General features: G+C 68.6%; 54 protein-coding genes and 1 pseudogene (2 of these 55 cut by a window edge). 40 read left to right on the forward strand and 15 right to left on the reverse strand.

Annotation, left to right across the window (positions count from 1 at the left end):
• Together JNUCC0626_RS41640 and JNUCC0626_RS41645 are read left to right on the forward strand one after the other, a co-directional pair.
• Positions 1-602: pseudogene (locus JNUCC0626_RS41640) on the forward strand (helicase-related protein) (its annotated part extends 1066 nt beyond the left edge of the window); the annotation flags it as partial.
• A gap of 365 nt (positions 603-967) precedes the next feature.
• Entirely contained in the window at positions 968-2095 is a 1128-nt protein-coding gene (locus tag JNUCC0626_RS41645) for a sialidase family protein (protein ID WP_394616139.1), read from the forward strand.
• Between the two features lie 3 nt (positions 2096-2098).
• On the opposite strand, the gene JNUCC0626_RS41650 is transcribed toward JNUCC0626_RS41645, so the two are convergent.
• Entirely contained in the window at positions 2099-3391 is a 1293-nt protein-coding gene (locus tag JNUCC0626_RS41650) for a hypothetical protein (protein ID WP_394616140.1), read from the reverse strand.
• 319 nt (positions 3392-3710) lie between these two features.
• On the opposite strand from JNUCC0626_RS41650, the gene JNUCC0626_RS41655 reads away from it, so the two are divergent.
• The 4 genes from JNUCC0626_RS41655 (at position 3711) to coaD (ending at position 9823) form a co-directional block, all read left to right on the forward strand.
• Positions 3711-7088: a pyruvate carboxylase gene (locus tag JNUCC0626_RS41655; protein ID WP_394616141.1), complete on the forward strand. Its 3378-nt coding sequence runs from the start codon at positions 3711-3713 to the stop codon at positions 7086-7088.
• A gap of 121 nt (positions 7089-7209) precedes the next feature.
• Positions 7210-8280, forward strand: a complete 1071-nt coding sequence (locus JNUCC0626_RS41660; RefSeq protein ID WP_394616142.1) for an MBL fold metallo-hydrolase — start codon at positions 7210-7212, stop codon at positions 8278-8280.
• A 452-nt stretch (positions 8281-8732) separates the two neighbouring features.
• Positions 8733-9287: a 16S rRNA (guanine(966)-N(2))-methyltransferase RsmD gene (gene rsmD, locus JNUCC0626_RS41665; protein WP_394616143.1), complete on the forward strand. Its 555-nt coding sequence runs from the start codon at positions 8733-8735 to the stop codon at positions 9285-9287.
• A 53-nt stretch (positions 9288-9340) separates the two neighbouring features.
• On the forward strand, positions 9341-9823 hold the full coding sequence (gene coaD / locus JNUCC0626_RS41670; protein WP_394616144.1) for a pantetheine-phosphate adenylyltransferase: 483 nt from the start codon (positions 9341-9343) through the stop codon (positions 9821-9823).
• Positions 9824-9832: 9 nt separating this feature from the next.
• Here coaD and JNUCC0626_RS41675 read toward each other — a convergent pair whose 3' ends face one another.
• Entirely contained in the window at positions 9833-10273 is a 441-nt protein-coding gene (locus JNUCC0626_RS41675; protein WP_394622211.1) for a GNAT family N-acetyltransferase, read from the reverse strand.
• Between the two features lie 124 nt (positions 10274-10397).
• On the opposite strand from JNUCC0626_RS41675, the gene JNUCC0626_RS41680 reads away from it, so the two are divergent.
• From JNUCC0626_RS41680 to JNUCC0626_RS41715, 8 genes are all read left to right on the forward strand, one after another.
• Positions 10398-11114, forward strand: a complete 717-nt coding sequence (locus tag JNUCC0626_RS41680) for a DivIVA domain-containing protein (RefSeq protein ID WP_394616145.1) — start codon at positions 10398-10400, stop codon at positions 11112-11114.
• 137 nt (positions 11115-11251) lie between these two features.
• On the forward strand, positions 11252-11833 hold the full coding sequence (locus tag JNUCC0626_RS41685; RefSeq protein ID WP_394616146.1) for a YceD family protein: 582 nt from the start codon (positions 11252-11254) through the stop codon (positions 11831-11833).
• 2 nt (positions 11834-11835) lie between these two features.
• On the forward strand, positions 11836-12018 hold the full coding sequence (gene rpmF, locus JNUCC0626_RS41690) for a 50S ribosomal protein L32 (RefSeq protein ID WP_030467958.1): 183 nt from the start codon (positions 11836-11838) through the stop codon (positions 12016-12018).
• Between the two features lie 16 nt (positions 12019-12034).
• Positions 12035-12838, forward strand: a complete 804-nt coding sequence (rnc, locus tag JNUCC0626_RS41695) for a ribonuclease III (protein ID WP_394622212.1) — start codon at positions 12035-12037, stop codon at positions 12836-12838.
• A 7-nt stretch (positions 12839-12845) separates the two neighbouring features.
• On the forward strand, positions 12846-13046 hold the full coding sequence (locus tag JNUCC0626_RS41700; RefSeq protein ID WP_030467960.1) for a hypothetical protein: 201 nt from the start codon (positions 12846-12848) through the stop codon (positions 13044-13046).
• Between the two features lies 1 nt (position 13047).
• Positions 13048-13902, forward strand: coding sequence for a bifunctional DNA-formamidopyrimidine glycosylase/DNA-(apurinic or apyrimidinic site) lyase (mutM, locus tag JNUCC0626_RS41705; RefSeq protein WP_394616147.1), 855 nt, complete (start codon positions 13048-13050; stop codon positions 13900-13902).
• Positions 13903-14490: 588 nt separating this feature from the next.
• The gene (locus tag JNUCC0626_RS41710) at positions 14491-14817 is read left to right on the forward strand and encodes a PadR family transcriptional regulator (protein ID WP_089917641.1); all 327 of its coding nucleotides are present in this window, start codon (positions 14491-14493) and stop codon (positions 14815-14817) included.
• The gene (locus JNUCC0626_RS41715; RefSeq protein ID WP_394616148.1) at positions 14814-15929 is read left to right on the forward strand and encodes a DUF1700 domain-containing protein; all 1116 of its coding nucleotides are present in this window, start codon (positions 14814-14816) and stop codon (positions 15927-15929) included. Before JNUCC0626_RS41710 ends, JNUCC0626_RS41715 begins: the two co-directional genes overlap by 4 nt.
• A gap of 34 nt (positions 15930-15963) precedes the next feature.
• Here JNUCC0626_RS41715 and JNUCC0626_RS41720 read toward each other — a convergent pair whose 3' ends face one another.
• The gene (locus JNUCC0626_RS41720) at positions 15964-16404 is read right to left on the reverse strand and encodes a MarR family winged helix-turn-helix transcriptional regulator (RefSeq protein WP_090095422.1); all 441 of its coding nucleotides are present in this window, start codon (positions 16402-16404) and stop codon (positions 15964-15966) included.
• Positions 16405-16734: 330 nt separating this feature from the next.
• Between JNUCC0626_RS41720 and JNUCC0626_RS41725 the strand changes: the two genes are divergently transcribed.
• Genes JNUCC0626_RS41725 through JNUCC0626_RS41735 form a run of 3 tightly spaced genes read left to right on the forward strand, consistent with a single transcriptional unit; the run spans position 16735 to position 20239 of the window.
• Positions 16735-19224, forward strand: a complete 2490-nt coding sequence (locus JNUCC0626_RS41725) for a sensor histidine kinase (protein WP_394616149.1) — start codon at positions 16735-16737, stop codon at positions 19222-19224.
• The gene (locus JNUCC0626_RS41730; RefSeq protein WP_394616150.1) at positions 19221-19901 is read left to right on the forward strand and encodes a response regulator; all 681 of its coding nucleotides are present in this window, start codon (positions 19221-19223) and stop codon (positions 19899-19901) included. The genes JNUCC0626_RS41725 and JNUCC0626_RS41730 overlap by 4 nt, the downstream gene beginning before the upstream one ends.
• Positions 19898-20239 carry a hypothetical protein gene (locus JNUCC0626_RS41735; RefSeq protein ID WP_394616151.1) on the forward strand — a complete coding sequence of 114 codons (342 nt, stop codon included), beginning with the start codon at positions 19898-19900 and terminating at the stop codon, positions 20237-20239. Before JNUCC0626_RS41730 ends, JNUCC0626_RS41735 begins: the two co-directional genes overlap by 4 nt.
• Here the strand turns inward: JNUCC0626_RS41735 and JNUCC0626_RS41740 are convergent.
• The 3 genes from JNUCC0626_RS41740 to JNUCC0626_RS41750 all read right to left on the reverse strand — a co-directional run bounded on the left by JNUCC0626_RS41740 (position 20236) and on the right by JNUCC0626_RS41750 (position 22071).
• The gene (locus JNUCC0626_RS41740) at positions 20236-20730 is read right to left on the reverse strand and encodes a hypothetical protein (RefSeq protein ID WP_394616152.1); all 495 of its coding nucleotides are present in this window, start codon (positions 20728-20730) and stop codon (positions 20236-20238) included. The two genes, JNUCC0626_RS41735 and JNUCC0626_RS41740, sit on opposite strands and share 4 nt — an antisense overlap.
• A gap of 128 nt (positions 20731-20858) precedes the next feature.
• Positions 20859-21329, reverse strand: a complete 471-nt coding sequence (locus JNUCC0626_RS41745) for a hypothetical protein (protein ID WP_394616153.1) — start codon at positions 21327-21329, stop codon at positions 20859-20861.
• A 22-nt stretch (positions 21330-21351) separates the two neighbouring features.
• Positions 21352-22071 (reverse strand): CAP domain-containing protein, encoded by a 720-nt coding sequence (locus JNUCC0626_RS41750; protein ID WP_394616154.1) that lies wholly within the window; start codon positions 22069-22071, stop codon positions 21352-21354.
• A gap of 63 nt (positions 22072-22134) precedes the next feature.
• Between JNUCC0626_RS41750 and JNUCC0626_RS41755 the strand changes: the two genes are divergently transcribed.
• Genes JNUCC0626_RS41755 through smc form a run of 4 tightly spaced genes read left to right on the forward strand, consistent with a single transcriptional unit; the run spans position 22135 to position 27305 of the window.
• Positions 22135-22425, forward strand: coding sequence for an acylphosphatase (locus tag JNUCC0626_RS41755; RefSeq protein ID WP_394622213.1), 291 nt, complete (start codon positions 22135-22137; stop codon positions 22423-22425).
• A 33-nt stretch (positions 22426-22458) separates the two neighbouring features.
• Complete coding sequence (locus tag JNUCC0626_RS41760; protein ID WP_394616155.1) at positions 22459-22965, forward strand: sigma-70 family RNA polymerase sigma factor; 507 nt, start codon at positions 22459-22461, stop codon at positions 22963-22965.
• Positions 22962-23597 (forward strand): anti-sigma factor family protein, encoded by a 636-nt coding sequence (locus JNUCC0626_RS41765; protein ID WP_394616156.1) that lies wholly within the window; start codon positions 22962-22964, stop codon positions 23595-23597. Before JNUCC0626_RS41760 ends, JNUCC0626_RS41765 begins: the two co-directional genes overlap by 4 nt.
• Positions 23598-23657: 60 nt before the next feature.
• Positions 23658-27305: a chromosome segregation protein SMC gene (smc, locus tag JNUCC0626_RS41770; RefSeq protein ID WP_394616157.1), complete on the forward strand. Its 3648-nt coding sequence runs from the start codon at positions 23658-23660 to the stop codon at positions 27303-27305.
• Between the two features lie 232 nt (positions 27306-27537).
• Here the strand turns inward: smc and JNUCC0626_RS41775 are convergent, their stop codons facing one another.
• The 3 genes from JNUCC0626_RS41775 to JNUCC0626_RS41785 all read right to left on the reverse strand — a co-directional run bounded on the left by JNUCC0626_RS41775 (position 27538) and on the right by JNUCC0626_RS41785 (position 29170).
• A complete protein-coding gene (locus tag JNUCC0626_RS41775) occupies positions 27538-28251 on the reverse strand; it encodes a lysophospholipid acyltransferase family protein (protein ID WP_394616158.1) in 714 nt (237 codons plus the stop codon).
• A 25-nt stretch (positions 28252-28276) separates the two neighbouring features.
• Positions 28277-28615, reverse strand: coding sequence for a hypothetical protein (locus tag JNUCC0626_RS41780; RefSeq protein ID WP_394616159.1), 339 nt, complete (start codon positions 28613-28615; stop codon positions 28277-28279).
• 117 nt (positions 28616-28732) lie between these two features.
• Positions 28733-29170, reverse strand: a complete 438-nt coding sequence (locus JNUCC0626_RS41785; RefSeq protein WP_394616160.1) for a hypothetical protein — start codon at positions 29168-29170, stop codon at positions 28733-28735.
• A 90-nt stretch (positions 29171-29260) separates the two neighbouring features.
• Between JNUCC0626_RS41785 and JNUCC0626_RS41790 the strand changes: the two genes are divergently transcribed.
• Positions 29261-30184, forward strand: coding sequence for a GNAT family N-acetyltransferase (locus tag JNUCC0626_RS41790; RefSeq protein ID WP_394616161.1), 924 nt, complete (start codon positions 29261-29263; stop codon positions 30182-30184).
• Here JNUCC0626_RS41790 and JNUCC0626_RS41795 read toward each other — a convergent pair.
• Both JNUCC0626_RS41795 and JNUCC0626_RS41800 read right to left on the reverse strand, forming a co-directional pair.
• Positions 30134-31693, reverse strand: coding sequence for a sodium:solute symporter (locus tag JNUCC0626_RS41795; protein ID WP_394616162.1), 1560 nt, complete (start codon positions 31691-31693; stop codon positions 30134-30136). The two genes, JNUCC0626_RS41790 and JNUCC0626_RS41795, sit on opposite strands and share 51 nt — an antisense overlap.
• Positions 31681-32805 (reverse strand): anhydro-N-acetylmuramic acid kinase, encoded by a 1125-nt coding sequence (locus JNUCC0626_RS41800; protein ID WP_394622214.1) that lies wholly within the window; start codon positions 32803-32805, stop codon positions 31681-31683. Before JNUCC0626_RS41800 ends, JNUCC0626_RS41795 begins: the two co-directional genes overlap by 13 nt.
• A gap of 120 nt (positions 32806-32925) precedes the next feature.
• On the opposite strand from JNUCC0626_RS41800, the gene ftsY reads away from it, so the two are divergent.
• Positions 32926-34200 (forward strand): signal recognition particle-docking protein FtsY, encoded by a 1275-nt coding sequence (gene ftsY, locus JNUCC0626_RS41805; protein ID WP_394616163.1) that lies wholly within the window; start codon positions 32926-32928, stop codon positions 34198-34200.
• Positions 34201-34203: 3 nt separating this feature from the next.
• On the opposite strand, the gene JNUCC0626_RS41810 is transcribed toward ftsY, so the two are convergent.
• Both JNUCC0626_RS41810 and JNUCC0626_RS41815 read right to left on the reverse strand, forming a co-directional pair.
• On the reverse strand, positions 34204-35391 hold the full coding sequence (locus JNUCC0626_RS41810; RefSeq protein WP_394616164.1) for a DegT/DnrJ/EryC1/StrS family aminotransferase: 1188 nt from the start codon (positions 35389-35391) through the stop codon (positions 34204-34206).
• A gap of 104 nt (positions 35392-35495) precedes the next feature.
• Positions 35496-36242 (reverse strand): IclR family transcriptional regulator, encoded by a 747-nt coding sequence (locus tag JNUCC0626_RS41815; RefSeq protein ID WP_394616165.1) that lies wholly within the window; start codon positions 36240-36242, stop codon positions 35496-35498.
• A gap of 76 nt (positions 36243-36318) precedes the next feature.
• Between JNUCC0626_RS41815 and aceB the strand changes: the two genes are divergently transcribed.
• From aceB to JNUCC0626_RS41835, 4 genes are all read left to right on the forward strand, one after another.
• Positions 36319-37803 (forward strand): malate synthase A, encoded by a 1485-nt coding sequence (gene aceB / locus JNUCC0626_RS41820; protein WP_394616166.1) that lies wholly within the window; start codon positions 36319-36321, stop codon positions 37801-37803.
• On the forward strand, positions 37803-38972 hold the full coding sequence (locus JNUCC0626_RS41825; RefSeq protein WP_394616167.1) for a DUF6986 family protein: 1170 nt from the start codon (positions 37803-37805) through the stop codon (positions 38970-38972). The genes aceB and JNUCC0626_RS41825 overlap by 1 nt, the downstream gene beginning before the upstream one ends.
• A 75-nt stretch (positions 38973-39047) precedes the next feature.
• Positions 39048-39515, forward strand: a complete 468-nt coding sequence (locus JNUCC0626_RS41830; protein ID WP_394616168.1) for an Imm1 family immunity protein — start codon at positions 39048-39050, stop codon at positions 39513-39515.
• Between the two features lie 48 nt (positions 39516-39563).
• On the forward strand, positions 39564-40844 hold the full coding sequence (locus JNUCC0626_RS41835; protein WP_394616169.1) for an FAD-dependent oxidoreductase: 1281 nt from the start codon (positions 39564-39566) through the stop codon (positions 40842-40844).
• Here JNUCC0626_RS41835 and pucL read toward each other — a convergent pair.
• Positions 40771-41649 carry a factor-independent urate hydroxylase gene (pucL, locus tag JNUCC0626_RS41840; RefSeq protein WP_394616170.1) on the reverse strand — a complete coding sequence of 293 codons (879 nt, stop codon included), beginning with the start codon at positions 41647-41649 and terminating at the stop codon, positions 40771-40773. The two genes, JNUCC0626_RS41835 and pucL, sit on opposite strands and share 74 nt — an antisense overlap.
• A 2-nt stretch (positions 41650-41651) precedes the next feature.
• Positions 41652-42173, reverse strand: a complete 522-nt coding sequence (gene uraD, locus JNUCC0626_RS41845) for a 2-oxo-4-hydroxy-4-carboxy-5-ureidoimidazoline decarboxylase (RefSeq protein ID WP_394616171.1) — start codon at positions 42171-42173, stop codon at positions 41652-41654.
• An 85-nt stretch (positions 42174-42258) separates the two neighbouring features.
• Here uraD and JNUCC0626_RS41850 point away from each other — a divergent pair, with 85 nt between their 5' ends.
• The 13 genes from JNUCC0626_RS41850 to JNUCC0626_RS41910 all read left to right on the forward strand — a co-directional run.
• A complete protein-coding gene (locus JNUCC0626_RS41850) occupies positions 42259-43005 on the forward strand; it encodes a hydroxypyruvate isomerase family protein (protein ID WP_394616172.1) in 747 nt (248 codons plus the stop codon).
• Entirely contained in the window at positions 43002-43874 is an 873-nt protein-coding gene (locus JNUCC0626_RS41855; protein ID WP_394616173.1) for an NAD(P)-dependent oxidoreductase, read from the forward strand. The genes JNUCC0626_RS41850 and JNUCC0626_RS41855 overlap by 4 nt, the downstream gene beginning before the upstream one ends.
• Before the next feature lie 2 nt (positions 43875-43876).
• Complete coding sequence (gcl, locus tag JNUCC0626_RS41860; RefSeq protein WP_394616174.1) at positions 43877-45577, forward strand: glyoxylate carboligase; 1701 nt, start codon at positions 43877-43879, stop codon at positions 45575-45577.
• A complete protein-coding gene (locus JNUCC0626_RS41865; RefSeq protein WP_394616175.1) occupies positions 45574-46578 on the forward strand; it encodes a glycerate kinase family protein in 1005 nt (334 codons plus the stop codon). The genes gcl and JNUCC0626_RS41865 overlap by 4 nt, the downstream gene beginning before the upstream one ends.
• 5 nt (positions 46579-46583) lie before the next feature.
• The gene (gene allB, locus JNUCC0626_RS41870; protein ID WP_394616176.1) at positions 46584-47873 is read left to right on the forward strand and encodes an allantoinase AllB; all 1290 of its coding nucleotides are present in this window, start codon (positions 46584-46586) and stop codon (positions 47871-47873) included.
• A complete protein-coding gene (gene alc, locus JNUCC0626_RS41875) occupies positions 47870-48862 on the forward strand; it encodes an allantoicase (RefSeq protein WP_394616177.1) in 993 nt (330 codons plus the stop codon). The genes allB and alc overlap by 4 nt, the downstream gene beginning before the upstream one ends.
• 70 nt (positions 48863-48932) lie before the next feature.
• Positions 48933-50438 carry an alpha/beta hydrolase gene (locus JNUCC0626_RS41880; protein WP_394616178.1) on the forward strand — a complete coding sequence of 502 codons (1506 nt, stop codon included), beginning with the start codon at positions 48933-48935 and terminating at the stop codon, positions 50436-50438.
• 184 nt (positions 50439-50622) lie between these two features.
• Entirely contained in the window at positions 50623-52146 is a 1524-nt protein-coding gene (locus tag JNUCC0626_RS41885) for an alpha/beta hydrolase (protein ID WP_394616179.1), read from the forward strand.
• A gap of 54 nt (positions 52147-52200) precedes the next feature.
• Positions 52201-53985 carry an FtsX-like permease family protein gene (locus JNUCC0626_RS41890; RefSeq protein WP_394616180.1) on the forward strand — a complete coding sequence of 595 codons (1785 nt, stop codon included), beginning with the start codon at positions 52201-52203 and terminating at the stop codon, positions 53983-53985.
• Between the two features lie 63 nt (positions 53986-54048).
• Positions 54049-54378 carry a hypothetical protein gene (locus tag JNUCC0626_RS41895; RefSeq protein WP_394616181.1) on the forward strand — a complete coding sequence of 110 codons (330 nt, stop codon included), beginning with the start codon at positions 54049-54051 and terminating at the stop codon, positions 54376-54378.
• 175 nt (positions 54379-54553) lie between these two features.
• A complete protein-coding gene (locus tag JNUCC0626_RS41900) occupies positions 54554-55897 on the forward strand; it encodes an ammonium transporter (RefSeq protein WP_394616182.1) in 1344 nt (447 codons plus the stop codon).
• On the forward strand, positions 55894-56232 hold the full coding sequence (locus JNUCC0626_RS41905; RefSeq protein WP_253323279.1) for a P-II family nitrogen regulator: 339 nt from the start codon (positions 55894-55896) through the stop codon (positions 56230-56232). Before JNUCC0626_RS41900 ends, JNUCC0626_RS41905 begins: the two co-directional genes overlap by 4 nt.
• Positions 56233-56250: 18 nt before the next feature.
• Positions 56251-57671, forward strand: the 5' portion of a protein-coding gene (locus JNUCC0626_RS41910; protein WP_394616183.1) for a [protein-PII] uridylyltransferase. It continues 904 nt past the right edge of the window; the window shows 1421 of its 2325 coding nt (coding positions 1-1421); it begins with the start codon at positions 56251-56253; the stop codon falls past the right edge of the window.

The following is a 57671-nucleotide window of genomic DNA, read 5'->3' on the forward strand; positions in this document are numbered from 1 at the left end:
CCGTGATCGACGTGGCCAACCTGCTCGCCGCAGGCCCACTCCGAGGCCTGCGCATAGAAATCCTCCACGGCCGAATGCCCCCGGAGGACAAAGACGCGGTGATGCGCGCCTTCGCCGCCAACGAGGTGAACGTCCTGGTGGCCACCACCGTCATCGAGGTGGGCGTCAACGTCCCGAACGCCACCGTGATGGCCATCATGGACGCCGACCGCTTCGGCGTCTCGCAGCTCCACCAGCTCCGCGGCCGCGTAGGCCGAGGCAGCGCACCAGGCCTCTGCCTGCTCGTCACCGAGATGCCCGAGATGACGGCCACGATGGAACGCCTGCGCGCAGTCGAGTCCACTCTGGACGGCTTCGAACTGGCCCAACTGGACCTCGAACTCCGCCGCGAGGGCGACATCCTCGGCGCCGCCCAGTCAGGCCGGAGGTCGGGCCTGAAGATGCTCTCGCTGCTGCGCGACGAGGACATCATCGCGGACGCGCGGACGGCGGCGCAGCAGGTCGTCGACGCCGACCCGGACCTGGAGAAGCACCCCGGTCTGGCGGGGATGGTGGCGACGCTGCTGACGGAGGAACGAGCGGAGTACCTGGAGAAGACCTAGGCCCGCGGGCCACGCCGGCGCTCGGGACGCGCGTGCACACGGGCACGCTCACCCGCCGGCCCGCTCGCGGGTGCGGCAGCCAGCTTGCCGCTGCGCCTACTCGTCGGTGGCGCGGCGCTCGCCACCAACCCTGCGCCTGCGTGCCATGCCCGCCGTGGCTGCTCGCCCGTCGCGCCTGCCTGTCCTCCTCTTCGCCGCTCACCGCCCTCACGCCTGCCCGCACCTCCCACCACCATCACCGGTCTCGCGCGTCCCCACCCGCCCTTACCTCAAACCCCGCCCACCCCCGCGCCACCCGAAGGTGTGACCGCGGCACGTGCCCGATTCGTCCGGCCACCGTCCCGCCCCCGGCTACCTTCCAAGCCGTGCGGAGCATGATCATCACCACCCTGGTCACCCTCATCGCCCTCACCACCCCGACCAGGGCGTGGGCGGCCCCGGTCGTGCTGACCGGCGAGGAGTCCAGGTACCCGCACGCCATCCGCCTCGAGCACGGCCCCCAGCGCGGCTCGATCCTGGTGGCGCTGCACGGCGACCACGTCGTGAACGTCCTGAAAGCCGGCCGCACCGGCAAGCGCTTCAAGCAGATCGCCGAGTTCACCGACGGGGCGAGCGCGACGGCGACGTGCTGCGGGCACCTCTACGAGTTGCCGCGCCAGGTGGGCGACATGCCGGCGGGAACGCTCCTCTGGGCCGGCTCGATCGGCTACAAGGAGGAGACGCTCAAGGCGAGGATCTGGCGCAGCGACGACGTGGGCGAGAGCTGGCGGTTCCTGTCCGAGTGCGCGCGGGCCAAGCCGAAGGGCGGGCTGTGGGAGCCGGACCTGTCGGTCGACGCCGACGGCCTGTTGCACTGCTATTTCAGCGACGAGTCGGACGGCGCGCACAGCCAGTACATCGGCCGCACCACGTCGAAGGACGGCATCACGTGGTCGGCCAAGGAGAAGGTGGTGGCCCTGCGAGAGAGCTACCTGCGGCCCGGGATGCAGCAGGTCAAGCGGTTGCCGACCGGCGAGTACTACATGATGTACGAGATCTGCGCGCAGCCGAACCAGTACTTCTGCGAGGCGTACCACCGCAGCAGCAGGGACGGCCGGAACTGGGGCGATCCGCAGCAGCACGGCACGCGGCCGACGACCAAGGACGGCAAGTACTTCGCGCACACGCCGTCGATCGTGCTCGCACCCAACGGCACCGCGACAGGGCGGGTGCTGCTCATGGGGCAGATGCTGATGTCCGCCAACGGCCGGGTCGACGCCGGCAACGGGCGCACGATCTTCGTGTCCGAGAACGGCGGCAAGGACGGCTGGTACGAGGTGCCCGCGCCGGTGCCAGTGCCCCAGGCGCGCGACAAGGCCTGCCCGAACTACCACCCGAGCGGGGTCGCCTCGCTGGACGGGACCGAACTCATCGGGTTCGCGAGCGACTACACGGCGAACGGCGGCTGCCACACGAGCTGGGCCACGAGCAGCCTGCCGCCGTTCCCCGGATAGAGATCAGTTCGAACGCGGCTTCGGCAGCTGCTGGGTCTTGTCCGCGTCCTCCGGAGCGTCGTCCTCGGTGGAGCCGTCTTCCAGCGGCTTGAGCACCGACATCGCCGCCTCGACGGCCTCCTGTGCCGCGTGGAACTGCGTGGCGAGGTTGTCGTGCGCCGCCCGCAGCGCCGCCTCCTTCTCGGAGGCGTTGGCCGCGCGCTGGTCCGCCTCGGCGACGGCGGCGGCGGACTTCTGCTCCGCCTCGCGCACCAGGGTCGACGTGCGCGTCTCGGCGTCGCGCACCAGGGTTGACGTGCGCGTTTCGGCGTCGCGGACGAGCGTGACGGCCTTCTCGTCGGCCTCGCGGACGGTGGTCGCGGCCTTCTGGTTGGCGTCGCCGACCAGGGTGGTCGCCTTGTCCTCCGCCTCGCGCAGGGTCGTTGCCGCCTTCTCCTCGGCAGCGGTGACCAGAGCCGTTGCGGACGCGGTCGCGTCAGCGGTGGTCTTCTCGGCACGGGCGAGCGTCTCGGACTCAAGCTCGCCGAGCACCTTCTCCGCCTCGGACTTCTTCGCAGCCAGCTCACCGTCGAGCTTGGACAGTGCGTCGGTCCGCTTGGCCTCGGCGTCGGCGACGATCTGCTCGGCCTCGCCGCGCGCGTCCGCCAGCACCTTCTGGTGCTCGGCGGTCAGCTTCGCCTTGAGACCGTCGTACTCCTTGTCGAGTTCGTCGTTGTACGCCTTGTACTTCGCGTCCAGTTCCACGCGGTGGGCGTCGAGGTCGGCCGACTTCTGCTCGAACTCGCCGGCGATCCGCTCACCGTTCGCGCGCACCTCGGCGACGAGGGCCTCGTGCTCGGCCGCGAGCTTGCCCTGCAACGCCGCGTGCTCGGCCTCGAGTTCGGAACGGCGACCGGCGGTCTGCTGGTCGAGTTCGGCGTGCCGCTGCTGGTAGTGCATTTCGAGCTGCTTGCGGCGCGCTTCGGTCTCGGCCAGCAGGCGCTGGTGCTGTTCGCGCTGGTCAGACGCCCACTTCTCGGCCTCGCCACGGGTCGCGGCGGCCTTGTCGAGGGCGTCCTTGCGGATGTCCGCGATCTCTTCCTCGGCCAGGCTCATCATCACGCGGACGCGCTCGGTGACGTTCGACGCGCTCACGGGAGCGTTGGCGAGGTTCTGGAGCTGGATCTTGGTCTTGTCGAGGTCGGCGCGCATCGAGTTGAGCAACTTGGTGAGCTCGCCCACCTGTGCGGAGGCCGCGTCACGCGCGCGGTTCGAGTTCTTCAGGTCGAACTCCAAGCGGGTGACCCGCTCGTTCACCTGTCGCTGGTTGTAACCACGGAGAACAACGTCGAAATGCGGTGTGCGGGCAGTAGGCTGCCCGGCTCCATCAGCCCCGGCCATATGGCTCACCCTACCGAGATAGTCGCGAAGATCGTCACTCGATCTGGTTAAACCCACTACCGGCCGCAGTCTGACCGGGTGGTGGGTTCCCACTTTCCTCCCATCACGCGAGAATCCGGGTGAGCAAGACCGATCAGGATGACACCCATCACGTGAGACAGTCCTCCCAACAGGCAAGAGTCGCACGGTAACGTGCCACGACTGATGACTGCCGAGTAACACCGGGAGGGCACGGATGTTCCGCAAGGTTCTTGTCGCCAACCGCGGCGAGATCGCGATTCGCGCGTTCCGAGCCGCCTACGAACTGGGCGCTGGAACGGTCGCCGTCTTCCCGCACGAGGATCGAAATTCTCTGCACCGCCTGAAGGCGGACGAGTCGTACGAGATCGGCGAGGCGGGACATCCCGTCCGCGCCTACCTCTCCGTCGACGAGATCATCAAGGCCGCCCGCAAGGCCGGTGCCGACGCGATCTACCCCGGTTACGGATTCCTGTCCGAGAACCCGGAACTCGCGATGGCCTGCCGTGAGGCCGGTCTCACGTTCATCGGCCCCGTGGCCGAGGTCCTCGAACTGACGGGCAACAAGGCGCGCGCCATCGCGGCCGCCCGCGAGGCCGGGCTGCCGGTGCTGGAGTCGAGCCCGCCGTCGTCCGACATCGACGAGCTGCTCGAAGCGTCGAAGACGATGCGCTTCCCCGTCTTCGTGAAGGCCGTCGCCGGTGGTGGTGGCCGCGGCATGCGCAAGGTCGACGACCCGGCGGCGCTGCGCGAGTCGCTCGAGGCGGCGTCGCGCGAGGCCGAGTCGGCGTTCGGCGATCCGACCGTGTTCCTCGAGCAGGCCGTGGTCGAACCGCGCCACATCGAGGTGCAGATCCTCGCCGACGGCCAGGGCAACGTGATCCACCTCTTCGAGCGCGACTGCTCCGTGCAGCGGCGCCACCAGAAGGTCATCGAGATCGCGCCCGCGCCGAACCTCGACCCCGCACTGCGCGACCGCATCTGCGCGGACGCGGTGAAGTTCGCGAAGCACATCGGCTACCGCAACGCGGGCACCGTCGAGTTCCTGCTGGACCCGCAGGGCCACTACGTCTTCATCGAGATGAACCCGCGCATCCAGGTCGAGCACACGGTTACGGAAGAGGTAACCGACGTCGACCTGGTGCAGTCGCAGATGCGCATCGCGTCCGGCGAGACGCTGGAGGACCTGGGCCTGTCCCAGGACACCGTCCAGCTGCGCGGCGCGGCGCTGCAGTGCCGCATCACCACGGAGGACCCGGCCAACGGGTTCCGCCCGGACACCGGCACGATCAGCGCCTACCGCTCGCCCGGTGGTTCCGGCATCCGCCTCGACGGCGGCACGGCCGGCGCCGGCATGGCGATCAGCCCGCACTTCGACTCGATGCTCGTGAAGCTCACGTGCCGTGGCCGCACCTTCTCTCTCGCGGTCGCTCGTGCGCGTCGTGCGATCGCGGAGTTCCGCATCCGCGGTGTGTCCACGAACATCCCGTTCATCCAGGCCGTGCTGGACGACGCGGACTTCTACGAGGGCCGCGTCACCACGTCGTTCATCGAGAAGCGCCCGCACCTGCTGACGGCCCGCCACTCGGCCGACCGCGGCACGCGCCTGCTGACCTACCTCGCGGACGTCACGGTCAACCACCCCAACGGCACCCGCCCGACCGCGGTCGACCCGCGCGAGAAGCTGCCGGTCATCGACCTCAACGCCGAGCCGGCCGCCGGGTCGAAGCAGAAGCTGGTCGAACTCGGCCCCGAGGGCTTCGCGCGGTGGATGCGGGAGAACAAGGCCGTCGGCGTCACCGACACGACGTTCCGCGACGCCCACCAGTCGTTGCTCGCCACCCGAGTGCGCACCAAGGACCTGCTCGCCGTCGCGCCGCACGTCGCGCGCATGACGCCCGAGCTGCTGTCCCTGGAGTGCTGGGGCGGCGCGACCTACGACGTGGCGCTGCGGTTCCTCGCCGAGGACCCGTGGGAGCGGCTCGCGGCGTTGCGCGAGGCCGTGCCGAACATCAACCTGCAGATGCTGCTGCGCGGCCGCAACACGGTCGGCTACACGCCGTACCCCGAGGCGGTCACCAAGGCGTTCGTGCAGGAGGCGACGACCACCGGCATCGACATCTTCCGGATCTTCGACGCCCTGAACGACGTCGAGCAGATGCGTCCGGCGATCGAGGCCGTGCGCGAGACCGGGACGGCGGTCGCCGAGGTCGCGCTCTGCTACACCAGCGATCTGTCCAATCCGGACGAACGTCTGTACACACTGGACTACTACCTCAAGCTGGCGGAGCAGATCGTCGGCGCGGGCGCGCACGTGCTGTGCGTCAAGGACATGGCGGGGCTCCTGCGGGCCCCGGCCGCGTCGCGCCTGATCACCGCGCTGCGCAAGGAGTTCGACCTCCCGGTCCACCTCCACACGCACGACACGGCGGGCGGCCAGCTCGCGACGTACCTCGCGGCGATCCAGGCGGGCGTGGACGCGATCGACGGCGCGACCGCGTCGATGGCGGGCACGACGTCGCAGCCGCCGCTGTCGTCGATCGTGGCGCTGCTCGACCACACCGAGCACTCCACCGGCCTCGACCTGCAGAACGTCTGCGACCTCGAGCCGTACTGGGAGTCGGTGCGCAAGATCTACGCGCCGTTCGAGTCCGGCATCCCCGGCCCGACCGGCCGCGTCTACCACCACGAGATCCCCGGTGGTCAGCTGTCGAACCTCCGGACCCAGGCCGTCGCTCTCGGTCTCGGCGAGAAGTTCGAGGAGATCGAGTCGATGTACGCGGCCGCCGACCGCATGCTCGGCCACCTCGTGAAGGTGACGCCGTCGTCCAAGGTCGTCGGCGACCTCGCGCTGCACCTCGTGGGCGCGGGCGTGGCGCCGAAGGAGTTCGAGGAGAACCCGGGCAAGTTCGACATCCCGGCCTCGGTGATCGGCTTCCTGCACGGCGAACTGGGCGACCCGCCCGGCGGCTGGCCGGAGCCGTTCCGCAGCAAGGCTCTGGAAGGCCGTCCGGCACCGAAGCCCGTCGAGGAACTGTCCGCCGAGGACGAGGCGGGCCTCGCCGACGCGCGCAGGGCGACGTTGAACAGGCTGCTGTTCCCGGCGCCCACCAAGGAGTTCACCACGCACCGCGAGGCGTACGGCGACACGTCCGTCCTGCGGTCCAAGGACTTCTTCTACGGTCTGCGCCCCGGTGAGGAGTACTCCGTCGACCTGGAACCGGGCGTCCGGCTGCTGATCGGCCTGGAGGCGATCTCCGAGGCCGACGAGCGCGGCATCCGCACGGTCATGGCGACCCTGAACGGCCAGTTGCGCCCGATCCAGGTCCGCGACCGCTCGGTGGCCGTCGACGTGGCGGCCGCGGAGAAGGCGGACCGCACCAACCCGAACCACGTGGCGGCCCCGTTCGCCGGCGTGGTGACGGCCGTCGTGGCCGAGGGCGACCGCGTCGACGCCGGTCAGACCGTCGCGACGATCGAGGCCATGAAGATGGAGGCCGCGATCACCGCCCCGAGGGCGGGCGTCGTGCAGCGCCTGGCGTTGCGCGGAGCCCAGCAGGTGGAGGGTGGCGACCTCCTGATCGTCCTGGAGTAGCTCCAGGTTGCGAAGGGCCCGGTCTCGCTGAGGCCGGGCCCTTCGTGCTGCGCGGGGCGTGGAACTCCACGACGATTCCGTGCGTTGCACCGGGCACGGGTCAGGGAGAGGGAAGCGGATCATGAAGAAGTTGTTGGGCCTGCTCGGCCTCGCGGGGGCGGCGTGGGCGTTGAAGGACGTGCCGAGGCAGCTGGGCGGCAAGCCGGACCCGGTCCACATGTCGCGGTCGCCGCGCTACCGGGACGGGAAGTTCCACAACGACAAGGAAGTCCGCACGGTCCCGGACCGCGAGTCCTTCTCGTTGCGCGACTTCCTGGTCGGCGGCGAGGACCGCAAGCCGTCCGTAGCGGTACCGCTGGTCGCGCCTTCGGCGGTGGCCTCCGACGGCCTGCACGTCACCTGGTACGGCCACGCGTCCGCGCTCATCACGATCGACGGTGCCTCCGTGCTGATCGATCCGGTGTGGAGCGACCGCGTCTCGCCGTCCGCCCACGTAGGACCCAAACGACTGCACCCGGTTCCGCACCAGCTGTCCGATTTGCCCGACGTCAGCGCCGTGGTGATCTCGCACGACCACTACGACCACCTCGACATGGACACCGTGCAGCAGCTGACGTCCCGCACGTCCGCCGTCTTCGTGGTGCCGCTGGGCCTCGGCGCCCACCTGGCCCGCTGGGACGTGCCGCGCGACCGCGTCGTCGAACTCGACTGGGACGAGTCGTTCTCCGTCAACGGCTTCGAGCTCACCTGTACTGCGGCACAACACTTCTCCGGTCGTTCGGTGACGCGAAACGTCACGCTGTGGGCGTCCTGGGTGATCAAGCGCGGCACGCGTTCGGTGTTCTACAGCGGCGACACCGGCTACTTCCCGGGGTACTCGACGATCGGCGCGGCACACGGCCCGTTCGACGCGGTGCTGATGCAGGTGGGCGCGTACGGCGACGCCTGGCCGGACATCCACATGACGCCGGAGGAGGGCGTGCAGGCGTTCGAGGACCTCGGCGGCGGCCTGCTGATCCCGGTGCACTGGGCGACGTTCAACCTGGCGCTGCACCCGTGGGGCGAGCCGATCGACCGCGTGTGGCGGGAGGTCAAGGCGCGCGGGCTGCGGCTGGCGGTGCCGCGGCCGGGGGAGCGGGTGGACGTGGACGCGCCGGGCGAGGTCGACGGCTGGTGGCAGGCGCTGGCCTGACGCCCGGTCAGGCGGTCACACGCTCTCGATCTTGCGTCAGACGAGGCCCCGCCCTCCTCGGGGGTCTGACCACCCGCCAGCAGCGTGGGCTCAACGTACCGCCGCCGACGGCTTGTCAAGGCCCCGCTCGGCGATCTGTGGACAGTTCGGCCGCGACGCCGCAGTTGTCCACAGATCGCCGAGCGGGCCCTTGACAGGCCGCCGGTGCCGATAAATTCAGTCCTGCCGTGGCGGTCAGACCCCCGTGGAGGGCGGGGTGTGCGCGGGGCGTGGCGTGCGCGGGGCGTGCGCGCGCTGATCGAGCGCACAACAGACGGTCACCGGTCACGAGAGCGCGACCAGCGCACGAAGGGCACCTCACCAGCGCCGGCGATTCGGCGAGCACGCACAGACACGAGCCCGAGTCGCGGTGGCGGGTCATGGCGACAGGATGCACCTGGGACGATGAGAACGTGACACGAATTGTTGCCGGGTCCGCGGGAGGTCGCAGGCTCAAGGTCCCGCCCAAGGGCACCCGTCCCACCTCCGAACGGGTCCGCGAGGCGCTCTTCAGCTCCCTCCAGTCCATGCTCGACCTGGACGGCGCGAACGTGCTCGACCTGTACGCGGGCTCCGGCGCCCTGGGATTCGAGGCGCTCAGCAGGGGCGCCGGGCACGCCACCTTCGTCGAGGCCGACAAGAGGGCCGCTGACGTGCTCAAAGGCAACGCCCAGGAGCTCGGGTTCAAGAACACGACGATCGCGAACCGCACGGCCGAGGCGTACGTCACGGCCGAGGGGGAGAAGTTCGACGTCGTCTTCGCCGACCCGCCCTACGCCGTGAGCGACGACGAACTCGCCAAGGTGCTCCGCGGAATCGCGCCGAGGCTCGCGGCGGACGCCGTCTTGATCGTGGAACGTGCTTCGCGAAGTGCCGAACCAGTGTGGCCGGAACTGGTGGAATCCTTGCGTGCCAAGCGTTATGGCGACACGGCCGTGTACTGGGCCCAGGTGCGTTCTGATGGGTGACGAGAACCACGGACACGCCTGGAGGCGTCCGATCGGGTGCTAACGTCCGATCCATGACACGTGCCGTGTACCCCGGCTCCTACGACCCGGTAACCAACGGTCACCTGGACATCATCGGGAGAGCCGCGCACCTGTTCGACGAGGTTGTCGTCGCCGTGCTCATCAACAAGAACAAGCGCACCTTGTTCGACGTCGAGGAGCGCCAGGAGATGCTGCGCGACGTCACGAAGCAATGGGACAACGTGCGCGTGGACTCGTGGCACGGCCTGTTGGTCGACTACTGCCGTGAGAACAACATCAAGGCCATCGTGAAGGGCCTGCGCGCCGTCAGCGACTACGACTACGAGCTGCAGATGGCGCAGATGAACCACCAGCTCACCGGCGTCGACACGTTGTTCATGCAGGCCAGCCCGCAGTACTCCTACCTGGCGTCCTCGCTGGTCAAGGAGGTCGCGACGTACGGCGGCGACGTGTCCACGCTGCTGCCGGCGTCGATCGAGCAGCGGCTCAAGCAGCGCCTCGAAGAGACCCGCTGACCCACGCGGTCAGAGCGCCAGCTTCATCCCCACGTGCGAAGCGGTGAACCCGAGCCGCTCGTAGAACCGGTGCGCGTCCACGCGTGACGCGTCCGTCGTCAGCTGCACCAGAGCACACCCGCGTGCGCGCGCTTCGTCGATGGCCCACCTCACGAGCTGTTCGCCGAGGCCGCCGCCGCGCTGGTCGGAACGCACCCGCACGGCCTCCACGGTCGCGCGCGTCGAACCCAGCCGGGACAGGCCCGCGGTGAACGTCAGCTGCAACGTGCCCACGACCTCGCCGTCGCGATCGGCCACCACCAGCAGCTGGTGCGGGTCGGCGTCGATCACCTCGAACGCCTTCAGGTACGCCGGGTCGCCCGGCGTTTCGCGCTGAGCACCCAGCGGGTCGTCCGCCAGCATCGCCACGATCGGGTGGACATCGGCCTCGACGGCTCGCCTGATTGTGATCTTCACCGGTTCCCCCAGATGTCAAGTGGGGAAATCCTGACACGCCCTGCCGAAGTCCCGGTCCCGGGGAGATCGGCAGGGCACACTTGTGGGTGGGTGTACCAGGGGATTAGGGGAGTGACACGTGTACCGGGTGTTCGAGGCACTCGACGAGCTCGTCACGATCGTCGAGGAAGCGCGCGGAGTTCCGATGACGTCGGGCTGCGTCGTGCCGCGCGGCGATGTGCTCGAACTGCTCGACGACGTGCGTGACGCGATCCCCGCGGAGCTCGACGACGCGCAGGACGTGCTGGACCACAAGGAAGAGCTCGTCGGCAAGGCCAAGCACGAGGCCGAGAGCGGTGTGTCGAAGGCACGCGCCGACTCCGACCGCATGCTCGCCGAGGCGCAGGCCGAGGCCGAGGCGATGCTGTCCGACGCGCGCGCCCGTGCCGAGCGGATGATCGCCGAGGCGGAGGACCAGGCCGAACGGACCGTCGCCGCGGGTCGTCAGGAGTACGACGACCTGGTGGGGCGTTCGCACGCCGAGTCCGAGCGGATGATCCAGGCGGGCCGCGCCAACTACGAGCGGGCGACCGAGGACGGCCGTGCCGAGCAGGCGAGGCTCGTCAACGAGCAGGAGGTCGTCCGGGCGGCGCACGCCGAGGCGGCGCGTCTGCTCGACGTCGCCCAGAGCGAGTCGATCCGGCTGCGGTCGGAGTGCGACGCGTACGTCGACGGCAAGCTCGCGGACTTCGAGGACCTCCTCGCGCACACGCTGCGGTCGGTCGGCAAGGGCCGTTCGCACCTGCGTGGTCCCGCCGTCGCAGGGGCTTCTGCCCCGTTCGACTACGGTTCCTGACGAACCAGGGCCCCTGAACGTGTGATTCGCACTACGTCGGACAGGTGCGATCACCTGCCGATTTCACGTGCAGGGGGCTCGTCCCGTACCCTGGAACGGCTGGACGTGGTAGGTCCCCGCCGGCAACCAATCTGATCATGACTGAGCATCGTCACGCGTCCACGCGTCCCACAGCATCCGGTCCCTGGGTCATCGACACCAGGGACATCGGCCGTCGCGCCGGGTCCAGCCGACCCTTCGTGAAGTCGGTTCCCGCCGAAGGTGTGGGGTTGCTCGGGGTGATCGCGGTGCCCGAGAACGGGGAGGTCGAACTCGACCTCCTGATCGAATCGGTCGTCGAGGGCGTGCTGGTTTCAGGGACCGCGTCCGCCAAGGTCGAAGGTGAGTGCTCGAGGTGCCTCGAGCCGCTCACCGATGAGGTTGAAGTCCGGATCACGGAGCTCTACGCGTGGCCGGACAGCACCACGGACGAGACCACTGATGAAGACGAGATCAGTCGGATCGAGAACGATCTGATCGACCTCGAACCTGTGGTGCGGGACGCCATCGTCCTCGCGTTGCCGCAGGCACCGCTTTGCGAGCCGGACTGCAAGGGGCTTTGCTCCGAGTGTGGTGGCAGGTGGGCGGAGCTCGGGCCCGACCACGGGCATGAGACGATTGACCCTCGGTGGGCCGCGTTGCAAGAGCGGTTCAGCGATGACAACAACGAGGAGAAGTAGTCGTGGCCGTCCCGAAGCGGAAAATGTCGCGTTCGAACACCCGTGCGCGCCGTTCCCAGTGGAAGACGTCTGCCGTGCACCTGGTGGCGTGCTCCAACAAGGCTTGCCGCCAGCCGAAGCCGCAGCACGTCGCCTGCCCGGCCTGTGGTCAGTACGCTGGCCGCCAGGTCGCTCAGCCGGCCTGATCTCCTCGGCGACGTAGTGGGGGGAAAGCCGCCGCGCGCACCGCAAGCGGACCGCGCGGACCTGCTCGAAGCGCTCGGCGTCCACCTGGACGCCGAGCTGCTCGTGCTGTCGCTCACCCACCGGTCTTACGCCTACGAGAACGGCGGCTTGCCGCCGAACGAGCGTCTTGAGTTCCTGGGAGACGCGGTACTGGGGCTGGTCGTCACCGACCACCTCTACCGCACCCATCCCGACCTTCCCGAAGGTCAGCTCGCGAAGCTCCGCGCCAGCGTGGTCAACATGCACGCGCTGGCCGGCGTCGCGCGCAATCTCGGTGAAGGCGGGCTCGGTGCACACCTGTTGCTCGGTCGCGGCGAAGAGCTGACCGGCGGCAGGGACAAGGCGAGCATTCTCGCTGACGGTCTCGAGGCCGTCATCGGTGCGGTGTACCTGCAGTTCGGTATTGATACCGCACGAACGTTCGTTCACCGGCTGTTCGATCCGCTCTTGGCCAAAGCTCCGCTTTTGGGTGCTGGACTGGACTGGAAGACAAGCCTGCAGGAGCTCACCGCTCAAGCCAGCCTCGGCGTCCCGGAGTACCGCGTGGACGACCAGGGGCCGGACCACCGCAAGGAGTTCACCGCAACGGTGCTCGTCGGTGGCCAGCCTTACGGCAAGGGTGATGGGCGCACCAAGAAGGAAGCCGAGCAGAAAGCCGCTGAAGCGGCTTATCATGTTCTGTCGGAACGGGTCAAGGCCGAGCAGGAGTCGGTCGTGGCCAAGAACGGACAGAATGGCGCCTCGGTGACGCCAGGGACCGCCCCAACCGAGGAAGACTGAGACCGCAATGTATGCGACCAGGAACCGCACGAACCGCCGCACCCGCACCGTCCGCGGGCCGGTGAACACCTCCCGCAGCGGAGGAATCCAGGGACTTGTGCTGGTCAGGGACACGAGCCGCGCGGGTGTGTGGGTGCTCAAGCCCACCAAGCCGCAGGCCGCCGTGATCGAGGCGCAGCCCGTCGACGAGGGCAAGTCCGAAGCCTGACGTGCCCGAACTCCCAGAGGTCGAGGTAGTACGCCTCGGCCTCGAAGCCCACGTCGCCGGCCGGGTCATCTCCTCGGTAGAGGTGCTGCACCCACGTGCCATCCGCCGGCACGACCTGGGCTCCCAGGACTTCGTCGCGCGCCTGTCTGGCCAGCCCATGGCGGCAGCCAGGCGACGCGGCAAGTACCTCTGGGTAGAACTGGCCGACAAAGCCGCCATGCTCGCGCACCTGGGCATGAGCGGCCAAATGCTGGTCCAACCCTCGTCCACCCCAGACGAGAAGCATCTGCGTGTCCGCTTCCAGTTCGCAGACGGCGGCCCAGAACTACGCTTCGTAGACCAACGAACCTTCGGCGGCCTAGCCTTGGCCGAACTGGTAGAGGTCGACGGCACCCTGGTCCCCGACTCGGTAGCGCACATCGCACGAGACCCGATGGACCCGCTCTTCTCCCGTGATGCTGCCGTGCGCGCGTTGCGCCTGCGTCACACGGAGATCAAACGCGCGCTCCTGGACCAAACCCTCGTCTCCGGCATCGGCAACATCTACGCCGACGAGGCCCTCTGGCGCGCGAAACTCCACGGCACCCGCATGACGGACAAACTCACCAAGGCCAAGGCCGCCGAACTGCTGGACCACGCCACAGACGTGATGCAGGAGGCCCTGGGCCAGGGCGGCACGTCCTTCGACGCCTTGTACGTCAACATCAACGGCCAGTCCGGCTACTTCGACCGCTCGCTGAACGCCTACGGCCAGGAAAACAGGCCGTGCAAGCGCTGCGGAGCGTCGATGATCCGAGAGCCGTTCATGAACCGCTCCTCGTACTCCTGCCCGCGCTGCCAACCGCGCCCGAGGTAGAGCACCCGGCGAGCGCCGAACAAACCGCAGTCGCGAACGCAAGGCGACCACCGCCCAAGCCCGGCGCGCGCACTCAACCGGCGGCCACCAACACAAGCCCACCACCTACGAGTCCTGGCGTGCGATGCGAAGCGAGCCCGAACGGGCTGATCACCTCTGGGTAGCGGTTGCGCCGTTCTTGGCGATTGGGGCTTGGCCTTGAGGGGCTGGATGCCAACCTGTCCGGTCCGGCCGGGGTGTACTACTCCCCGGCTTTTGAAGGCCGCGAATGCATCCAGCTAGAGGCTCAAGGTCAAGCCCACCCAACAGAACGCAACCAACCCCGCCCCAACAGGCGCCAGACTCACCAAACGAGACCCAAGCGGGCGAAACGCAACGCACCACACGCCCGAAACGTCCCCCATGCATGGCCCTGACGTGCCAAAACCCGCGAACCACCCTCACAAGGCCCAACGCATTAGACAGTACTGTGCGATGCGTAGTAGTGTCCAAGCCGCAACAGTGCTGATCCCTGAAGAGGGAGGCCTGCTTGGTGATCGAAATGGGCTCCGCCGATTTCGATCACCAAGCAGGCGGGCGGGAGGGGCCATGGACACGAGTCAGCTGCTCAAGGGGGTGCTGGACCTGGCCGTCCTTGCGGTACTGCGCAAGGACGACGGGTACGGCTACGACGTGGTGCGCAGACTGCGCGCCGGGGGACTGAACGAAGTGGGCGACGCGTCGGTGTACGGCACGCTGCGGCGGCTCTACAACGCGGGGATGCTGACCTCGTACGTGGTGCCGAGCGAAGAGGGCCCGCACCGCAAGTACTACAGCATCAACGAGACCGGGCGGGCGCGCCTGGCTGAGTCGAGGGAGACGTGGAGGTCGTTCGCCAGCACGTTGGACGGCCTGCTCGAGGAGGTCGCAGCATGAACACGCAAGCGCTCGGGGTCGAGCACTACCTGGCTGGGATGCGTGCCGCCCTCGACGATCTGCCGCCCAACGAGGTCGCCGAGATCATGGAGGACGTCGAGGCGCACGTCGTCGAGTTGTCCACCGAGCTCGGGGAGAACGAGACGCTCGAGCAGCGGCTCGGCTCGCCGGAGCAGTACGCGCAGGAACTCCGGCAGGCCGCCGGGTATCCGGGCCGGACGGAGCGGTTGCCGGTCACGACGAAGCAGCAGTGGCTGACCAGGCCGCGGGCTGCCGCGTGGGGGCTCGCCGTCGCCACCGGCATCACGTTGCTCGCGGGTGCGGCGGCGTTGCGGGAGCCGGTGGTGCTGTTGTTCCCCGCGGTGATCCTGGCGCTCAGTCTCGCGCTGGTGAACGACCGGGGGCCGGCGCAGCAGGAGATCATGAACCTGCCGGAGACGCAGCGGCTCAAGAAGTGGCTCACGCCGGAGGAGGGCACGCCTGCGGAACGGGCGTTGACCTACCTGCGGTCGTTGCAGCCCGCGTGGTGGCTGGCTCGGGCCGGGTTGCTCGGGCTCGGGGCCGTGTTGCTGGCCGGGCGCGACATCCTCGGGTTCCTCGTGATCGCCGCGGTCGCCGTGGTGTCGGTGTTCGCCGGGCCGCGCGCCAAGGTCGACCGGCGGTGGTTGTGGTTCAGCCTGCCGGCCTCGGCGCTGGCGGTGGGGCTGCTGGTCCAGGTCATCGATGTCACGGCGAACCAGCTCGCGTACAACACGTCGCGGTCGTCGTACTCGCCGCCGGTCATGGAGTCGTACGAGAACATCTACGCGTACGACGAGAACGGCAAGTTGCTCACGAACGTGCTGCTGTACGACCAGGACGGCCAGCCCATCAACGCGCAGCGGTCCTACAACAGCTGTGACACCAACACCAACGGTCCTGAGCCGGTGATTCCCGCTAACCGCTATCCGCGACCGAAGATCGACTACGAAAACGGTGTTTGTTACACCGTGGCACCGGGCGTATCCGCTCCGTCATCAACGGAGAGCACAACGCCGTCCACTTCGTCGTCCACTTCTGGAAGCGCAACTCCGAGCTCGGTGCCACCTACTTCCGTGTCACCCAGCAAGTAAATCCTGGAGCGGGACCCGTCGGGGGGTCCCGCTCCTACTTGTTCTCCTGCGGGTCGGCCAGGTGGCGCAAAACCGGCATGGCCGAGCGCAGGTGTTCTCTGTCTTCTGGCGAAAGTTCGGACATTCTTTCACTCAATAGTTCGGCTTCGCCGTGAGCGAGCGACAGGATCGTCTCGCGACCGACTTCGGTGAGCACGACTATGGTCGCCCTGCCGTCGGCCGCATCCGGCTCGCGACGGACGAGCCCGGTGGACTCCAGGCTGGTCACGACGGTTGTGGCGGTGGGCTGCGAACACAGCGCGCGCACCGCGATCTCGCCGATCCGCATCGGGCCGTGGGCGCTCAGTTCTGACAGCACCAATAACTGGGTGGGTTGCAAACGACGGGCCGGAGCGGCCTGTCGAAGACTTCGCACCAGCCGGTGCACGGCCACCACGAGTTGAAGTGCCTCGTGGTTGGTGACGGTGGTGGGCATCGTTTCTCCGCGCGCATGTGATTGTCCGAATTCGGACACGAACCCTGGCACTTTCCCTCATTCACGCTCCGCGCGCTATCCGCCAACTGCCGATAACCCATTCGGCCGTTGTGGTGACGCGGGGTGTCACGGCGTGCGTCCGACACACTTAAATGTGCTGGTAAACGGCGTAAAAAGCGCAGTGAAGCTCACTCGAACGGGCGCCGGGCTGAAGCATGATTCAACGAGACAGATCTCCTGTCAGAACTGTGGGAAGGCGCACTTGTTTAGCCGTGTGGCGCAGCGCGTACCCCCGAACGGCGCACGAGGTGCCGGGGGCAGACTGGTCCGGTGAGTCCGAAACCCAGACGTGGCGAGCTCCGCATCCACCTCGGCGCCGCTCCCGGCGTCGGCAAGACGTTCGCCATGCTCGGCGAGGCGCACCGCAGGCGGGAACGCGGCACCGACGTCGTCATCGGATTTGTCGAGGCTCACGGCCGGGCGAAGACCGCTGAACTGGTCGAAGGACTGGAAATCGTCGCTCGCAGGCACTCCGCGCACCGCGGCGTGGAACTCAGCGAGATGGACGTGGACGCCGTGCTGGCCCGTGCGCCGCAGGTCGCCGTGGTCGACGAACTCGCCCACACGAACGCGCCGGGTTCGCGTAATGCAAAGAGATGGCAGGACGTCGAGGAACTCCTCGAAGCCGGGATAGATGTGCTGTCGACAGTCAACATTCAGCACCTGGAATCCCTCAACGACGTCGTCCAGCGCATAACGGGCGTACCGCAGCGGGAAACGGTGCCGGACGAAGTCGTGCGCAAAGCGAACCAAATCCAGCTGGTCGACCTGACGCCCGAAGCGTTGCGGCGCAGGCTCGCGCACGGCGACGTCTACGCCGCGCACAAGATCGACGCCGCGCTCGGCAACTACTTCCGCCTCGGAAACCTCACCGCGCTGCGCGAGCTCGCTTTGTTGTGGGTCGCCGATCAGGTCGACGTGGGGTTGCTGCGCTACCGGACCGAGCAGCAGATCACCGACACGTGGGAGACGCGCGAACGTGTCGTCGTCGCCATCACCGGTGGCGCGGAGAGCGAGACGCTCATCCGGCGAGCGCGTCGCATCGCCACGCGCGCGGGTGGCGACCTTCTGGTCGTGCACGTCCTACGCGGCGATGGCCTCGCAGGTGCTGATCCGCACTCACTGCAGAAGTACCGCAAGCTGGCTGACGACGTAGGTGCCACGTTCCACACCGTTGTGGGCGATGACGTGCCCACGGCGCTGCTGGAGTTCTCACGGGGCGTCAACGCCACACAGCTCGTGGTCGGTACCTCGCGCCGTTCGCGGCTCGCGCGCGTGTTCTCCACGGGGATCGGCTCCACGGTCGTGCAGGAGTCGGGGGCGATAGACGTCCACATGGTCACGCACCCGGCGACGACCGCCGGCTGGCGTGCGCGGTTCGCGGGCAGCCCGCTGCGGCCGAGCAGGCTCGCCTGGGGCTGGTTCCTCGCTGTGGCCGGTCCGGCGCTGGTCACGGTCGCCGGCGCGTCGCTGCGCAGCGGCCTGAACTTCTCCACGAACGTCATCGGCTACCTGCTGGTGACGCTGGTCGTGGCCATCGTGGGCGGGCTCGGTCCCGCGATCGCCGCCGCGTTGATCAACGCGTTGCTGCTGAACTTCTTCTTCACCGAGCCCATCCACACGTTCACGATCAACGCGCAGCAGAACGTGCTGACCTTCATCGCGATGATCATCGTGGGCGTCAGCACGGCGTTGGTGGTGGACCGCGCTGCCCGCCGTGCGACCCAGGCAGCGCGCGCTCGCACCGAGGCCACGCTCCTCGCGTCGTACGCACACACCGTGCTGACGAACCCCCAACCGCTCGCACGGCTGTTGGAGAAGGTGCAGGAGAACTTCGGCCTCACGTCCGTGGCGCTCCTTGAACGCGTGGACGGCGCTTGGGAACGCGTCGCGTGCGTCGGCATCGGCCCGTGCGCCGAACCCGACGACGCGGACGTCGACATCGCCGTGAACGAGGACGTGCACCTGGCGCTGCGCGGCCGTTCGCTGCCCGCGTCCGACCGCCGCGTGCTGGAGGCGGCGGCGGGCCAGGCGTTGCTCGCGTTGAGGCAACAGCGAATGGCCGAGCAGACCCTCGAAGCCCAACGCCAGGCGTCGCGCACCGAACTGCGCACGGCGTTGCTCTCGGCCGTCGGTCACGACCTGCGCACACCGCTGACCTCGATCAAGGCATCCGTGGGCTCGCTGCGCGACGAGGAACTGACCTTGTCGGCCGAGGACACCGCCGAACTGCTGGAGGCCGTCGAGGAGTCCGCGGACCGCCTGACCGGTCTCGTCGACAACCTGCTCGACTCGTCCCGCCTGGCCACCGGCGCCGTGGAGCCGCAGTTCCGCGCCGTCGGCTACTACGAGGCGGTCGCCCGCGCGCTGAGCGGCCTGACCGGCGACATCGAGGTGGACGTCCCGGAATCGCTCCCACCCGTCCGCGCCGACGTGGGCCTGCTCGAACGAGTCATCGCGAACGTCGTGGGCAACGCGCTGCGCTATGCGGGCGCTGTGGCGTTGCGCGCCTCCGCCCACGGCAACGAGGTGGAGCTGCGCGTCGTCGACCACGGCCGAGGCCTGCCCGCCGGCACCGCGAACGAGGTGTTCGCCCCGTTCCAGCGCCTGGGCGACCGCACGCCGGGTGGCGTTGGTCTCGGTCTGAGCGTGGCGAAGGGCTTCACCGAGGCGATGGGAGGCACGATCACCATGGAGGACACCCCCGGCGGCGGCCTCACCGTGGTGCTGGCCCTCCCCGCAGATGAGAGGATCGCGTGACAAAAGTACTGGTGGTCGACGACGAGCCGCAGATCGTCCGAGCCCTGCGGATCAACCTCGCCGCCCGCGGCTACGAGGTCCTCACGGCCTTCGACGGTGCCACGGCCTTAAGGCTCGCGGTCGACGACAAACCGGACGTGGTGGTCCTCGACCTGGGCCTGCCCGACATGGACGGCACGGACGTCATCGCAGGCCTGCGGGGCTGGACGACCATGCCGATCATCGTCCTGTCCGCCAGGACCGACTCGGCCGACAAGGTCGACGCCCTCGACGCCGGCGCCGACGACTACGTGACAAAACCGTTCGGAATGGATGAACTGCTGGCCCGCCTGCGCGCCGCGGTCCGCCGTTCCGCCGTCACCGGCCCGGAGGACGAGCCGGTCGTGCAGACCGCTTCGTTCACCGTCGACCTCGCGGCCAAGCGCGTGCTGAAGGACGGCACCGAGGTGCACCTCACGCCGACCGAGTGGGGCCTGCTGGAGGTGCTGGCGCGCAACGCGGGCAAGCTCGTGGCGCAGAAGCAGCTGCTGCGCGAGGTGTGGGGCCCCGCGTACGACAAGGAGACGCACTACCTGCGGGTGTACCTGGCGCAGCTGCGGCGCAAGCTGGAACCGGAGCCCGCGCGGCCGCGGCACCTGCTGACGGAGCCCGGGATGGGCTACCGGTTCGAGCTGTGACCGACCCGCTCGCAGTGCTGGCCCGCGAGATCGGGTGCACCGCCGACCTGACGTCCGAGCACGGCCGGTGGGAGCTCTACCGCGACTCGTTCGACTCGTTGGACCTGCTGTACCCGGCATTGGCGCCAGACGACTGCGCGGTGCGCCGCAGCCGGGAGATCGGGGTGTGGCGGCGGGCGGCGGATCTGGTGCCGACCGAGTTCGACCTGCCGGGGTGGTCGGACTGGCTGCAACTGAGGCTCGCGCACGTGCCGTCTCGCGCACTGCTGACGGCTCTGGCGGAAGGTGGCCGCACGGAGCGCATCCGCCGGTTCGCCGCCGCCACGCTGAAGGCCTAGGGCTTCGGGTCCGGCGGCGGCGTGCTCGACGTCGAGGACGCCGGCGGCTCGGTCGACGAGGGCGGGGTCGACGGCGTCGAGGACGGCGGCTCCGTGTGGGACGGCGGCGTGCTCGGCGGCTGCGTCTGGGTCGGCTGCGTCGGGTCCGGGGTTTGTTGCGGCTGGTCCGGCGTGCCCTGCTTCGGCTGGTCCTGCGGCGGCGCTGCCTGCTTGTTGCGGTCCGGCTTGGCCGCGGGCTTGGTGACACCGGAGGACACCGTCACCACGACGGTGCTGGTGGTGCCGTCGGGCGCGACGCTGGTGATGGTCTGGACGACGTCTGACGACGTGCGTTCCGGGGCTGCCTCACGGCCGGAGGCGGCCAGCATGGAGGCCACGGTGGCGAACAGGGTCGCCACGACCACTCCGCCCGCCGCCAGCATCACGGCCGTGCCCTTGCGCTTCTTGCGCTGGGTCGGTTCTGGTGACTGCGGATGATCTTCCTCGAACACACCCATCTCCTCGTGGGAAACCCGGTCGGATGGACTTGCGTTCGAGTTATCGGCGGAAACGAACCAAAGCCTCAGCAGAGCCACACCTTCGTGTAGCCCTGCGTCACAAGGCGGTGACTGGCGTAACTCTAGGAGTTGCCGGTCGTTGTGGTCGTGCTCGACCCGGCGGTGGTGGTGGTCGTCGTGGTCGTCGTCGTAGTGGTCGTGGTGTCCTTCGTCGTCGTGGTGGTCGACGTGACGACGGGCGGCGGTTCCTCGGTCGTGACCGTGGTGGTGGTGCCGTCAGGACGTGTGATGGTCGTGACTCGCGTCTTCTTCGTGGTGGTCGTCGTCGAGGACGGCGTCGTCGTCTCCACGGTCGACGTCTGCTCCACGGTGGACGACGGTGCGGAGGTCGGCACGATGCTCAGGGCATCGCGGCCGATCTCCTTGCGCGGCTGCTGGGTCGACGGCGCCTCCGAGGCGCTGTCGGAGCTTGCGGCGAAGGAGGCGACTGCGGCGAAGACGGTCGCCAGCACCACGCCTGAAGCGGCGAGGACGACCTGCGGCGCTCCTCGGCGCAAGCGCGAGCGCGAGTCCGGTTCCGGGCTCTCGTACACGAAGTTTCCCCTGCTCGAACGGTCAGCGGCCGAAGTTCTGGGTCCAGTAGTTGCCGCGGGTGTCCAGCCCCACGCCCATCGTGGTGAAGCTGCAGTTCTCGATGTTCTCCCGGTGACCGGTGGACTTCATCCACCCGTCGACCACGGCGGCGGCGTCCCGGTAGCCCATCGCGATGTTCTCGCCGCCCGGCTTCGGATAGCCGGCCTCGCGCATGCGGACGTCGAACGTCCTGCCGTCCTGCGAGGTGTGCGAGAAGTACTTCTTGTTCGCCATGTCCGTGCTGTGGGCCTGCGCGGCGGTCGTGACGCGGTCGTCGATCACGAGGGCCTTGCATCCTGCTGCGGCACGGGCGTCGTTCACGAGGGCGAGCACGGCCTGTTCGGGCGTCTGGCCCGTGGGGGGCTTCGGCGTCTCGACGGGCGGCTTCGGCGCCTCGGGCGGCGTCGTTGTGGTGGTGGGCGCCTCGGAGGAGGAGGGCGCGGAAGAAGGCGTTGACGGAGTCGTGGTGGTGGGGACCGAAGACGACTCGGAGGTGACGGGGCCGCCAGTGGCGTTCTCGGACGGCTGTCCGTTGGGTGCTGCTGCGTTGCCGGTGCCGAACTGGTTCGCTGCGTCCTCGGCGGTCTCCTGCTGGGCGGCGTTGGTGAAGCTGATGCCGAGAGGAGAGGTACCGGTGACGGCGAGGCCGCCGATACCGGTTGCACCGATCAGCAGGCCGAGTAAGAGGCTGCGGGCACTCACGGGTCGGGACCGTACCACTAATGGGTGACAACCCCAGAGTGCGTCTTCGGTCACCTGGGGTGACTGCGGGACCATTCGGAGGTGGACGTACGACTGAACGCGTGGGTGCGGGGACGGGTGCAGGGCGTGGGTTTTCGCTGGTGGACGCGAGCCCGAGCGCTGGAACTGGGCCTGGTCGGGAGTGCTTCGAACAGGCCTGACGGACGAGTCGAGGTCGTTGCCGAGGGTCCCCGGGAGAAGTGTGAACAACTGCTGAATGCTCTCCGTTCGGGTGAGACCCCGGGCGCCGTCGAATCTGTCGGTGAGCAGTGGTCGGCCGCCAGGGGCGACCTGACCGGGTTCATCGAGCGCTGAACCGTTTTCAGAGCAACGGCGTAGTAGGGGATCGTGGACTCCTCAGAAGAAGTCCTCATCCAGCTGTACGAGCGCTGGAGGGGCCCGCTGCTGCACTACGTGCTGCGGCTGGTCGACGGCGACTACCAGCAGGCAGAGGACGTCGTGCAGGAGACATTGCTCCGCGCGTGGCGGAACTACGAGGATCTGAAACCGGACGACGCGGCACCGTGGCTCTACACGGTCGCGAAGAACCTGGTGATCTCCGGATACCGCCGCCGCAACGCACGCGCGACCGAGGTGCCGCTCGAACCGGTGGATCTCCCGCCGGTCAGCGACCAGGTCGAACACGTGCTGCAGACGTGGCAGATCGCGTCGGCGCTGAGGGCGCTCACGCCTGAGCACCGGACGGTCGTCATCGAGCTGTACTACCGCCGCCGCACCGTCGCGGAGGCCGCCAAGACGCTCGGCATCCCGCCGGGCACGGTCAAGTCGCGCTGCTTCTACGCACTGCGGGCGCTGCGCGACGCACTGGAGGAGAGAGGGGTGACCGAGGCGTGAGCTGCCAGCACACCGTCGACGTCGGCGCCTACCTCTTCGGCTCGCTCGACCTCAAGGAACGAGCCGCGTTCGAACGTCATCTCGCCGACTGCGACTGCTGTCAGGCCGAGATGCTGCGGCTGGCCCCGCTGCCGGGGCTGCTCGGCCGCCTGACCCTGGAGGACGTCGAGAACCTCGACGAGATCCCGGCCCTGCCACCCGCCCCGAAACGCGACCGTCGCGTGCTCATCGCGTGCGCGGCCGTCCTGGTGCTGTTCGCGCTGGCCGGAGGCAGTTTCTTCCTGACCCAGCCGCAGCAGCCCGTCGCGGCACCACCGTCGACGACCTCGCAGCCGCCCGCACCGCCGAAGTGGAGTGCGAAGGACGCGGCGACCGGCGTGAACGGCGAGGCCGAGATGGTCTCGAAGTCGTGGGGCACCGAGATGTGGTTCAAGCTCGGCGAGGTCAAGCCGGGCGCGCGCTGCAAGGTGATCGTGTTCGACCGGCAGGGACAGCGCGAGATCGGCGGCTGGTGGGGGTCCGATCACGCCCCTGACGAGCGGATTCCCGGTTCCACGTCGTTCCGCGTCGATCAGATCGACCGGCTGGAGGTGTCGGACGAGAGCGGGCTTTTGGTCACTCTCCGTCCATAGAAACGCAGGTCACCTGCCGCCTCCCGCATCACCCGCAAGCGTTTGGGTACTCTGCCCGGCGTGCATCTCAAGAGCCTGACGCTGAAGGGCTTCAAGTCCTTCGCCTCGGCTACCACGCTGCGCTTCGAGCCCGGCATCACCTGTGTGGTCGGCCCCAACGGGTCCGGCAAGTCCAATGTGCTCGACGCGCTGCGCTGGGTGATGGGCACGCAGGGTGCCAAGGACCTGCGCGGCGGCAAGATGGAGGACGTCATCTTCGCCGGCACGTCCGGCCGCGCGCCGCTCGGCCGCGCCGAGGTGACGCTGACGATCGACAACGCCGACGGCATGCTGCCGATCGACTACACCGAGGTGTCGATCACCCGCCGCATGTTCCGCGAGGGCGCCACCGAGTACGAGATCAACGGCAACTCGTGCCGCCTGATGGACATCCAGGAACTGCTGTCGGACTCCGGCATCGGCCGCGAGATGCACGTGATCGTCGGTCAGGGCCAGCTCGCCGCGATCCTCGAGTCCAAGCCGGAGGAACGCCGCGCGTTCATCGAAGAGGCCGCCGGCGTCCTGAAACACCGCAAGCGCAAGGAAAAGGCGCTGCGCAAGCTCGAGGCGATGCAGGCGAACCTGACGCGCCTCACCGACCTCACCGCCGAACTGCGCCGCCAGCTCAAGCCGCTCGGCAAGCAGGCCGAGATCGCCCGCCGCGCGCAGGTCGTCCAGTCCGAACTCCGAGACAGCAAGCTGCGCCTGCTCGCCGACGACCTGGTGACGCAACGGGAAGCCATCGCGCAGGAGGAGCACGACGAGGCGAAGGCCCGGGTTCGCCGCGCCGAGGTCGAGAAGTCGTTGCAGGCAGCGCAGTACCAGCAGAACGAGCTCGAGGAACGGGTCGCCGCCGACTCGCCGAAGCTCCAGGCCGCGCAGGACACCTGGTACCGGCTGTCCGCTTTGGAGGAACGTCTCCGCGGCACGGTCCGGCTCGCCGCCGAACGCGCCCGGCACCTGTCCGACGTGGTGGACGCTCCCAACCGGGGCCGCGACCCCGACGACCTCGACCGCGAGGCCGAGGAGACCGCCGAGATGGAGCTGGAGCTCCAGGAAGGCGTCACCGAGGCCCGCATCGCGCTCGCCGAAGCCGTGGAGACGCGCGCCGAGCTGGAGCGCATGGTCTCGCAGGCGGAGAAGGCGCACATCGCCGCCGTCCGCGCGATCGCCGACCGCCGCGAGGGCCTCGCCAGGCTCTCCGGCCAGGTGGAAGCGTTGCGCAGCAAGACGAACGCGACCGCCGAGGAGATCGAACGCCTGTCCGGCACGCTCGCCGAAGCCTCCGAACGCGTCGAGTTCGCGTCGATCGAACTGGCCGAGGCGCAGGCCGTCACCGGCTACGAGGACGAGGGCGACAACGACCTCGACGAACGCCACCGGCACGCCGTGCAGTCCAACGACGCCGCACGCCAGCGCGTCGAGGAACTCGTGAAGGCCGAACGCACCGCGGAACGCGACATCGCGTCGTGGCGCGCCCGCGTGGATGCGCTCTCACTGGGCCTCACGCGCAAGGACGGGGCGGGCGCCCTGCTCGCGTCGGACGTGCCGGGCCTGCTGGGTTCCGTCGCCGCGTTGCTGACCGTCGAACCGGGCTTCGAGGTCGCGCTCGCCGCCGCCCTCGGTCCGATCGCCGACGCCGTCGCGGTGTCGTCCGGCGACGGTGCGCTCGCGGCCCTGAAGCTGTTGAAGGAGAAGGACGCCGGACGCGCGGGCGTGCTGATCGGCTCCTACGGGTCCACTGTGGACACGAGTCAGTGGGGTCACCTGCCGTACGGCGCGCGCTGGGCCATCGACGTCGTGCACGCCCCTGAGGCCTTGCGCCCGGCCCTGGCCCGAGCCCTCGATCGCCTTGCAGTGGTGGAGGATCTCGACTCCGCGGCCCGGTTCCACGGCCGCGCGGTCACCAGGGAGGGCGACCTCTTCGGCACGGACTGGGCCATCGGCGGCTCGGGTGCACAGGGCCAGAGCGTCATCGAGGTCCAGGCCGCCGTCGACGAGGCCCAGGAGCAGCTCGCCACCGCCGAACGGGCGCTGGAGCACGCGACCGCCGCCCTCGAAGGCGCCCGCGCCGAGCAGCAGGCCCGTCGCAAGGTGCTCGACACCGTCAAGGAAGCCGTGCAGGAGGCCAAGGTCCGCCAGGCGCGGTCCGGCGAACGCCTCAACCGCATGGTCGCCGCCGTCCGGTCCGCCGAGGCCGAGGTCAGCCGCATCAGCGACCAGCGCGCCAAGGTCGAGCAGTCCCGCGAGGACGCCCTGATGAAGCTGGGCGAGCTCGAAGAGCGGCTGCTGATGGCCGAAGAAGAGCAGACGATGGACGACGAGCCGGACACCGAGCAGCGCGACGCGCTGGCCGCGGAACTGGCTCAGGCGCGTCAGGGCGAGATGGACGCGCGTCTGGTGCAACGCACCGCGGAAGAGCGCGCACGGGCCGTACAGGGAAAGGCAGAGGGCCTGCGTCGTGCCGCACGCGCTGAGCGTGAGGCTCGCGAACGGCACGCACGCGCCACCGCCCACCGTGCGCGCGGTGCCGTCGTCGCGAAGGCCGTCGCCCGGGGCGGCGAACAGGCGTTGGAACGCATCGAGATCTCGCTCGCCCGCGCCGCCCGCGAACGCGACCTCGCCCAGGAACGCCGCCAGCAGCACGAACTCCTGCTCACCCAGGTGCGCAACGTCGTCCGCGAGATGTCCGGCGAGCTGGAGAAGCTCGTCGACGCCGTGCACCGCGACGAGGTGCTCAGGGCCGAGCAGCGCATGCGCATCGAGCAGCTGGAAACGAAGATCGCCGAGGACTTCGGCATCGGCCTCGAGGACCTCACCAACGAGTACGGCCCGGACGTCATGGTGCCCGCGTCCGCCGCCGAGATGCACGAGTACCAGGCGGCCAAGGAACGCGGCGAGCAGGTCTCCGAGCCGCAGCCGATGCCGTACGACCGCGACACCCAGGCCCGCCGCGCCAAGCGCGCCGAACGCGACCTCTCGTTGCTGGGCAAGGTGAACCCGCTCGCGCTGGAGGAGTTCGCCGCGCTGGAGGAGCGCTACAAGTTCCTCTCCACGCAGCTCGAGGACATCAAGGACACCCGCCGCGACCTGCTCACCGTCGTGAAGGAGGTCGACGACAAGATCCTCGAGGTCTTCTCGCTGGCCTACGAGGACGTGGCGCGCGAGTTCGAGATCGTCTTCAAGGTCCTGTTCCCCGGCGGCGACGGACGGCTCGTGCTGACCGAGCCCGACGACATGCTGACCACCGGCATCGAGCTGGAGGCCCGCCCGCCCGGCAAGAAGGTCAAGCGCCTGTCGCTGCTCTCCGGTGGCGAGAAGTCGCTGGCCGCCGTCGCGATGCTGGTCGCGATCTTCCGCGCCCGCCCCTCACCGTTCTACGTCATGGACGAGGTCGAGGCGGCGCTGGACGACACGAACCTGCACCGGCTGATCGGCCTGTTCCAGCAGCTGCGGGACCGTTCGCAGCTGCTGATCATCACGCACCAGAAGCCGACCATGGAGATCGCGGACGCGCTCTACGGCGTCTCGATGCGCGGTGACGGCATCTCGCAGGTGATCTCGCAGCGGCTGCGCACGACGGCGGACGAGCCGGCCCGTGCGGAGAAGCCCGCGGCGACTGCGGAACCTGAAGCCGAAGCGCCGGAGCCGGCGAGCGAAGAGAGCTGAGAGGGCAGCCGGGACGGTGCCTGGGGGGCTTGAACCAGCCCCGGCCGCGGCCTCTGCACAGGCTGCGTCAGCGCGGTGCCCTGCCTCTGCGAAGAGGGAGGTCCCCCATGCCACCGTGCGGACGCAACCCGGCGCCCTGAGCGGGTGAGATCCCCCAGTTCAATCTCACCCACTCCAGGTGCGCACCGGTCACTGTGCCGGACCGACCTTGTGAAAACCTTGTATCGCCTGGTCAGGCGCCGCGAGCGTCCAACGCGGCTGCTTCCTCGGGCGTGGGCGCGGTGCCGCCGAGGTGCGCGGGAGCCCACCAGGCGCCCGGCTCGGTCGGGTAGTCGCGCTGGGCGACGTCGAGGAGGTCCTGCATCCGCTTGCGCAGCAGGTCGTCGCCGGAGTCGCCGGGGGAGGCCTCGAACGGCTCGCCGATGAGGATCGTGATCGGCACGTGCCGCTGGGTCAGGTCCTTGGGACGGCCCTTGGTCCACAGCCGCTGCGTGCCCCACAACGCGACGGGGATGAGCGGAACGCCGGCCTCGTGCGCCAGGCGGTTCGCGCCGGACTTGATGTCCTTGACCGTGAACGAGCGGCTGATCGTGGCCTCGGGGAAGATCCCGACGACCTCGCCGGTGCGGAGCGCGGACAGGGCCTGCTGGTAGGAGGCCTGGCCCGCGCTCCGGTCGACGGGGATGTGGTGCATGCCGCGCATGAGCGGGCCTGCGATCTTGTTGGCGAAGATCTCGTGCTTCGCCATGAACCGCGTGAGGCGCCCCGAGGGACGCGCGCCGTAGCCCGCGAAGATGAAGTCGAGGTAACTGACGTGGTTCGACGCCAGCACGGCTCCACCCGTGCGCGGGACGTGGTGCGCCCCCTCCACGGTGATCCGCAGGTCGAGCACCTTGAACATGAGCTGCGCTGCGGCGATCACCGGGGGATATACGCGATCCGACATGCTTCCGAACGGTAGCCTAGAAAAGCTACTGACCGGTAGGCGCCCCTTCGTGTTCTCGCATGATCTTGGGCACGCCCGCCAGATCCTCTTCGTTGCACAGCAACTTGAGGTCGTAGTACGGGTTGCCGTGGGTGTCGTCGTAGTCGAGATGGACCGCGATCACGTCCACGGGTTCGCCCAGCCAGTCCTGGGTCTGCCGCAACCAGGCAGCAGCGCGTTCCAGAGCTGACGGAAGATCATCGTCTCGGAATTCGACCGGCCGGTAGGGAACTCCCTGGACACCGTCCCGGTTGTTCGCCGGCAAGGGCAGGTCGACGGCCACCCCGGATTCGTTGAGATCGAGTTGGATCGTTTCCTCACTCACCGTAGAAGAGTCCCCCACCCTCACCTGGCCTGCAAGCCCGAATATGGGTGTCGTGCCCGACCGTGCGGCGGCATACCAGTGCGCGCGGGCACGGCGGTGTGAGTGTTGTCTCCCACGTCAGCGGGCGCTTTTGAGGAACGCGATGTCGCGCTTGACCTTCGTGATCCGGTCGTGAGTCGGCACGAGCACCCTGGCCAGCGCCGACTGGAGCAAGTCCAGCTCCTGCGCGGCACCTTCGGGATCACCCGCCTGGTAGCGCAGGTTCGCGAGCAGCTGCCTGGTTTCCAGGACCTCGTCGTGCTCAGGACCGTGCACCCGGACGAGGTCGCCCAGCAGTGGTGCGCAGACCTCGACGGCCTTCCTGAACTGCTTCGCGGTGCCGAGGACCTTCGCGAGCGTCAGCCGGACACCGAGCGTGCGGGGGTCGTCCGCGCCCACTTCGCTCACGTGGTCCCTGGCGAGAACGCGGAACTCGGCAGCGGCGCCGCGGAAGTCTCCGGCGTGCGCCTTGGCCTCGGCCGCGGCTGTGCGGACGGCCAGTTCTTCTGACGACACCGTTGCCATTTTACCGGGCCGCGAGACCGTTACCTGAGAGCCGGGAAAACTCCCTCGCGTCGAACGGCCGTGCGAGTGACCATTCCTTCTATGTACGACATCCGTTTCGCCGAACCTGGCGACCTCGGCGCCACGATGGCGCTGCTGGTCCGGCTCCAGGCCGACAACGCGCATCACATCGGGTACCTCGGTGAGACAGTCGAAGAGCTCCGCGCGGAGCTCGGCGAGTTCGAGCCCAGCTGGGCCGACTGCACGGTGGTGGCCGTCGACGCCGACGACAACATCACCGGCATGCTCAGCGTGGAGATCGACGCCGAGCTCGGCCGTGCGTGGCTGCACGGACCGTTCGTCGACGTCCCGGTCAACCACCCGGCGGGCAGCCGCATCTGGGACCAGACCGCCGACGCGCTGTTCCGCCGCGCCACCGAGCTCCTCACCGGCATCACCGACCTCGAGCTCTACGGGCACACAGCCCACCGGCGGCTGGCGGCGTTCGCCGAGAGGCACGCCTTCAGCGCCGGCAAAGCCAGCGCCATCCACATACTCGACAACGGGGACCTGCGTACGTTGCTGCTGAGGGACGCCAAGTGCCCCAGCGAACGCGAGATGCGCGTCCTCCCGACTGATCGGTTCGTGCACGAGGCCGTCGCGGTCCTGCACGAGCGATGTTTCCCCCGCACGTACCTGTCCGGGAAACAACTCGTCGAATCCGATCCGAAAGCCCGCACGGTCGTCGTCGCGATGGACGGCGAACGCGTGCTCGGGTACGCCGCGGGCAAGGCGCAGCCCGAGGAGTACTACGTCGACTTCGTGGCCGTCGAACCCGACGTCCGCGGCCAGGGCGTCGGCGTCGCCCTCGTCACCGAACTGCTCTGGAAGCTCGCGGCCGAGCACGGGGCTCGACCGCAGGCCGCCGCATCGATCTACGCGGGCAACGAGTCGTCGCAGAACATGTTCGCCCGCCTAGGTTTCCGACTTCACATCGAGCTCGTCTCGTACCGGCACACCGCGTGAATGACGTAGTGAGAGCAACCCACCCACCAGCAAGGTGACCGCCACCCCCAGGGGCGTGTTCCACCAGCCGGTCAAGGACTTCAGGTCGGCAGTCGCCTTCCCGAAGTTGATCGTCGGAGTGCTGCCGGCGAACTTGACCCCGAGAATCACGAAACCGACGACCAGCACCGTCGCCACGAACGCGATGATCGCGTCCAGCTGCGTGACGCGCTTGAAGACGAGGCCGAGGAGGAAGGCCCCCAACAGCGCGCCGTAGGTGTACCCGGCGATGCCCAGCGCCTGCACCACGATCGGATCCGCCGTGGTCTTGTTCGAGGAGGCGAACAGACCCGCGCAGACGATCAGCAGACCCGCCCACACGAGGGTCCAGATCCGGCCGTGGCGCAGGCGTTCGTCGTCGGTCATCGGCGTCCTGCGGACGCGTTCGTAGACGTCCGTGACGGTGCTTGAGGCCAAGGCGCCCAACGACGACGAGAGCGCGGCCGCGAGGATGCCGGCGATCACGAACCCGGACAGGCCCGACGGCAGCTCGTTGACGATGAAGTAGCCGAAGAGCTCGTCCTTGTTGCCGAGCTTGAGGTCCTTCACCGGGTCGACCCCGTTGTAGAAGGCCCACATCATCACGCCGATGAACAGGAAGAACGCGAACTGCAGGAACACCACGAACCCGGAGGCGATCAACGCCTTCTGGGCGGACTTCACGTCCTTCGTGGACATCAGCCGCTGCACGATCAACTGGTCCGCGCCGTGCGAGGCCATCGACAGCAGCGCGCCGCCGAAGAACGCCGCGACGAACGGGTAGGCGCCGGTCAGCGGGGACGAGGTGAAGTCGAAGACCTGGAACTTGTCGACGTCGGTGGCCTTCGCCAGCCAGCCGTCGGGAAGTTCGCTCGACAGCCACCAGATCACGACCAGGCCGCCCAGGACGTACCAGAGCATCTGGATGGCGTCGACCCACACGACCGCGCGCACACCGCCGAAGAAGCTGTAGAACACCATCGCGATGCCGAGCACCAGGATGATCGTCCAGTACCCGGCGTTGATGCCGTACTGGGCGAGCACGAGCTTGATCGGGATGGCCGTCGCGAAGAGCCGGATGCCGTCCGCGAGCAGGCGCGTGAAGAGGAACGTCACCGACGCCGTCGCGCGCATGCCGTTGCCGTACCGCTTGCCCAGGAACGCATACGCCGTGACGAGGTCACCGGCGATGTAGCGCGGCAGCAGCACGAAGCTCACGACGATGCGTCCGACGATGTAGCCGAGCGCCAGCGTCAGGTACGTCATGCCGCCTTGCGCGGGCGTCGCCACGTACGCGATCACCGGCACGCTCAGCACCGTGAGCGTCGAGGTCTCCGCCGAGACGACGCTCAGACACACCACCCACCACGAGATGCGCTTCTCGCTGACGAAGTAGTCGGTGGACGACTTCTGCCTGCCGCCGATCCACATGCCGAGCAACGGCATCCCGACGAGGAACAGGGCGATGATCGCGAGGTCTAGTCCGCGCATTTCGGGTCCCCCACAGTCAGCTTGGTCGGTGCGTTGGTGACGGGTTCGGGCATCCGCAGCGGGCCGGCGCCGGGCGTGATGCTGCCGAGCAGCCGCGGCCCCGACGCGCCGGTCGCGGACGGCGTGTTGCCCGCGATCCCGTGCCACGTCAGGAATCCGAGCAACGCGGCCAGGTAGGCCTCCTTGCCGTCGCGCGGCAGGCCCAGGGAGTCGCTGATCCGCAACGGGATCGGGTCCAGAGCGGCTTCGAGTGCCTGGACCAGCACCGGGTTGCGCATGCCGCCGCCGGACGCGACGACCGTGCTCGCGTCGTGCGCGCGGCAGGCGTCGGCGATGGTGCGGGCGGTGAGTTCGACGAGCGTCCGGAGCATGTCCTCGGCCTGGACCGTGGGGAAGCCCTGGAGGTACTCGGCGTTGAAGAGCTCCTTGCCCGTCGACTTGGGCCAGGGCTTGGCGTAGTACGGGTCGGCGAGGAGCTTCTTGAGCACGTCCTCCCGGACCGCGCCCCTGCTCGCGAACTCGCCGTTGGTGTCCTGGCGACGTTCACCGTGGGAGAGGACCTCCATGACGGCGTCCATCAGCGCGTTGCCCGGCCCTGTGTCGTAGGCGATCGGGGGCGTGCCGGGTCTGACGACGGTGATGTTCGCGATGCCGCCGATGTTGAGCGCCACGGCGTTGTCCTGCATGCCCGCGAGCCACAACGCGTCGAGCGTGCTCGCCAGCGGTGCGCCGTGGCCCCCTGCGGCCACGTCCCGCACCCGCAGGTCCGCGATCACGGGCACGCCCGTGCGTTCGGCGATCCAGGCGGGCTGGCCGAGCTGCAACGTGCCGAGGCAGTCGCCGTCCTGCACCTCGTGGTGCACGGTCTGCCCGAGCGAGCAGATCAGGTCCGCCGGCAGGTACCCGGCGGCGACTTCACCGAAAGCCTGCCCGAGCGACGTGTCGAAGGCGCACACTTCAGCGAGGTCCTGAGGCTTGGCCAACAGGTCCTTCGGGAACGGGTGCTCGGCGCACTGCACCGGCACGAGCTCGACGACGTCGCCCACGATCGACAGGTCGGCGACGGCGACGTCGATGCCGTCCATCGACGTGCCGGAAATCAGTCCGATCACCCTCACGACGTGTGGTCTATTCCACACCGTGGCCAGGCGCAAGAGCTTTGGTGAAATCTTCGCCTAATTGAGCAGTACATGGTTGACAGGTCACATCAGCGTCTGTGAAACCATGAGCCCGTGTCGACGTCCTCCCTTGTCCTGATCCTCGTCGTCGTGGCGGTCGTGCTGATCGCCGCGCTGGTGACCGGTGTGGTGCTGACGCGTCGCCGTCGCATCAGCCTGACCCAGAAGGAGGAGACGCCGAAGCCCGGCGGCTACCAGGTGGAGTCGGGGATCTCGTTCACCCCGGCCGCCCCTGACGCCGTCGTCGAGGCCGTGGTCGTGCCGCCGGTGGAGCACCCGGTGGTCGATCGGACCGAGGTGGACGGGCAGCCGGGCGTCGGCGACGACGCCTCCGTGCCGCGCGACTCGGTGAAGCGCGGCTTCGTCGAGGTCGACCTGCCCGTCGAGGCGTCCGAGGTCGAGGAGATCGAACCGACCGCGGGCCGTCTCGAACGGCTGCGCGGCAAGCTCTCGAAGTCGCGCAACGCGTTCGGCACGTCGTTGCTGGGCCTCCTGGGCGCCGGTGACCTGGACGAGGACTCGTGGCAGGACGTCGAGGACACGCTGCTGATCGCCGACCTCGGCGCGGCCACCACGTCCGACATCGTGGCGACGCTGCGGTCGAAGATCGTCGGGTCGGGCGTGCGGACCGAGGCCGAGGCCCAGGCCCTGCTGCGCGGCGTGCTGGTCGACGCGCTGGGCCCGAAGATGGACCGCTCGTTGAAGGCGTTGCCGCACGAGGGCAAGCCCGCCGTGTTGTTGGTGGTGGGCGTCAACGGCGTCGGCAAGACGACGACGACCGGCAAGCTCGCGCGTGTGTTGGTCGCTGACGGCCGCACGGTGTTGCTCGGCGCGGCAGACACGTTCCGTGCCGCTGCCGCCGACCAGTTGGAGACGTGGGGCAAGCGGGTCGGTGCGGAGACCGTGCGCGGGCCGGAGGGTGGTGACCCCGCCTCCGTTGCTTTTGATGCCGTGAAGCGCGGCATGGACGCCGGTGTCGACACGGTGCTGATCGACACCGCCGGCCGCCTGCACACCAAGGTCGGGCTCATGGACGAGCTCGGCAAGGTGAAGCGCGTGGTCGAGAAGCAGGCCGCGGTCGACGAGGTGCTGCTGGTGCTGGACGCCACCACCGGGCAGAACGGCCTGACGCAGGCGCGCGTGTTCGCCGAGCAGGTCGACATCACCGGCATCGTGCTGACCAAGCTGGACGGCACGGCCAAGGGCGGCATCGTGTTCCAGGTGCAGCGCGAACTCGGCGTGCCGGTGAAGCTGGTCGGCCTCGGTGAGGGCGCCGACCACCTGGCTCCGTTCGAGCCCGGCGCGTTCGTCGACGCCCTGCTGGGATAGGCCCTAAGCCGCGATCCGAGCGCTCGCCTGCACGAAGGTGCGGATCGACGACGTCACGTAGTCGATCATCTCTTCGGTCAACTGCGGGTGCGTGCCGAGCCAGAACGTGCGCTCGGTGATCAGGTCGCTGTTCGCGAGCGATCCCGACACGCGGTGCTCGACGTCGCGGTACTCGGGCCGGCGCAGCAGGGTGCCGCCGACCAGCCGCGTCGCGATCTTGCGGTCGTCCAGGAACCGCACGAGGTCGGTGCGGGAGAACGGCATCGACGGGTCGAGCGTGAGCAGGAAGCCGGACCAGGCCGGGTCGCTGTGCTCGGTGGCGACCGGCAGGACCAGCCCCGGCACGTCTTCGAGCCCGTCGCGCAGCAGCTGCCAGTTGCGGCGGCGGGCGTCGGCGAAGCGGTCGAGCTTGCCGAGTTGCGTCACGCCCAGCGCGGCGTTGAGGTCGGTGGACTTCAGGTTGTGGCGCAGGGACTCCATCACCCCCGCGAGTCTCGGGTTCGACGTGACGCACGCGCCGCCGTCGCCGGTCGTGATGTGGTGGGCCGGGGAGAAGCCGAGCGTCGAGACGTCGCCGAACGTGCCGGTGAGCCGGCCGTTCAGGGTCGACCCGAGGCCGTCGCGGTTGTCCTCGACCAGCCACAGGTTGCGGTCGCGGGCGAGGCGGGCGATCGCGGCCGCGTCGAACGGGTTGCCGAGCGTGTGGGCGAGCGCGATCGCCTTGGTGCGCGGGCCGATCGCGGCCTCGATCGCCTCGGCCGTGGCGTTGCAGGTGCCCAGTTCGACGTCGACGAAGACGGGCACGAGTCCGTTCTGGATGATCGGGATCACGATCGTGGGGGAGCCCGCCGCCGCCGTGATCACCTCGTCGCCCGCCTGGAGCGCGCGGTCGCCGAGGACCGGTGAGGTCAGCGAGCTGATCGCGACCAGGTTCGCGCTGGCGCCCGAGTTCACCGTCAACGCCTTGCGCAGCCCCAGTTTCCGCGCGATGCCGGACTCGAACTCGCGGGTGTGCGCGCCCGCGACGACTTTCAGGCCGAGCGCGGCCCGCACGAGGGCCACCCGGTCCTCGGCGTCGACCACCGCGCCGCCGGTGAGCACCGGCGTCTGGCCGGGCACGAACCTCGTCTCCTGCTCGGAGGCTCGGTGGTAGGCCAGGGTGGCGGCCAGGACGACTTCCTCGGCACTCATGCGGGCGCTCCCTCCGGGATCTTCATGCCGGAAGACCGTAAAGTGACGTGCGCCACTGCCCGGTAACTGCGGGTGGTACCGCTCTCACATGGCGAAACGCCAGGTCAGCTGGTGGCGGCCTGATCGGCCAGGCGCTTTGCCACGGCCAGCACCTCGGGCAGGATCCGGCGCACCGCGTCCTTGGTGAGCCGTCCCTCCGGACCGGACACCGACACCGCGGCGAGCGTCGGCCCGCCGATCACCGGCACCGCGATGCACCGCACCCCGAGCTCCTGCTCCGACTCGTCCAGCGCGAACCCGCGTTCGGCGATCTCGTCCAGCGAGTCGAGCAGTTCGGAGGCGTCCGTGATCGTGTTCGAGGTGTAGGCGGGCAGACCGGTGCGTTCCAGCAGAGCGCGCACATCGGAGCGTGGCAGCTGCGACAGCATCGCCTTGCCCACGCCCGTGCCGTGAGGCAGCAAGCGTCGGCCAACCTCGGTGAACATGCGCATCGAGTGCTTCGACGGCACCTGCGCCACGTAGACGACCTCGTCGCCGTCCAGCACGGCCAGGTTCGCCGTCTCCTCCACCGAGTCGACCAGCTGGGACAACAGCGGGCGGGCCCACGTGCCGTACTGGCGGGAGGCCGTCTCGCCGAGGCGGATCAGCCGCGAGCCGAGGGTGTAGCGGCGGTTGCTGTTCTGCCTCACATAGCCCAGCGTGACAAGGGTGCGGATGAGGCGGTGGATCGTGGGCAGGGGTAGGCCGGAGGTCGCGGCCAGCTCCGACAGCGATGCTTCTCCGCCCGCGTCTGCCAGGCGTTCCAGCAGGTCGAAGGCTCTTTGCAGGGACTGCACGCCACCTGTGGACACGTGCGGCTCCTCCCGTTGCAGTTCCGCAATGCAAAAACTATAGTCCACACAGCAAAACCTAGAGAGGTGGATCCCGGTGCAGGTGCTCTCCGAAGAGGCTCTTGAGTTCGTCGCGAAGCTGCACGAGGCGCACGCCGCCCGCAGGGACGAGTTGCTCGCCCTTCGCAAGGAGCGCCGGGCCCTCGGGTTTCTGCCGGAGACGCAGGACGTGCGGGACGGCGAGTGGCAGGTCGCCGAGGCGCCTGAGGCGTTGCGGGACCGGCGCGTCGAGATCACCGGCCCCACCGAGCGCAAGATGACGATCAACGCGCTCAACTCCGGTGCCAAGGTGTGGCTCGCGGACCTGGAGGACGCGAACACGCCGCACTGGGACAACGTCGTGCAGGGGCAGGTCAACCTGTACGAGGCCGCGCGCGAGACGATCGAGTTCACCTCGCCGGAGGGCAAGGAGTACCAGCTCAAGGGCGGGCCGTACCCGACGATCGTTGTCCGGCCGCGCGGGTGGCACCTGGACGAGCGCAACCTGCAGTTCGGCGGCAAGAACGCCGTCGGTGCGTTGGTGGACTTCGGTTTGCACTTCTTCCACAACGCCGAGCTCGGCAAGCCGTACTACTACTTGCCGAAGATGGAGTCGCATCTCGAAGCACGGCTGTGGAACGACGTCTTCACGACGGCGCAGCAGCTGTTGAACGTTCCGCACGGCACGATCCGCGCCACGGTGCTCATCGAGACGATTCCGGCCGCGTTCCAGATGGAGGAGATCCTCTACGAACTGCGCGACCACGCGTCGGGACTCAACGCCGGTCGGTGGGACTACCTCTTCAGCGTCATCAAGTACTTCCGCGACGCCGGTGCGGACTACGTGCTGCCGGACCGCAACAGCGTCACGATGACGGCGCCGTTCATGCGCGCGTACACCGAGCTTCTGGTGAAGACGTGCCACAAGCGCGGGGCGTTCGCCATGGGCGGCATGGCGGCGTTCATCCCCAACCGCCGTGACCCCGAGGTCACCGAGAACGCGCTGCGCAAGGTCCGCGAGGACAAGACGCGCGAGGCGACCGATGGTTTCGACGGCTCGTGGGTGGCGCACCCTGACCTCGTGCCGATTTGCCGGGAGATCTTCGACGGGGTGCTGGGCGACCGGCCCAACCAGATCGACAAGCAGCGTCCGGAGGTCAGCGTCACGGCCGAGCAGCTGCTCGACTTCAAGTCGGCGGGCGGCGCGGCGACGCGGGCGGGTCTCGAAGGCGCGGTCGACGTCGGCGTGCGCTACATCGCGTCGTGGCTCGGCGGCAACGGCGCGGCGGCCATCCACAACCTGATGGAGGACGCAGCGACCGCGGAGATCAGCCGCTCGCAGATCTGGCAGTGGATCAACAACAAGGTCGTGCTCGACGACGGCACCCAGGTCACGCCCGACGCCGTGCGCGAGGTGCTCGCCCGCGTCGGCGCCGAGGTCCAGGGCCCGCACGTCGCCGCGGCCGTCGAGCTGTTCGAGCAGGTCGCGCTGTCCGAGGACTTCGTGGACTTCCTGACACTCCCGGCGTACGAGCGCATCTGATGTACCGCACATCGCTGTCCCCCGAGGACGTCGCCGCCCTCACCGCGCGGCTGTCCACTGTGGAACGCAGCTGGCCGGTGGGCCGTCAGCCCGTGCACACGTGCTACGTGCCCGCCGGTCGCGTCATCGCGTCCACCGTCGCCGACTGGGGCCGTGAGGCCCTCGAGTCGATCGACCCGGACCTGCTGCCGGACCTCCCGGACGGAGTGCTGGACCGCGTCGAGGCCAAGCTCCGCCGCGAACCGGTCGAGGACCTGCGCATCGACTTCGAGGACGGCTACGGCGCTCCCGAGGACGACGTCGAGGACATGGACGCCGAGAGCACGGCCCACCTCGTGTCCCGCTGGCTCGCCGACGGCACCGTCCCGCCGTCGATCGGACTGCGCGTCAAGTCGTTCGACACACCCGAATTGCGCGAGCGCGGACTGCGCACATTGGACATCTTCCTGACAGCTTTGGAAGAAGTTCCGCCAGATTTCGTGATCACTTTGCCGAAAGTGACATCTGCCGACCAGGTCGAGGTCTTCGCGGACGTCCTCGACCTCTTCGGCGGCGACCTGAAGTTCGAGATCCAGGTCGAGACCACGCAGTCGATAGTGGACTCTGAAGGCCGCCTGGCCATCCCCCGGTTCATCGCCGCGGGCCGGGGCAAGGTGACAGGTCTGCACTTCGGCACCTACGACTACACGGCGGGCTGCGGACTGTCCGCCGCACAACAGCACCTGGCCCACGGAGCGTGCGACTTCGCCCGCCACGTGATGCAGGTTTCCGCAGCTGGGACGGGTGTGCGCCTGTCCGACGGCTCCACCAACGTGCTGCCCGTCGGCGACGGCAAACAGCACGGCTGGGACACCCACTACCGCCTCACCCGGCGCTCCCTGGAGCACGGTTTCTACCAGGGATGGGACCTCCACCCGTCTCAACTGGTAACGAGGTACGCCGCCGTCTACGCCTTTTACCGAGAAGGCCTCGAAGCCGACGCGGCACGTCTCAAGTCGTACGTCCAGCGCATCTCGGGAGGAGTTCTGGACGAACCGGCAACTGCACAGGCACTTTCCGCCCACTTCCTCCGTGCGGTGGACTGCGGAGCGCTCGATCCGGTGGAAGTGCAGGTCGCAACGGGTCTCGACGAGTCAGGACTGCGCGGACTGGTCGCCCGGTCGAGCTGATCGGGTCATCACCCGTTCGTGTGGTTCTGTCAATGGGTGTCGAATAGTGCGGGCAATGGGTGCAGGGTGGCTCGCATGAGCATGCGAGCCGGCCTCTGGACGGGGCTACCAGACCTCGACGAAGCCGAGCACAAGTACCAGGTGGTGGCGTGCGACGGCGACGTCGACACGTTGATCAGGCTGTTGTCCCGCCCGGAGTGCAACGACGGCTCGCTGGACCACTTCGGCCGCAACCTCACCCCCGAGGGCGACGCTGACCACAACGTGGTGCTGGCAGTTCGCGACGGGTGGGGCTACATGTACTTCGTCGACAACGCCTTCATGGGCTGGCCGAAGGGCTGCCCGGAAGCGCCGTTCGTCAACGAGAAGTACACCGACTTCCCGCCCGGTGTCGGAGTTCCACTGGACGTCTTCCGGCAGTTGCTGATCGAGTTCATGATCTCGGGCGAACGGCCGACCGGCGTCGACTGGTACTCCGAAGCGGACCTGTTCCACTCGTGGCGCGACCAGCAGATGGCGTTGCGAACTTCCGAAAATCGCTGACTCACCCGAGGCCGCAACCCCTCAGGAACGTTCGGGTTCAATGGGGTCATGAAGGCCGTGGTGATAGGTGGGGGAATCGCCGGCTTGCTGGCGGCGCGCGTGTTGGGCGAGTCCCACGACGTGGTGGTGCTGGAGCGCGACGAGCTGAAGGACGAGCCCGAGTACCGGGCCGGGGTGCCGCAGGGCCGGCACACGCACGGGTTGCTGGTGCGGGGCGGTGAGCTTCTCGAAGAGCTGTTCCCCGGGCTGCGCGACGAGCTCGTCGAACGAGGAGCGGTGCTCGCCGACGCCGGGGACATGCGGATTCTGCAGCCCGCCGGGTGGCTGGCCAGGACACATCTCGGGTTGCCGTTGTTGTCGTTGAGCCGGCCGTTGCTGGAGACGACCATCAGGCGGCGGGTCACGGCCGAGATCCTGAGCGGTGTGCACGTCACCGGGTTGTCGGTGCGGGACGGCGTGGTGGACGGGGTGCTGACACGGGACGGGAAGGTCGACGCCGACCTCGTCGTGGACGCGTCCGGGCGGTCGTCGAAGCTCGCGGCCTGGCTCGCCGAGGCGGGGGTCGTGACGCCGGAACCCGAGGTGGTCGACTCCGGGACCGGGTACGCGACTCGGTTGTACGAGGCGCCGGAGGACTTTCCCGTGGTGTACGCGGAGAGCTTGTCCGCGCCGGACGTGTCGCGCGGGGTCGCGGCGATGCGGGTCGAGGGCGATCGGCTCATGGTCACCGCGCAGGGGGCCAACGGGGATCATCCGCCGCGTGACCTCGACGGGTTCCAGGGGTTCCTGGACTCGTTGAAGGCGCCCATTTCGGAGATGCTCGCCGGGTCCGAGGCGTTGACGCCGGTGTACCTGTTCGCGCGGACGGCCAGTCGTCGCAACGCTTTCGAGAAGGTCGCGGGCTGGCCGGGTGGGCTGGTGGCGGTGGGGGACGCGGTGTGCGCGTTCAACCCCGTGTACGGGCAGGGGATCACGGTGGCGGCGATGGACGCGCTGTTGTTCCGGCGGCACGACGACTTCAGCGCCAAGGGGTGTCAGAGGTTTCAGGGCAAGGTCGCCAAGACCTCGCAGTTGCCGTGGCTCATGTCGAGCAACGCCGACCGCGGCTGGACGGAGCACCAGAAGGGCGGACTGCTCGGCTGGTACCTGAAGAAGTGGCAGGTCGGAGTCGTGCACGACCCCGACCTGTTCACCCGCTTCGTCAAGGTCGTGCACATGGTCGCGGCGCCGGCGACCCTGCTCAACCCCGTCGTGTTCAGAAGGCTGGCAAAGTACTCCAGGCAAGGCCCGCGTCCGGAGCGTCGTCCCGCAGGATCGACCCCTCGATGAGGCCGTACGGGCGGTCCGCGGCGTAGAAGACCTCGTTGTCGTTCTCCAGGCCGAACGCGCTCAGGTCCACCAGGAAGTGGTGCTTGTTCGGCATGGAGAGCCGCATCTCGGCGACCTCCGGACGGGCCTGGAGCACGGCCTCTCCCATCGCGTACAGCGTCTGCTGCAACGACAGGGAGTGCTTGTCCGCGAACGTCTTCAGCATGATCGAACGGATCTCGGCGAACGACTTCGCCCAGTCGACATCGGTGCCGACGTAACGCCAACGAGCCGTCACGGACGTCGCCAGGATGCGGTCGTTCGTCTCCTTCAACGTCGTGTACGGGTCCTTCGGATAGCCGTGGAACTCCGACCCGGTCGACTTCAGCACCACCAGGTCGCGCACGCCCGACACGACCCAGGCTGACGAGCCGTCCACGGTCACGGCGGTGGTGCGCTTCTCGTTCGAACCCTGGACGAACGAGTGGTCGTTGCCCTCGATGCGGTCCCACGAGTGCTCGTCGATCAGGATGCGCGCGCCTGAAATCGGCTCCTGCGAACCGACGAAGTGGCGGCCCAGGCGCAGCGCGAAGTCCTCGATCTCACCTACGGGCGCCTGCTTGGCGAACGCGTAGACGGTGTTCTTCTGCGTGTCGGTGGCGAGCACCTTCGCGTTGTCGCCGGTGAGGTGTGTGTCGGCGAGGTCTCCGCGCAGCGAGGTGCTGACGGTCAGGTCTTTGATCGTGTGCACGGAACCGTTGCGCGACACCGTGACGAGGCGGTTCTCCGCCTTTCCGTACTGGTTGGGGCCCAGGACGATGGCCATGTTCAGCTCCCGATCAGCTTCTGCAGCCGCAAGGCGGCGATCTTCGCGAGTTCGTCGTTGACGACGCGGACCTCGACATCCGGCGGGTTGTCCATGCGAGTGGACAGGTTGTCGAGCATTTCCGCACCGCTCAGGCCGGTCGCGCACACCAGGTAGATGTGCCCGAACCGATCCTCGTACGCGGCGTTCGCAGCCGCCAGGCGATCAGCCTGGGAGCTGTCCACACCGGACTGTTCGGACCGCGACCACTTCGCCGACACCCCACCTGTCTTCTGTCGTTCGCCGATGCGCGGGTGCCCGGCGATGGCGCCGAGCACCTCCTCGTCGGAAAGTCCTTGTGCGGCAACCGAAGAAGCCGCGAGGAGAGCATCCACCGACGCGTAGGGCCTGCCCGCCACCACCGCGTCGATCCAGCGGGGTACCGCGAGGCACTCGGAGAGAAGAGGGCGGAGTTCGGCCTCCGGGGCGCTGTTGAAGCTGTCCACGGTTCTCCAAGTTTCTGTATCGCGGAATCTAACTTCCACATTCTTGACCCGGGCCGCGCGGGATGTCTAGTGTCTCCGTAGTACGAAATCCAACTTCCGCAATGTGGAAGGAGCAGGCCAAGAGATGTTCGACGCAAACCTGTCCATGCTCTTCACCGAGCTGCCGTTGCTGGAACGCCCGCAAGCCGCGCGCGCCGCAGGGTTCGACGCGGTCGAGATCTGGTGGCCGTTCGCGGACGCCGTACCCGAGACACGCGAGATCGAGGCCTTCGAGTCCGCGATCATCGACGCACAGGTGCGCCTGGTCGGCCTGAACTTCTACGCGGGCGACATGCCGGCGGGCGACCGCGGCGTCACGAGCTGGCCCGGCCGGGAGACCGAGTTCCGGACGAACGTCGAGATCACCGCGGCCATCGCGGGCCGGCTTGGCTGCCGCACGCTCAACGCGCTGCACGGCAACTTCGAGAGCACCGCGCAGACCGTCTCCAACTACCGCTTCGCCGCCGACGTCGCGGCGGAGATCGGCGCGCAGATCGTGATCGAACCGCTGAGCGGCGCGCCCAAGTACCCGATCAAGACCGCCCACCAGGCGTTCGAGCTGATCGACGAGATCGACCGCGGCAACGTGAAGCTGCTCGCGGACCTGTACCACCTCGCCACGAACGGCGACGACCTCGACACCCTCGCCGACCACGTCGACCGCATCGGTCACGTGCAGATCGCCGACGCTCCCGGACGCGGTGAGCCCGGTACCGGCGAGCTCGACATCTTCGGGCACCTCGCGAAGCTCCGCGCCAACGGCTACAGCGGTTTCGTCGGAGCCGAGTACAAGCCCGTCACCCACTCCTTCGCTTGGAGGGACAACGCATGACCCGGCCAAAAGGATCCACTGTTGCTTTCATCGGCCTAGGCATCATGGGCAGCCCGATGGCGGCCCACCTCGTAGCCGCCGGGCACGACGTGACGGGCTTCGACCTCAGCTCGGCCTCGCTGGAGAAGCTGGAGGCTGACGGTGGCAAGGCCGCCACCAGCGCGCAGGAGGCCGTGAGCGGCGCCGAGGTCGTCATCACGATGCTGCCGAACCACCCGCAGGTCGAGGCCGTGATCGACGAGGTCACCTTCGACGACGGCACGTTGCTGATCGACATGAGCACGATCCGCCCGTCCACCTCGATCGGCATCGCGCAGAAGCTGACCAACGTCCGGGTGCTCGACGCGCCGGTGAGCGGCGGTCAAACCGGTGCGGTGCAAGCGAGTCTGAGCATCATGGTCGGCGGCACCGAGGCCGACTTCGCCGCCGCCCGGCCGTTCCTGGAGATCCTCGGCAAGACGATCGTCCACGTCGGACCGCACGGCGCGGGCCAGGTCGTGAAGGCCGCGAACCAGCTGATGGTCGGTGGCATCTACGCCCTGGTCGCGGAGGCGATCGTGCTGCTGGAGGCGTCCGGCGTCGACCCGAAGGCGGGCCTCGACGTGCTCGCGGGCGGGCTCGCCGCGAACCGGATCCTCGACCTCAAGCGCGAGACGATGATCGCCCGCGAGTTCCAGCCCGGGTTCCGGATCGACCTGCACCACAAGGACATGGGCATCGCACTGGACGCGGCGCGGTCCGCCGACGTCGCACTGCCGGTCACCAACCAGATCGCCGCGCTGGTCGCGGCGGCACGCGCGCAGGGCTACGGGTCGCTCGACCACTCCGCGCTGCTCAAGGTCATCGAGAACTTCGCAGGGAGGAGCTGAACATGCCGAAGATCCCCGTCATGCAGGCGGTCGTCGAGGTCCTCAAGTCCGAGGGCATCGACGTCGTGTTCGGCTGCCCCGGCGCCGCGATCCTCCCGCTGTACAAGGCGATGGAGGAGGACGGCGGCATCGAGCACCTGATCGTGCGGCACGAGGAGGGCGCCACGCACATGGCCGACGGCTGGTCGCGCACGACCGGCAACGTCGGCGTCGCGATCGGCACCTCGGGCCCGGCCGGCACGAACATGATCACCGGCCTTTACACCGCACAGGCCGACTCCGTGCCGATCCTCTGCATCACCGGCCAGGCCGCCGTCTCCAAGCTGCACCAGGAGGCGTTCCAGGCCGTCGACATCGTCTCGATCGCCGCCCCCGTCACGAAGTGGGCGGTGCAGGTCAAGGAAGCCGCGCAGATGCCGTGGATCTTCCGCGAGGCGTTCCGGATCGCTCGTTCCGGACGGCCGGGCCCGGTCCTGATCGACCTGCCGATCGACGTGCAGAAGCAGGAGATCGAGTGGGACTCCACGATCGACGAACCGTTGCCGGTGCCGAAAAGCGCCCCGAGTGACGCCCGCGTCGACCGGGCGCTGGAGATGCTGCTCGCCGCCGAACGCCCACTGCTGCTCGCGGGTGGCGGTGTCATCCTCGGCGAGGCGTCCGCCGAGCTGCTGGACCTGGCTGAGTTCCTGCAGATCCCCATCCAGGCCACCCTGATGGGCAAGGGTGCGATCGACGAGGACCATCCGCTGTACGCCGGCATGACCGGCATCCAGACGTCTCAGCGCTACGGCAACGCGTCGTTCCTGGAGTCAGACCTGGTGCTGGCGCTGGGCGCGCGCTTCGGCGACCGGCACACCGGCGACCTCGCCACCTACCGCGGCGACCGCAAGTTCATCCACGTCGACGTCGAGCCGACGCAGATCGGCAAGGTCTTCGGACCGGACCTCGGCATCGTCGCGGACACCAAGCTGTTCCTGAAGGCCCTGCTGGACAAGGCGAAGCAGCACGGACCTCGGGACCAGGGCGCGTGGGTCGACCGGTGCCAGGAGCTCAAGCGCACGCTGCTGCGGCGCGAGGACTTCGACACCGTGCCGGTCAAGGCGCCGCGGGTGTTCAAGGAGATCAACGAGTTCTACGGCCCGGACACCTACTTCGTCACGGCCATCGGGCTCTACCAGATCTGGTCCGGCCAACACCAGAAGGCGCACAAGCCGCGTCACTACCAGGTCTGCGGCCAGGCGGGACCGCTCGGCTGGGAGATCCCGGCGGCCATCGGGGTCAAGAAGGCCAAGCCGGACGCCGAGGTCGTCGGAGTCGTCGGCGACTACTCGTTCCAGTTCCTCGTGGAGGAACTCGCGGTCGGCGCCCAGTACGACGTGCCGTTCGTGCTGATCATGCTGAACAACGAGTACCTCGGCCTGATCCGGATGGCCGAGGACCACGGTGGCTACGACATGAAGTACGAGGTCGACATCCACTACGACACCACGGGCTCGGACAACGTGAAGATCATGGAGGCCTACGGCTGCTCCGGCATCCGGGTCGCCGATCCGAGCGAGATCCGCGCCTCGCTGGAGTGGGCGCGCAAGGAAGCGGACCGCACGTCGAGGCCCGTCCTCGTGGAGATCATGATCGAACGCGAGGGCAACACCGCGAACGGCACCTCGATCGCCGCGATGAAGGAATTCGAGCCCATCCCGTGAGTCACGTGATCGTCGCGCCGGACAAGTTCAAGGGATCGCTCACCGCCCCGCAGGTCGCCGCCGCCGTCGCGCGCGGCCTGCGGGAGGCGGTCCCGGACGTGGACGTGCGCCTCCTCCCGGTGGCCGACGGCGGCGACGGCACCGTCGACGCCGCTGTCGCCGCCGGGTTCCTCAAGGTCGGGCGCTGGGTCACCGGACCGCTCGGCAAGCCGGTGCCCGCGTCGTTCGCCGTCCAGGGCCGCACCGCCGTGGTCGAGGTGGCCTCGGCGGCCGGGCTGACGTTGCTGGAGCGGCCCGCGCCCCTCGACGCCACCAGCCACGGCGTCGGTGAGCTGCTGAAAGCCGCCCTGGACGTCGGCTGCACCACGATCGTGCTCGGTCTGGGCGGCAGCGCCTGCACGGACGGCGGCGCGGGCATGCTGGAGGCGCTCGGCACCACGTCGTTCGACGGTGTCGACCTGGTGCTCGCCTCGGACGTGGACAACCCGCTGCTCGGCCCGTCCGGCGCGGCCGCGGTCTACGGGCCGCAGAAGGGCGCGTCACCCGAGCAGGTGGAGATCCTCGAACGTCGCCTCGAGGCGTTCGCAGACCGGATCGGGCCGGAGTACTCCGCACGGCCGGGCGCGGGTGCGGCGGGCGGGATCGGGTTCGCGGCACTGGCCGTGCTGGGTGCGCGGTTCCGGCCGGGCATCGAGGTGGTGCTCGACCTGGCCGGATTCGCGGACGCCGTGCGGGACGCGTCGCTGGTGATCACCGGCGAGGGCTCGCTGGACGCCCAGACCAGGCACGGCAAGGCACCGTACGGGGTGGTCAGGGCCTCGGGCGACGTGCCGGTGGTCGCGGTGGCGGGGCAGTGCTCGGTCCAACCCGGTGACCTGGGGTTGAAGGCCGCCTACGCGCTGTCGGACGTCGAACCGGACCTCACCCGGTGCATGGTGCAGGCCGAAAGTCTGCTGAGAGTTCTCGGCGGTCGCATCGCTCGCGACTGGGTGTCAGAGTGAGCGGCATGGACCTGGTGTTCCGCGGCCGCAGGGTCGTCACCTCGCAGGGCGAGATCGCGTGCGACGTCGGTGTCGCCGGCGGCCGGATCGTCGCCGTCGAGCCGCGCATCGACTCGCCGAACGTCGTGCACCTCGCGGACGACGAGGTGCTGCTGCCGGGCCTGGTCGACACCCACGTGCACGTCAACGACCCAGGTCGCAGCGAGTGGGAGGGCTTCGAGACGGCGACGCGCGCGGCGGCGGCCGGGGGCGTCACGACGATCATCGACATGCCGCTCAACAGCATCCCGCCGACGGTTGAGGTGGCGGCGCTGGAGATCAAGCGCAAGGCGGCCGCGACCGTCTCCGTGGACGTCGGGTTCTGGGGCGGCATCGTCCCCGGCAACCTCGCCGACCTGAAGCCGTTGCACGAGGCCGGCGTCTTCGGCTTCAAGTGCTTCCTGCTGCACTCGGGCGTGGACGAGTTCCCGGCGGTCACCACCACCGAACTCGAAACGGCGCTGAGGCAGCTGGCGACGCTCGACGCGTTGACGATCGTGCACGCCGAGGACGCGCACACGGTCCGTGAGTCCGAACCGGACTACCCGGGCTTCCTCGCGTCACGGCCGCGCGAAGCCGAGAACAAGGCGATCAGCGACGTAGTAGAGCTGACCCGACGGACCGGCGCGCGCACTCACGTCCTGCACCTGTCGTCGTCGGACGCGCTCTCGATCCTGGAGGCCGCCAAGCGCGAGAGCCTGCGGATCAGTGCCGAGACCTGCCCGCACTACCTCACGTTCACCGCCGAGGAGATCCACGACGGGCAGACGGAGTTCAAGTGCTGCCCGCCCATCCGGGAGGCCGAGAACCGCGAGGCGTTGTGGCAAGGCCTGCGCGACGGCGTGATCGACCTGGTCGTGAGCGACCACTCGCCGAGCACGGTGGAGTTGAAGGAAGGCGACTTCGCCACGGCGTGGGGCGGCATCGCGTCACTCCAGCTCGGTCTGCCGGCGGTGTGGACGGGCGCGCGCGAACGCGGCTTCCAGCTCACCGACGTGGTCCGCTGGATGGCGACGCACCCGGCCCGTCAGGTCGGGCTGGAGTCCAAGGGCGCCATCGAGGTCGGCAAGGACGCGGACCTCGTGGTCTTCGCTCCGGGCGAGACTTTCGTGGTGGACAAGAACAAGCTCCACCACCGCAACCCGGTGACGCCGTACCACGGACGCTCGTTGCACGGCGTTGTCCGCCAAACGTGGTTGCGTGGCAAGGAAATCAGCACAACTCAAGGCAAGCTGCTCAGAAGAGGAGAAGCATGACGGAGTGGACTCGGCTGCCCGATCTCGCCTCGCGTGCGGTCGGAGGTGGTGTGGTGTGGGCGAACGACGAGTTGTTCGCCGAGCGGGAGAACCTGATCAAGCCCGCCGAGCCGGTCTACCAGACCTACACCTTCGGCCACAAAGGCCAGGTCTACGACGGCTGGGAGACCCGGCGGCGCCGTGAGGCGGGCGTCGACCAGGCAGTGATCAGGCTCGGCATGCCCGGCGTGGTGCGCGGGGTCGTCGTCGACACGGCGTTCTTCAAGGGCAACTACCCGCCGTTCTGCTGGGTCGAGGGCGCCCAGGCCGACGGCTACCCGTCCGCCGAGGAGATCACCGACTGGTTCCCGCTGGTCGAGCGCACGGCGTTGAAGGGCGACGAGAAGCACTTCTTCGACGTGCGCGAAGGCCGTCGCGTCACGCACGTACGGCTGACGATCGACCCCGACGGCGGTGTGGCACGTCTGCGCGTGCACGGCGAACCGCTCGCGGACCCGCGTCTGCTCGTAGGTGGCGTCGACCTCGCCGCACTGGAGAACGGCGCGGTCGTCACCGGGTGCAGCAACATGTTCTACAGCTCGCCCAACAACCTCATCGCCCCTGGTCAGGCCACGGTCATGGGGGAGGGCTGGGAGACCGCGCGCCGCCGTGACGACGGCAACGACTGGGTGTCGCTCAGGCTCGCCGCACCGGGCGTCGTGCACCTCGTCGAACTCGACACGAGCCACTTCAAGGGCAACGCGCCGGGCTGGGCGTCCGTCCGCGGCTGCGACGAGCGCACCGACCCGGACGCGTGGTTCGACCTGCTCCCGCGTACCCGGCTGCAACCTGACACACGGCACCGGTTCGTCGTGGACCCGAAGGAGGCCACGGCCGTGCGCCTCGACATCTACCCGGACGGCGGCATGGCCAGGCTGAGGGTCTTCGGCGCGCTGACGAGCGACGGCGTCTCACATCTCAGGACCAAGTGGGATAAAACGGCCGATTGACGGACTTCGGCCGCCGCCTGATTCTGGCAGCGTCTCCTCCCGCAGATCATGGATCCAGGGAGGGACATCCGTGCAGTTGCGCGTTTTCAGTGCTGTGGTGGCGAGTGCCGCGCTCGTGGCGAGCGCGAGTCAGCCCGTGCTCGCCGCACCGGAGAGACCGGAGTACCGGGTCGGCTCGATCGCCTGGACGCCTTGTGCCGAGGCGCCGGCGATCGAGTGCGGCTTCCTCGAGTTACCCGTGGACCACGCGAAGCCGCGTGGGGAGAAGTTCCAGCTGGCGGTGTCGCGGCGCAAGGCGAGCGTGCCGTCGCAACGCATCGGCGCGATGATCATCAACCCCGGCGGGCCGGGCGGCTCGGGCGTCGACTTCTCCTTCGCGGCCGAGCGGTTCTTCACCAAGGACATCACCGACCGGTTCGACGTCATCGGGTTCGACCCGCGCGGTGTCGCCCGGTCCGCGCCCATCCGGTGCTCGGCGGAGGTGCTGGCGCGCCAACCGTCGCTCTACCCGAAGAACAAGGCCGAGTTTGACTTCGCGGTCGCGTTCAACAAGGAGCTGCGCGCGGACTGCCGCAAGGTGTCCGGCGCGCTCTTCGACCACGTCTCGACCACGGACGTCGCGCACGACATCGACTCCATCCGGCGGGCACTGGGGGAGAAGAAGATCAACTTCTTCGGTGTCTCCTACGGCACGTTCATGGGGCAGCAGTACGCGGAGCTCTACGGCCGCAACCTCCGCGCCATGGTCATGGACTCCACCGTCGACCACAGCCTCGGCACGTGGCGGTTCGTCGAGACCCTGTCGCGCGGCATGGTCGGCGTGTTCGACGAGTGGGTGAAGTGGAACGACCGCGACCCGTCGTCGCCGTTCCACGGCCAGGACCTCCGGGGGATCTGGCGCGACCTGCTCGCGAAGGCCGACCGCGGTGACCTGAAGGACGCGCAGGGCAACCCGGTCACCACCGACTCGCTCGTGTCCGGCGTGCAGGGCATGGGCTACTACCCGGACTGGAAGTGGTTCGCCGACTACGTCGCATCGTTGGTCGGCGGGGGTGCGGCCACCCGTCCGTTCGCCCAGGCCGAGGTGCTCGACTTCCCGGCCACCGCCGTGTTCTGCAACGACTTCAACCTGCGCGTCACGTCGTGGAACGAGTACCGGGCGATCACCGCGATGGAGGTCCGCACCTCGCCGGACACCCGTGGCAACGCGCTCGGGCACATCTTCCTCGTGGCGTGCGCCGGGTACCCGAAGGCCACGAACCCGCAGCGGCCGTTGAACATCAGGAACGCGCCGAAGATCCTGATGACCAACTCGAAGTACGACCCGGCGACGGTCTACGAGTGGGCGGCCAACGCACATCGGCAGTCCCGCGACACGACGGTCTTCGTGACGTACGAGGGCTGGGGTCACGTGGTCTACGACCGCAGCGAGTGCACGAAGAAAATCAACGACGACTACCTGATCTCGTTGAAGCTGCCGCGTCTTAATACGCGATGTGCCGCCGTCGAACCGCCATCCGTCGCAGCCCTCTCCACGCGGCCGGTGATCACGACGGGTCCGTTCGCGGCTCGCTGACCAGGTCGTTCGGGCTCCCGGTACCGGTGCCGGGAGCCCGCCTGGGCGGTTGGGCCGAAATGACTAACTGTCGGTGGTTGTACGACCACAGAATGATTTCTCTTCCTACCTACGTCGGTTGCCCGATTCCCCCTGGCGCTGGAAGCGTTCCCACCGCAAGTTCGGGGATCTAGGGAGGAAATCCATGCAACCGACGGTGCGTGCCTTCGCGGCCGCCCTCGCGAGTTCTGCATTGGTGTTGGGCGCGACCCAGATCGCGTCCGCCGCTCCTGAGGGGCAGGGGCAGCCTGAGTTCAAGGTCGGTTCGGTCGACTGGAAGCCGTGTGCGGAGGTGCCGACGGTCGAGTGCGGCTTCCTCGAGCTGCCGGTCGACTACGCGAAGCCGAAGGGCGAGAAGTTCCAGCTCGCCGTGTCCCGCAGAAAGGCCAACGACCAGTCGAAGCGCATCGGCGCGATGGTCATCAACCCCGGTGGCCCTGGTGGCTCCGGCGTCGACTTCTCCTTCGGTGCTGACCGGTACTTCAGCAAGGACATCGTCGACAAGTTCGACATCATCGGGTTCGACCCGCGGGGTGTGGCGCGCAGTGCGCCGATCAAGTGCTCGGCCGAGGTGCTGCAGCGCCAGCCGTCCGACTACCCGAAGACGAAGGCCGAGTTCGACGCGCTCGTCGCGTTCAACAAGGAGCTGCGTGCCGACTGCCGCAAGGTGTCCGGCGCGATCTTCGACCACGCCTCGACGCGGGACGTCGCGAACGACATCGACTCCATCCGTCGCGCGCTCGGCGAGAAGAAGATCAACTACTACGGCGTCTCCTACGGCACGATCATGGGCCAGCACTACGCCGAGCAGTACGGCAAGAACATCCGCGCGATGATCATCGACTCCAACATGGACCACAGCCTCGGCACGTGGAAGTTCCTGGAGACCGAGGCGCGCGGTGCCGAGGGCGTCTTCAACGAGTGGGTCAAGTGGAGCGACCGCGACGCGTCGTCGCCGTTCCACGGCAAGGACCTCCGCAAGATCTGGAAGGACCTGCTCGCCAAGGCCGACCGCGGTGAGCTCAAGGACGAGGGCGGCCGCGTCATCACCGCCGAGAACCTGGGTGGCGGCATCGTGAGCATGGGCTACGGCCCGGCCTGGAAGCCGTTCGCCGACTACATCGCGACGCTCGTCAACGGTGCTCCGGCGCCGGCCAAGTTCGCCGAGGGCGAGACGTTCGAGAACCCGTTCGCGGGCATCTTCTGCAACGACTACAACCTCCGCGTCGGCTCGTGGGGCGAGTACCAGGCCCTCAACGCGATGGAGAAGCGCGTCGCGCCGAACACCCGCGGCTCGTCGATCGGCCACGGCGCCATGATGGGCTGTGTCGGGTTCCCGAAGGCCACGAACGCCCAGCGGCCGTTGAACATCAAGCACGCGCCGAAGATCCTGCTGACCAACGCCCTGTACGACCCGGCGACGGTCTACGAGTGGGCCGTCAACGCCCACCGCCAGTCGCGTGACACCACGGTCTTCGTGACCTACGAAGGCTGGGGCCACGGCGTCTACGACCGCAGCGAGTGCACGCTGAAGATCAACGACGAGTACCTGACGTCGCTGAAGCTGCCGCGCAACGGTACGCGTTGTGCCGCCGTCGAGCCGCCTGCTCAGCAGATCATGTCCGCGGACGCCAAGCCGGTGCCCGCCGGTCCGTTCTCGGTTCGCTAACGCAGGTCAGTAGCTATACCCCCGGTGTATACGCCGGGGGTATAGTGCTGCGCCGTGGCGGGTCTGTGGTGGCCTCGGGGCAGGGGTGCGTGGGCGCGGTTCGCGTTCACGGCGTTCGGTGTGGCCGTCGGTGTGACGGTGTTGATGCTGTGCCTCACGGCCCAAAGCGCGCTGCAGGGCCGTTCGGATCGTTCGGGGTGGCAGTACACCCGTGCCGACGCGTCCGCGCCCGTGATGTCCTGGCTGGTCGTCACCGACTACTTCGCCGGCGAGGAGATGCTGCGCATCCACGTCGCCGACGTGGCTTCTTCGGCGCCCACACCTGGTTTTCCGTTGCCGCGTGACGGTGAAGTCGTTGCCTCACCGGCGATGCAGCGGTTGTTCGAGTCCACTCCGGACGATCAGCTCGATCTTCGGTATCCCGGCACCGTCGTCGGCACGATCCCGGTGGACGTGCTGTCCCACCCCGACCAGCTCATCGCGGTCGTGGGCGGTCGGGTGCCGGACATGTTCCCGGTGACGGCCATCGCCACCGCGCCGGATCACGGGTTCTTCGCGCTGACCAGGATCGTGCTCGGCATCGCCGCCCTGGTGCTGCTGGTGCCCGTCGTGGTGTTCGTGGCGATGGCGACCCGAATCGCTGCGGCCCAACGGGAACGGCGGCTGGCGGCGTTGCGGCTCGTCGGTGCGACGCGGTGGCAGACGACGGTGATCGCCGCCGGGGAGACCGCGATCGCGGCGTGCGCGGGAACGGTCGCGGGCTGGCTCGCGTACGAGGCGTTGCGCGGTGTGTTCGCTTCTTCGGTGACGTACGAGGGTTTCCTGTTCCACCCCGACGACGTGCGCGCGCCGTTGGCCGTGCTGGTGGCGATCCCGGTGCTAGCGGTCATCGTGTCCGTGGCGTCGTTGCGGCGGGTCGACGTCGGACCGCTCGGGATCGTCCGGCGTGCCGCGTCGAAACCGCCGACCGCGATGCGCGTGTGGCCGTTGATCGTGGGGTTGTGCGGGCTGGTCCTGGTCACCTACCTGCCGATGGACCGGTTCGACCAGATGACGCCTATCTTCGTGCTCGCGACTCTGGCCGGTGTCGTCGTCGTGGGCCCGTGGGTGTGTCTTCAGGCCGGACGGCTGCTGGCGCGCGCGTCCAGCGCCACGACTGTGCTCGCGGCACGGCGGATCGAGCAGGACCCGAAGGCGTCGTTCCGGGCGGCGGGCGCGCTGGTGTTCGCGGCCTTCGCGGCCACCTACCTGAGCGGCATGATCAGCGCGTACGGCGACGACCCCGGCACCGCCACGCCACCGGGTGTCGTCACCGTGTTCGACGGCCGCGACCGTCAGATCGTCAGCGACGGCACGGTGGCCGACGAGGAACGCATCCGCACGCGCGAGGCCCTCGCCGCACCGAACGCCATCATCAACACCCGCCGCGAGTTCGCGCTGCGCGAGCAACGGCGCTGGGACGACGTCGAGTCGATCACGCACTTCGCGTTCACCGTCGTCGTGGTGGTCGCGGGCTGCGGTCTCGCCGCCGGGGCGGTCGGAGGCCTGCTCGAACGGCGCCGCTCGTTCGCCCTGCTGCGCGCGGCAGGGACGACGCTCGGGCAGTTGCGCCGGGTCGTGCTGCTGGAGACCGGGATCCCGCTGGTGTCGATGACCGTGCTCGGCGTGGGGCTGGGCGTGCTCACGCTGCTCGCGACCGGCGGACCGTTGCCGGGGTTCGGGTTCGCCGCCGTGGTCGTGGCGGGGCTCGCGGCGGCCCTGGTGATCGCCGCGGCACCGTTGCTGGTGCTGAGGCGGAGTTCGGGGCCCGAGTCCGTTCGCGCGGACACCTTCTCGTGACCGTTCGGGTGCTGCCGCTCGAACGCTTCCACGCGCCATGTCCGCCCACGCCAGCCTCTCGTCGTGGGCGGGTTCCGGTTCCTGCGCGAGCCTCGTGACCTGGACGCGCCGGCGTCGTTCTCCGGTCTGCCCGCCGACCGGGTGCGTGACGTGGTCGAGGTGCTGGCCGCGCACGGTGTGGTGGTCGAGTTGGACGGGACTGTTCGTCTCGCGGACGGCTTCCTGGAGTTCACGGCGGCGGACTTCGGTGCGGCCGCGCGGTCGGACGAGGACGCCGTCGCGATCGCCCGTGCCGCGGAGGAGCTGGAAGCGGAGGCCTCGGAGGCGGGATTCGAGTTCGTCCGCATCGGCACGTCGGACTTCGGGCGTTATGTCGTGATGCGCAAGGCCTGAGGACCGACGGTGATCAGACGGCTCCCGTGAGGTGGCCGAATCGTGACCGTGAACGCCGTGAAACGCGGACGTAACACCGTCGGACCCTTAGTTCACCTCCGCGAAACGTTGGGCGCGGACGGGTGAAACAGGACATCTCGATGCTCCCTGCAACCGACGTGCAGTGGAGGTCGAAGTGGATACAGGGGACACCGCCTGGGTGCTCACCAGCGCCGCATTGGTGCTGCTGATGACGCCGGGCCTTGCCTTCTTCTACGGAGGCATGGTCCGTTCGAAGAGCGTGCTCAACATGATGATGATGAGCCTGGGCGCGATGGCCGTGGTCGGTGTCCTGTGGGTCCTCTACGGGTACTCGACGGTCTTCGCGACAGACATCGGCGGCGGCCTGCTGGGCAAGCCGTTCGAGTTCTTCGGCCTCGACGGGCTGCTGGCAGCCGACTCGTTGTCGGGCACGATCCCGACCACGGTGTTCGTGTCGTTCCAGGCCGTCTTCGCCATCATCACGGTCGCGCTGATCTCCGGTGCCATCGCCGACCGCGCCCGGTTCGGCCCGTGGCTGCTGTTCGCGGGTCTGTGGGCGACGATCGTGTACTTCCCGGTCGCGCACTGGGTGTTCGACTTCGACGGCAAGGACGACGCCGGCAACGTCATCGACCCCGGTGGCTGGATCGCCAACAAGCTCCTCGCGATCGACTTCGCCGGTGGCACCGCCGTCCACATCAACGCCGGTGCGGCCGCCCTCGCTCTCGCGATCGTTCTCGGCAAGCGGGTCGGCTGGCCCAAGGAGCCGATGAAGCCGCACAGCCTGCCGCTGGTCGTGCTCGGTGCTGGCCTGCTGTGGTTCGGCTGGTTCGGGTTCAACGCCGGTTCCGCCCTGGGCGCCAACGCCACCGCCGGTGTCACGTTCGTCAACACGATCGTCGCGACCTGTGCCGCGCTGCTCGGCTGGTTGGTCGTCGAGCGCATTCGCGACGGCAAGGCCACCACTCTGGGTGCCGCCTCCGGCATCGTCGCGGGTCTGGTCGCGATCACGCCCGCCTGTTCGTCCGTCACCCCGATCGGCGCCATCGCGGTCGGCGCGATCGCCGGTGTCCTCTGCGCGCTGGCGGTGTCGCTCAAGTACCGCTTCGGCTACGACGACTCGCTCGACGTCGTCGGTGTTCACCTCGTCGGTGGTCTGGCCGGCACGATCCTGATCGGTCTGTTCGCCAGCGAGGCGGCCCCGGCCAAGGTCAACGGCCTGTTCTACGGCGGCGGCTTCGACCAGCTGTGGCGCCAGGCGGTCGGCGCGTTCGCGGTGCTCGGCTACTCGTTCGTGCTGAGCCTCGCCCTCGGTTACCTGGTGAAGTTCACCGTCGGCTTCCGCGCGTCGGAAGAGGCCGAGGTCGCGAGCATCGACGAGGCGGAGCACGCTGAGCGCGCCTACGAGTACGGCAGCCTGACCAGCGCTCGGGGCGTCGGCAAGCCGAGCGTGGCCGCGGGTGCGACCGCGGTCCTTGAGGGGAGCAACAAGTCATGAAGCTGGTCACCGCGATCATCAAGCCGTTCACGCTCGACGACGTGAAGAGCGCCCTCGAACAGCTCGGGGTGCTGGGCATGACCGTCAGCGAGGTGCAGGGCTACGGCCGCCAGAAGGGCCACACCGAGGTCTACCGCGGTGCGGAGTACTCGGTGGACTTCGTGCCCAAGATCAAGATCGAGGTCGTCATCGACGACACCGCCGTCGAGAAGGTGCTGGAAGCGGTGGTCGAGGCCGCCCGCACCGGCAAGATCGGCGACGGGAAGGTCTGGGTCACTTCGGTCGACACGGTCGTGCGCGTGCGCACGGGCGAACGTGGATCGGATGCGCTTTAAAAACTGAGGAGACGGTCCGTGGAGAACAACGAAACGGCCGTCGTCACGGCTGACGACCTGGTGCGAGCACGCGAACGGCTGCTCGTGCCAGGTCGTCGTCGCTTGACCGCCGAACCTCTGCGCGAAGCACTCGTGGACCTGCACGAGTTCTGGCTCACCAAGCACGCGGGGGCAGCCGGGGTATCCGGATCGGGTATCGCGCTGGTGGCGGTCGGTGGGCTGGGGCGGCGTGAGCTCGTGCCCTACTCAGACCTCGATCTCGTCCTGGTGCACAACGGCATCAAGCACGTCGACGAGATCGCCGAGAAGCTCTGGTATCCGCTCTGGAACTCGGGAATCGGCCTCGACCACTCAGTCCGCACGGTCGGGGAGGCCCTGCGAGTCGCCGCCGGCGATCTGCGCACCGCCTTGGGGCTGTTGGACATCCGGCACATCTCCGGCGACCCCGAGGTCACCCAGAAGCTCGCCGACGGCGCGAAGCAGGCGTGGCGTGCCAACGTCCGCAACCGCCTGGACGAGATGGCGGAGTCCGCGCAGAAGCGCTGGGCCCGCAGTGGCGAGATCGCGCATCGCGTCGAGCCGGACCTCAAGCACGGCCGCGGCGGGTTGCGGGACATCACGATCCTGGACGCGTTGTCGGTCGCTCAGGTGGTTGATCGTCCGTCCGCCGACGTGGACGAAGCTCGCCGGCTGCTGCTGGACGTGCGCACCGAACTCCGCCGGGTGGCTCTCAAGCCACGCGACGTGCTGCGCGCGCAAGACGGTGACGAGGTGGCGTCCGCACTGGGGTTGCAGGACCGCTTCGCTCTGGCCCGTTCGTTGTCCTCCGCCGCACGCACCGTCGTCTACGCGTTCGACGTGGCGATGCGCGGAGCCCGTGCCGCAGCACCGAAACGCGGCCTGGGGGCTTTCCTGCGCGGCCAGCCCGCGCGCAGGCCGTTGGACGAAGGCGTTGTACTGCACGGCTCCGAGGTGTCCCTCGCCCGTGACGCCATTCCCAGCCGTGACCCGGCGTTGTTGTTGCGTGTGGCGACGGCGGCCGCACGCAGCAAGCACCCGATCGCGAACGGAACCCTGACGCGTCTGGCGGACTCCGCCCCCGAGCTGCGCCAACCGTGGCCGCGCGAGGCCCGCGAGGAGCTGCTCGCGTTGCTGGGCAGCGGCAACGGCCTGGTCGACGTAGTAGAAGCGTTGGACCGCACGGGTTTGTGGGGCCGACTCTTCCCCGAGTGGGGCGCCGTACGAGACCTGCCACCCCGCGACGCCGCGCACATGTGGACCGTGGACCGCCACCTGGTCCAGACCGTCGCGCACGCGGCAAGGCTGGCCACCACAGTCGCCCGCCCGGACCTGCTGCTGCTGGGCGCGTTGATCCACGACATCGGCAAGGGCCGCCAACAGGACCACTCCGAAGTAGGCGCCGCTCTCGCAACCCAGAT

Source organism: Lentzea sp. JNUCC 0626, assembly GCF_043632865.1.
Taxonomy (GTDB): domain Bacteria; phylum Actinomycetota; class Actinomycetes; order Mycobacteriales; family Pseudonocardiaceae; genus Lentzea.

What these genes read in the sequence shown, in the direction of transcription:
- JNUCC0626_RS41655 (WP_394616141.1), top strand. Translation starts at nt 3,711, where the DNA reads ATGTTCCGCAAGGTTCTTGTCGCCAACCGCGGCGAGATCGCGATTCGC.
- JNUCC0626_RS41660 (WP_394616142.1), top strand. Translation starts at nt 7,210, where the DNA reads ATGAAGAAGTTGTTGGGCCTGCTCGGCCTCGCGGGGGCGGCGTGGGCG.
- coaD (WP_394616144.1), top strand. Translation starts at nt 9,341, where the DNA reads ATGACACGTGCCGTGTACCCCGGCTCCTACGACCCGGTAACCAACGGT.
- JNUCC0626_RS41685 (WP_394616146.1), top strand. Translation starts at nt 11,252, where the DNA reads ATGACTGAGCATCGTCACGCGTCCACGCGTCCCACAGCATCCGGTCCC.
- JNUCC0626_RS41700 (WP_030467960.1), top strand. Translation starts at nt 12,846, where the DNA reads ATGTATGCGACCAGGAACCGCACGAACCGCCGCACCCGCACCGTCCGC.
- JNUCC0626_RS41710 (WP_089917641.1), top strand. Translation starts at nt 14,491, where the DNA reads ATGGACACGAGTCAGCTGCTCAAGGGGGTGCTGGACCTGGCCGTCCTT.
- JNUCC0626_RS41715 (WP_394616148.1), top strand. Translation starts at nt 14,814, where the DNA reads ATGAACACGCAAGCGCTCGGGGTCGAGCACTACCTGGCTGGGATGCGT.
- JNUCC0626_RS41720 (WP_090095422.1), bottom strand. Translation starts at nt 16,404, where the DNA reads ATGCCCACCACCGTCACCAACCACGAGGCACTTCAACTCGTGGTGGCC.
- JNUCC0626_RS41775 (WP_394616158.1), bottom strand. Translation starts at nt 28,251, where the DNA reads ATGTCGGATCGCGTATATCCCCCGGTGATCGCCGCAGCGCAGCTCATG.
- JNUCC0626_RS41790 (WP_394616161.1), top strand. Translation starts at nt 29,261, where the DNA reads ATGTACGACATCCGTTTCGCCGAACCTGGCGACCTCGGCGCCACGATG.
- JNUCC0626_RS41795 (WP_394616162.1), bottom strand. Translation starts at nt 31,693, where the DNA reads ATGCGCGGACTAGACCTCGCGATCATCGCCCTGTTCCTCGTCGGGATG.
- JNUCC0626_RS41810 (WP_394616164.1), bottom strand. Translation starts at nt 35,391, where the DNA reads ATGAGTGCCGAGGAAGTCGTCCTGGCCGCCACCCTGGCCTACCACCGA.
- JNUCC0626_RS41825 (WP_394616167.1), top strand. Translation starts at nt 37,803, where the DNA reads ATGTACCGCACATCGCTGTCCCCCGAGGACGTCGCCGCCCTCACCGCG.
- JNUCC0626_RS41830 (WP_394616168.1), top strand. Translation starts at nt 39,048, where the DNA reads ATGAGCATGCGAGCCGGCCTCTGGACGGGGCTACCAGACCTCGACGAA.
- JNUCC0626_RS41835 (WP_394616169.1), top strand. Translation starts at nt 39,564, where the DNA reads ATGAAGGCCGTGGTGATAGGTGGGGGAATCGCCGGCTTGCTGGCGGCG.
- pucL (WP_394616170.1), bottom strand. Translation starts at nt 41,649, where the DNA reads ATGGCCATCGTCCTGGGCCCCAACCAGTACGGAAAGGCGGAGAACCGC.
- JNUCC0626_RS41850 (WP_394616172.1), top strand. Translation starts at nt 42,259, where the DNA reads ATGTTCGACGCAAACCTGTCCATGCTCTTCACCGAGCTGCCGTTGCTG.
- JNUCC0626_RS41855 (WP_394616173.1), top strand. Translation starts at nt 43,002, where the DNA reads ATGACCCGGCCAAAAGGATCCACTGTTGCTTTCATCGGCCTAGGCATC.
- gcl (WP_394616174.1), top strand. Translation starts at nt 43,877, where the DNA reads ATGCCGAAGATCCCCGTCATGCAGGCGGTCGTCGAGGTCCTCAAGTCC.
- allB (WP_394616176.1), top strand. Translation starts at nt 46,584, where the DNA reads ATGGACCTGGTGTTCCGCGGCCGCAGGGTCGTCACCTCGCAGGGCGAG.
- alc (WP_394616177.1), top strand. Translation starts at nt 47,870, where the DNA reads ATGACGGAGTGGACTCGGCTGCCCGATCTCGCCTCGCGTGCGGTCGGA.
- JNUCC0626_RS41885 (WP_394616179.1), top strand. Translation starts at nt 50,623, where the DNA reads ATGCAACCGACGGTGCGTGCCTTCGCGGCCGCCCTCGCGAGTTCTGCA.
- JNUCC0626_RS41905 (WP_253323279.1), top strand. Translation starts at nt 55,894, where the DNA reads ATGAAGCTGGTCACCGCGATCATCAAGCCGTTCACGCTCGACGACGTG.